Below are 56110 nucleotides of genomic sequence, written 5' to 3' on the forward strand. Positions count from 1 at the left end.
TCCATCCCCAGCGTCCCCGGCGCCGACATCGCCGTCCGCTACCGGGCCGCGTCCTTCGGGGGCTCCTTCGGCCGGGACATCGGCGGCGACTGGTACGACCTGATCCCGCTGCCCGGCGGGCGGGTCGGCGCGGTCATCGGCGACGTCCAGGGCCACGACACGCACGCCGCGGCCGTCATGGGCCAGCTCCGCATCGTCCTGAAGGCCTACGCCACGGAGGGCCACACTCCGGCCACCGTGATGGCCCGCGCCTCCGCCTTCCTCCATGAACTCGACACCGACCGGTTCGCCACCTGCCTGTACGCGGAGGCCGATCTGGCCACCGGAGTGGTCCAGGTGGTCCGGGCCGGGCACATCGACCCCCTCGTCCGGCACACCGACGGCAGCTGTCACCGGGTGACCGTGGAGGGAGGGCTGCCGCTCGGGCTGTCCGTCGAGTTCGGGAGCCTGGAGTATCCGGTGACCGCCGTCGAGCTGGACCCCGGCCAGACGCTGCTGCTGTGCACCGACGGCCTCATCGAGGAACCGGGCGCCGACCTCGACGACGGCATGCGGACCCTGCGGGCGCTGATCGCCAACGGGCCCGAGGACGTCGACGAGCTCGCCGACCGGCTCATCGACGTGGCGGAGGAGCGGGGCGGCGACGACGACGTGGCCCTGCTCCTGCTGCGCCGCCGCAGCCGCAGCGGCGAGCAGCCCGGCGGACGGCTCCAGCAGCACGTCGGGCCCGGTGATCCGGAGGCGCTCAGGGAGGCCCGGCACATGATCGGCGCGGCCGTGCGCACCTGGGGGGCGCGGGACCGGGCCGACGAGATCGAACTCGTCGCCGACGAGCTGATCACCAACGCGCTCATGCACACGGAGGGGTCCGCGATCGTCACGCTGCGGGCGCTGGCGGGGTCGGACCGGCGGCTGCGGGTGGAGGTGGAGGACTCCTCCAGCGCGCTGCCGCGGCGGCGGGAGGCGGGGGAGGCGGGGGTGTCGGGGCGGGGGCTGCTGCTCGTGGACCGGCTGACGGATGTGTGGGGGGTGGAGGCGCGGGGTGGGGGCAAGTGCGTGTGGTGCGAGTTTCTGCTGCCCGGCGCGTAGGGGGCGGGCGGGTGGGGTGCGTTGTCGGGTGCGGGGCCGGCGGGGCTTCTCGCGCCGTTCCCCGCGCCCCTGGAAGCCCAGCCCCCGCGCACCCGCCCCCGACGACGCACCCCCAGCGCCCGGTAGCACCCCATGGCACCCTTGACGTATGCCTGAATTGCCCGAAGTCGAAGCGCTCCGGGACTTCCTGGTGGGGAGCCTCGTCGGTCATGAGGTCGTGCGCGTGCTGCCCGTGGCGATCAGCGTGCTGAAGACGTACGACCCGCCCGTGAGCGCGTTCGAGGGGCGGGAGATCACGGACGTACGGCGCTACGGGAAGTTCCTCGGCATCGAGGCGGACGGGGGAGAGCTGCACCTCGTGACCCATCTGGCGCGCGCCGGGTGGCTGCAGTGGAAGGAGCGGCTGCCGGACGGCCCGCCGCGGCCGGGCGGCAGGAGCCCGCTGGCGCTGCGCGTCGCCCTGGAGACCGGCGAGGGCTTCGACCTCACCGAGGCCGGGACGCAGAAGCGGCTGGCGGTGTACGTCGTACGCGACCCGGCGCAGGTCCCGGGCATCGCCCGGCTCGGCCCGGATCCTCTCGCCGACGAGTTCGACGTGACCCGGTTCGCCGGGCTGCTCGCGGGGGAGCGGCGGCAGATCAAGGGCGCGCTGCGCGATCAGAGCCTGATCGCAGGGATCGGGAACGCGTACAGCGACGAGATCCTGCACGCCGCGAGAATGTCGCCCTTCAGACTGACCTCGTCGCTGAAGCCGGAGGAGATCCGGCATCTCCACGAGGCGCTGCGCACCACGCTGACCGAGGCCGTGGAGCGCTCCCGGGGGCTGGCGGCCGGGAAGCTGAAGGCGGAGAAGAAGAGCGGCCTGCGTGTGCACGGCCGGACCGGAGAGCCCTGCCCGGTGTGCGGTGACACCGTCCGGGAGGTCTCCTTCAGCGATTCGTCGCTGCAGTACTGCCCGACGTGTCAGACGGGCGGCAAACCGCTCGCCGACCGACGGCTGTCACGGTTGCTCAAGTAGGGCCACGGCGGGGCCCGGATGTCACCCGGAGCCACCCGGAACCGGGGTCCGACCGGGGTTCACCATGATCCGCAACCATTGAAGGTCCGGACCAATTCCGCGGACTTCGGTGCGGCTCGGCGGGGGTCCGGCGGACCTGTTCGGCGCCCTCAGCGCCAGGCGGGGGCCTTGAGGGTCACCAGGAGATCGCCCTCCTGGCTGCGCACCTCGAAGTGGCTGATGTCCTCGCGCTGCATGGCGGTGCCCCCGACCATCTCGGAGGCCTTGTCGGCGCCCTCGGGGGACTTCCAGTTGGCGGCCGTCTCCTCGGAGCCGTCCTTGCCGATCACGACGAGCCGGCAGGCGTGGACGCCCTCGGCCTCCTTGACCTTCAGCTCGATGTCGCTGCCCCAGAGCCGCTCCTCGGCCCTGACCTCGGCCCAGACGCCCGTCTTGGCGTCGGTGGCGGCCACGGTGTCCGGAGCCTCGCCCGGACCTGCGAGAACGGCCACGGCGGGGCCGCCGACGGCGATGACCACGGACGCCGCGAGGGCGAACAGCCAGCGCCGGCGCTTGGCCCGGTGGCGGGCGGCCACCTCGTCGAGCAGCCGTCCGAGCATCCGGGGGCCGGGGGCCGCGAAGGGGTGCACGGCGCGCGGTGTCGCGTTGCGGTAGAGCATCAGCTGCCGGGCAGCCGGGCGGAACTCGGTGACCTGTACCGCGCACTGCGGGCAGCCGCGGACATGGTCCTCGAAGTGGAACGAATCCACCTCGTCCAGCACGCCCAGCGCGTACGCGCCGACGTCGTGATGACGATCCTGGGACCACATGGCAATTCCTCGGGCCGGTGTGCGGTGGGGGTTGCTTCCTGCCCCCACCGGTACGGACCAGACCGGCGAATCACTCAAGCCTCACGGCCAATGCCAACCAAAAGATTCGGAGCCCTCCGTCACGCGGATTGGTCCCGGACCGAAAAAGTTGGTTCACCGAGGCCGCGACATCCGGGCGGACGCCGGATGAACGCGGGGTGCCGGCGCTAGAAGAGGTGGATCGCCAGGTGCCCCAGCGGCAGACCGAGCCGCCAGGCCGGTGTCCAGACCTTTGGGCCGTCGTCCTCTCCCGGGACCGCGCCGCCCCCCGGCACCGCGTCGAGGTCGGGCGCGAGCAGCTCCGTCTCCTCCAGCCAGCGCCACGCGGCGGCGGCCAGCTCCAGATCGGGCGACGGGCCGCCCGCCTCCAGCGCCTCGGCGGTGAAGTCGGCCATGCGCTCGCACACCCAGTCCTGCCACGGCTGGTCGTACGCCGTCAGCGACAGCCACATCTCCAGCTGGGTGACGACCCGGATGCCGGACAGCTCACCGCCCGCGTCCGAGAGGAAGATGGTCAGCGCCAGGGCGTCCCGCCCCGCACGGAACTCGAAGGACGTCGGCGGCATCAGGTCGCCCGTCCGCAGCAGTTCCTCCGCGATGTACTCGGCGTAGAACCACGCCATCGGGACGGTCAGTTCGCCTCCGCCGGCGCCGTCCGTGCTCTCCTGCCCTCTGTGCAGCATCCCTTCCTGCCTTCCTCCGGTGCGTGCGCGTCGCCCGACCCTGGCCTGGAGACCAGGCTGCGGGCCCCCATCCGGAACACGGATAGAAGACAGCTGATTGCTCAACCGGGGTCCTCAGCAAGGCGCTTTACGGAGGTTTGACTCGGCCATGGGTTTCACCGCAGGTCGGCCGCGTATCCGGGAAGCACCCGGCGCAGGGCGCGCAGCGCGTAGTACGCGCGGGACTTCACCGTACCGGGCGGGATCCCGAGGGCCTCGGCGGCTTCCGCCACACTCGCACCCTGGAAGTACACCTGCACCAGTACTTCGCGGTGCTCGGGAGTGAGTGTCTTCACAGCTTCCCTCACATCGAGGGTCGCCACCGACCGTTCGGCGTGATCGGCCATCACACGCGCGTTCTCCAGCACCGCGTCCCCCACCTCCGCGGGGCGCGCCTGCCGGGCCCGCCGCGCGTCGATGGCGAGCCGCCGTCCGACGGTGAGCAGCCAGGGGCGTACGGAGTCGAAGTCGTCGGCGCGCAGGGCCTCGGGGTGCTGCCAGGCGCGCACGAAGGTCTCCTGCACCAGGTCCTCGGCGCGATGGCGGTCCCCGTCGGAGAGGCGCAGCAGCAGGGCGAAGAGGGGGCGGCCGTGTTCGCGCTGGAGTTCGGCCAGCTCGTGTTCGGCGGTCGTCCCGTCGGTGATCGTGGTTCCGGCCGTCATGGCCGTATGGGAACGCGGGGCGCGGCGCGAGGACAGGGGCCGGTCACGGATGTGCGGCGGGCGGTCGAACCTGTCGGCGAACGGTGCGACGAACGGTATGCCGCCGGACGGGTCCCGGTGTACCGGTGCGCCGGTGTGCCTGCTTGACGGGTGTGCCCCGTTGTATGTGGATTCATATCGAATAGTCATTTAATACGACAAGGTTGGGGTGCTCGTCCATGACCGCACACAGGGGTCCCGTCGCCGTCTCCGTGGCCCTCCTCCTGGCCGCGTCCGCCGCCTGTCAGTACCCGGGCCCCGGCCCCCGGCCCGGCCCCTCCGCCTCCGGCGACGACAGCGGTGGCTTCACCCTCGTCGCCTCCGGTGACGTCCTCCCCCACATGTCGGTCATCGAGCTGGCGCACGCGGACGCCGGCGGCGACGGCCATGACTTCGTGCCGATGCTCGCGGGTGTGAAACACGTGGTGTCCGGTGCGGATCTGGCGATCTGTCATATGGAGACGGTCTACGGGGCGGACGGCGACTACAGCGGCTATCCGGTGTTCAGGTCACCGCCCGAGGTGGCGGAGGCCCTCGCGGTCACGGGGTACGACGCGTGCTCCACGGCTTCCAACCACACCCTGGACGACGGCGCGCCCGGTATCAGGCGCACGCTGGACGCGCTCGATCGCGCCGGTGTGCGGCACGCGGGTTCGGCGCGTACGGAGGAAGAGGCGCGGCAGCCGACCCTGATGCGCGCCGGGGGCGCCCAGGTGGCGCACCTGGCGTACACCTACGGGACGAACGGCATCCCGCTGCCGGCGGACCGGCCCTGGGCCGTGAACCTGATCGACGGGGAGCGGATCCTCGCGGACGCGCGGGCCGCCCGGCGGGCGGGCGCCGACCTCGTGGTGGTGTCGGTGCACTGGGGGACCGAGTGGCAGGACGAACCCGACGAACAGCAGGTGGGCCTGGCGCAGGAACTCACCCGGGCGGCCACCGGCGGTCGGCCCGACATCGACCTGATCCTCGGCACGCACGCGCACGTGCCGCAGGCCTACGAGAAGGTCAACGGGACCTGGGTCGTGTACGGGATGGGCGACCAGGTGGCGGGGGCGATGCGCAACCACTCCGGTGCCGCCGACCCGCGCGGCAACCAGGGCACCCTGGCCCGCTTCACCTTCGCCCCGCCCACGCGCACGGGCGACCGCTGGGCGGTGACGAAGGCGGAGTTCGTGCCGCAGTGGTTCGACGTCGGCCGGGGCAGGGTGGTCGACCTCGACTCCGCGATCGCGGCCGGGGCGGGGGCGGGCGTCACCGCCGTGCGCGACCGCATCCGGGAGATCGTCCTCAGCCGGGGCGCGGCCCAGGACGGACTGGTCACGGGGCGGTAGCCCGGCCGAGTCCCCGCAGATCCCCCAGGCCGTGGAAGTGTTCTGCCCCGCCGTGTCTACGGCACCACCGTCACCGGCCAGCGACCCGCCTTCACCAGGCGCAGGGCCACCGAGCCGACGATGCGGTGACCGGCCTGCTGGGAGGCGCCCACCACCACCGCGTCCGCCTTGAGCCGCTCCGCCGCCGTCACCAGGCCGTTGTACGGGTCGCCCCGGAAGGTGTGGAACTCCCAGCGCACCTCGAAGATGCCCTTGACCTGCTCGGCGGCCTCCCGGACCTCCGCGACCAGGTGCGCGGCGATCTCGTCGGTCGTCCCGGCGACCGGCACCCCGAGTGCCGCACCGGCCGCCAGCAGGGGCTGCACGTACACGATCGCGAGCAGCGCGTGCTGGCGGCGGGCGAGGCCGGCGGCGTACGCCACGGCCCGCAGGGAGGTGTCGGAACCGTCCAGTCCGACGAGGACGACCTTGGGCCCGTCGGTACCCCGTTCGAACCGGTGTGCTTGCTGATCGGTCACGGTCGCGAGGCTAGTCGAACACCCGGGCTCCGGCGTGCGCCGGGCGTGCGTCGAGGGCGCGGACGACTACTCCCATCGGGTGCTTCCCTGCCGCCGCACCGGTGTCGTGGTGGTGCGGCGTCCCCGCCTTGGTCGACTGATGAGTCATGCAGAAGGATCAGATGTTCACGCGTCGGCACCTGTTGACGGGCACCGCCGCCCTGCTGGGCGCGGCCGCCACGGCGGGCACCGCCGCTCTGCCCATCGGCGACGCGGACTCCGGCGCGGCACCGGCCGGCGCTCCGGCCCCGGCGGCGGGTTCCGGCGGCCGCCCGGCGCTCACGCCCTCCTCCTACCGTCTGCGGCCCATCGCGGGGTACGGCCCCCCGCCCCGGCGCCGCACCCTCGTCCGGCCCGCCGTCCGGCACGAGCCGTTCCTGCGGATCGACGGGCGCGGCCGCTCGATGGTGCTGACCTTCGACGACGGCCCCGACCCCCGCTACACCCCGGACATCCTGCGCATCCTCCGCGGCCACGACGTGCGGGCGATGTTCTTCGTGTGCGGCGAGATGGCGGTCCGGCACAAGGACCTGCTGCGGGAGATGGCCGACGACGGCCATGTGGTCGGCAACCACACCTGGTCCCATCCCCTGCTCACCACCCTCTCCCGGTCCAGGATCCATTCCGAGATGGGCCGCACCAGCGAGATCATCGAGAAGGCGTACGGGGAACCGCCGCTGTGGTTCCGCGCCCCCTACGGCGCCTGGAACCGGGCCGCGTTCCGGTTCGGCGCGGAACTCGGCATGGAGCCGCTCGCCTGGACCGTGGACACCCTCGACTGGCGGACGCCCGGCGCGCGCACCATCGCCCGGCGCGTGGAGGCCGGTGCCGGTCCCGGTGTCGTCGTGCTCTCCCACGACGCGGGCGGGGACCGCTCGCAGAGTGTCAGGGCCCTGCGCGACTATCTGCCCGAACTGCTGGATTCCGGCTATCGCATCACCGTGCCCCAGCGCGCATATGTGTAGCGAATTCCCTTGAGATCCCGCCCGCCCGGCCGGGTGACGCTCAGCGGACCTCGACCAGGCGGGCGAACACGACGACGTTCCCGTCGTAGCCGTTCTGCTTGGAGAAACCACCGCCGCAGGTGATGACCCGCAATTCGGGAATTCCGCTGTTCCCGTAGACCCGGTCGCCCGGGAAGTCGTTCTTCGCGAACACCTCGATGCCGTAGATCTCGAACACGGCGGTCTTCCGGTCCGCGCGCAGGATCTCCACCCGGGAGCCCTTCTTCAGCGCCCCCAGTCCGTAGAACACGGCGGGACCCTGGTTGTTGTCCACATGGCCGACGACCACGGCCGTGCCCTTCTCGCCGGGGGAGACCGCGCCGGTGAACCACCCGGCGAGGTTCGGATCCCGGGCCGGCGGCGCGTCCACCCAGCCCTGCGCGTCCAGCCCGACGGGCATGGCCGGCGCGTCGACCCGGATCGAGGGGATCCGCACCCGGTCGACCATGGCGTACGGCAGCGGGTCGGGGGCAGCGGTGAAGGTCCCGTGCGGGGTGCGGCGACTGTCCGCGGCCGCGGCCGACGCGGGCTGCGGCGGGCCCACGTCGAACTCCCCCGAGCCGTTGCGGATGAGAGCGAGCCCGGTCAGCAGAACAAGCGCTATCACGCCCCAAGGGGCACGCTTCTTCCGCGGCACCTCCCATTCGGCCTCGGCCGGTCCGGACGAAGACATATCCCATCCCCTCTCGACCCGGCCGTCACCGTGTCCCTCGCGCATACGGAAAAGCTAAGCCTGCCGCACGGCGAAGGCGACGGGGCAGGTGCGAACGGGTGGCGGGGGCGGGGAGTTCTGCGCCATCCGGGTTCGCCGCCGGAGGAATTTTCTGACGGTCCGTGACCTGCGGCGATATCCGATCGTACGGAGATATCCCGGCGTGTCTCTCCCGGGGGACTCACCAGGACGGACCAGTGCCGAAATGCGGGCCCGCCCACGGCATCTGAGGGTCATTTCGGGAGGCGTTTTCTCGCCGATCGACCGGGGACGGGACCCGGGGCGTCTTCCGCGGAGGATCACATGCGTACTACTCGTGTCCTGGCGGCCTCGGCCGCCGCGGTCGCCCTGGTCGGCGTGGCCGCGCCGACGGCCGCCGCCTGGGACCAGCCGAGCGCGGTCACGGCCGCCCCCAACGTCATCGCCCGCGGCGGGCGGCTCGTCCTCACCGTCAGCGGCGGTGACGCGTGCGCGATCGCCGGCAGCACCATCGGCTCCAACGCCTTCCCCACCACCAACCTCAGGTCCATGGGCGGCACGACCGCCACGGCCGCGGTCCGGGTCAACGCCGACGCCAGTCCCGGCTCGTACAGCGTCACCACCAACTGCGAAGGCAGACGCAAGACGTTCACCGGCGTCTTCACCGTGATCGGCGGGGTCCGCGGCGGCCTCGGCGGCAGCAGCTCCACCGGTGCCACGCCGACCGACATCGCCATCGGCGGCGGCCTGGTGACGGCCGCGGTCGTCGGCGGTGGCGTGTTCTGGATGCGCAGGCGCGCGGAGAACAAGGTCTGAGCCCTCTCGGGGGCGCATGCGACGCAGTTCTTCGCCCCGGACCCTCACGGGTTCCGGGGCGAAGAGCTGTGCGAGCGGCGCCGCGAGGAGAGCCCGTCAGGAGTGGTCGCCCTCCTCGGGGCGGCGACGCGCCCGGTGCCAGGCCACGCCCAGGGCCCCTGCGACGAGCGCGGCGCCGAGGCCGATCTCGTGCGGGTCGAAGCCCGCGACGGTGCCGCCGGCGCCGGCGTGGGAGCCCCGGGTGGGGTGGTGGGTGGGGTGATGCGTCGGGTGGCCGGAGGCGATGGTGAGATCCGTGCGGCCGCTCTCGTCGCCGCACTGGAACGACACCTCGTACACCGTGCCCGGCCTGGCGTCCCGGTCCACGGTCGCCGTGGCCGAGGAGTGGCCCCGGGGAATGACGACGGCGTCGAAGACGCCGGAGGAGACGGTCGTCCTGTGGTGGCAGCCGTCGACGCGCAGGAGCACCTGCCCGCCCGGGGCGACCGTCGAGGGCACGACACCGAAACCGAACGAGGTGATGTCGCCGGTCCGTGCCGCGTGCGCGGCGGGAGCGGTGAGGGAGAGGGCGGCCACGCCCAGCAGAGCGGCCGAAGCGACGCGTATCGCGCGCATGATGAGCCTCCGGGTCCCCGAGGAGCCTGCCGCGGACCGTTTCCGCCTGCGTCTGAAATGCACCTCGATGACCGAAACGCTAGAAAGGTGCGCCCGGTGGCGCGATCGCAGTAGCGCGAATGGGGCACGCGTGTGCTCCGCACAGGGGACCGGAACGCGTACGGCCGGGCGTGCCGCCGTCTACCCGCCCGCGTTCGGGAACAGGCTCAGGAACGGATCGGCCGTGGCCGACAGACCCCGGCTGTAGGGGGCGTCGAAGTCCCAGACGAGGAACAGCAGGAACGCGATGAGGGCGGAGAACAGACCGGCGAGGATCAGCTCGCGCGGCGTGCGCCGGATCTGCAGGGCGAACACCATGCCGACCGTCACGACGGCCCCGATGATCAGGCCGAACCACACCACGCCGGGCATGGTCTCGCCGGTGGAGTCGGCGCGGCTGCCGCGCGCGGCGTCGGCCGTGGCCACCTGGTCGAGCAGCGGCTGATACGTCTGTGCCTCGAAGTCGTCACGCGGCTCGTAGTCGGTGACGTCGTGGCGGACGGTCTCGAACAGCTCTGTGCCGCGCTCGGTCACCTCGCCCTTCTCGGCCATGACCTTCCACTCGGTGGACACGACATGGCCGACGTAGGCGTCGATGTCGCCGCGGATGCGGTCGCGCACGTCCTCGGGATACACCCGCACCCGCTCGCTGATCTCGTGCAGGGCCTGCGCCTCGGCCTGGACCTGGTCCTGGGCGGCGCTGCGGGCCTCCCAGACACCGGCGATGGCCAGGCCCAGCACGATGGCGTACACCACGCCGATCATCATGGTGATGTACTCGATGACGTCCGGGGTCTCGGACGGGTCCTCGTCCGCCGGCGCGGCGTGATGCCGTACCAGGGCCACGATGAGGACGACCACACAGGCCGCCCCCATCGCGAGGGTGAGAACAAGCCATTCCGACAAGAGGTTCCTCCAGGGATCAGCGTGGGCGCAGTGCGGCGGCGGCGAACACCGCGGGCACGGTGACCAGCAGGGCGAGCGAGACGAGGGACGGACCGGAGCGCTTGGCGGCGGAACGGGACGGAGCCCGGTACGGCGGATAGCTCACCGGGGTCGGCGAGACCTCGGGGCGGACGCTGGGCGCGGGGTCCGGCTGCGCCTTCGGCTTCGGCACGGGTGTCGGGGTGGGGGCGGGCCGGGGCGCCTCCGTGACGGGCGGCGGGGGCGGCGGCGCGGGCCGCCGGGGCGGGGCGGGCGTCGGCTTCGGGGCCGGCGGGGGGTCCGGAGCGGGGTCGGGGGTGGGCGTGGGCGACGGCGGTCTCGGCCGGGGCGGGGGCGTCGGGGTGGGGGGCGGCTCCGGCGGGCACGACGGCGTCGGAGCCGGCGTGGGCGGGGGTGGGGGAGGGGGCGGCGGGGTCGGCTCGCAGGAGCCGGTGCCCCCGACCGCCACGGCGACCGCGCCCCCGCCGCCCGGGCCGACGTCGGCGTACGCGCAGGCGTCGGCGACCGCCGGGCCGCTCGGTGCTCCGGCGAGGAGCCAGGTCAGTGCGAGCAGGGCCGACAGCCGTAGGGCGAGAGCGGATCGGGTCCGCTGGGGTCCTTGCACGTCGCAGATCATCCGTGCTCGCGCGCCCGCGTACGCGGGAGCACGGACCGATTGCTCCGGACGAGGGAAAAACGGACCTCGAAGGTTTGACTGCGGACGTCCCGTGCTGACCCCGTTTTCGACACCTCCGCAGGCGGACGGCCGGTACCGCGTCACAGTCTTCGGAAAGAAATTCGCGCCACGTTGAACACTTCGGCCACTCCCGCCCGTACCTAGGACCAGCAAGCGGCGCAATAGGCGCTGCAACACCCACCGGATACACGGGGAGTTGGAATGAAGACCTCCTGGCGGAGCGCCTCGCTCGTAGCGACAGCTGCGGCTGTACTGGTGCTGACGACGGCGTGCGGTCAGGAAAAGGGGTCGACGTCCTCGCAGAACGTGGGCGCCGCTTCCACACCGACGCTCGGTGCCGGCACCATCGCGGGCACCGGTACCGGTACGGCCGGCGTCGGCGCGGCCGGCTCCGACACGTCTGACCAGGCCCAGTCCACCACGGCGGCCTCGGCGGGCCAGCTGACGGTGTGGAACAGCGACGAGTACGGCAAGGTCCTCACGGACAGTTCCGGTCGCACCCTGTACCGCTTCGACAAGGACTCGTTCGAGCCGCCGAAGACGACCTGTGAGGGCGAGTGCGCCACCACCTGGCCTCCGGTTCCGGCCTCGGGCGCCACCGCCGCCGAGGGCGTCGACGAGGCCCTGCTCGGCGAGGTCAGCCGTCCCGACGGCACCAAGCAGCTGACGGTCGCCGGCTGGCCGATGTACTACTTCGCCAAGGACACCAAGGCCGGTGACATCAAGGGCCAGGGCGTCAAGGGCTCCTGGTTCGCCTCGGCGCCCAACGGCAAGAAGGCCTCCACCAAGGGCGGCGGCTCCGGCGGCACTGGCGGCGCGGGGGACACCGGTGGCGGAGCGGTCGAGCAGGCCGGCCTGACCACCCGCAAGGACGCCAAGCTCGGCGAGATCGTCGTCGACAAGAACGGCATGACGGTCTACCGGTTCCTCAAGGACACCCAGTGGCCGATGTCCACCAAGTGCACCGGTGCCTGCCTCGACAAGTGGCCCGTCGTGGCCCCGGTCGACAAGAACGACACCAAGGGCATCCTGCTGAAGGGCTACACGGTCTTCGACCGTCCTGACGGTTTCAAGCAGCAGACCATCAACTGCATCCCGCTCTACACCTTCGCCAACGACAAGTCGCCCGGCGACACCAACGGCCAGGGTGTCGGCGGTACCTGGTTCGCCATCAACGGCGACGGAGAGCCGATCGGCGCGCAGAAGTAAGGACACCTTCCCCAGGGTGGACCGCCTCGCCATTCACATCACCGCACGCGGAAGGGAGTGGACGAGAAGAGAGTGCCGGACGCACCACACCAGCGCGGCCGATCAGGTCCGCCCCCTCCGCACCGCACGGAGGGGGCGGACCGTTTGGCATGCCCGGACCCGCCCGAACAGGGGTGTCCGGGCGCGGTGCTGTCCGGCCGTGGCAAGGTCCGTGGCCGAACAGGCATGGCAGGGGCGCCGGTTGGGCATGTCCCCTCGGCAGCGACCTTGAACGGACGGTCAATTTCCGTTTTTACTCGCTCCTTCGGCGGACGATCAGTAGCCTCAGCTCGAACACCGGATCGCCCACGTCAGCCCCGAAGCGTTGGAGTACACAGATGGAGCGTCCCGCCTGGGCGCCGCGGAGCATCGACATCTCGATGCCGTCCGTGGCACGCATATACGACTACTACCTGGGTGGTTCGCACAATTTCGAGGTCGACCGGGAAGCGGCCCGCAGGGCCATGGAGCACGTGCCGGGCCTGCCCAAGATCATGCAGGCGAACCGGGCGTTCATGCGCCGCGCGGTGCGGTACGCGGCCGACGCGGGCGTCACGCAGTTCCTGGACATCGGATCCGGGATCCCCACCTTCGGAAACGTGCACGAGGTGGCCCAGGAGGCCAGCCCCGGCGCCCGGGTCGTCTATGTCGACCACGACCCCGTCGCCGTAGCACACAGCCAGGAGGTTCTGAAGGGGAAGGACGGCGTGGACGTGGTCGCGGCCGACCTCCGCAAGCCCCACGAGATCCTCGAAAGCCCCCAGGTTCGGCGACTGATCGACCTGAACCGGCCGGTGGCGCTGCTCCTGGTTGCCATACTGCACTTCGTGGAGGACACGGACGACCCCTACGGGGCGGTGGCGGAGCTGCGCGACGCGCTCGCGCCCGGCAGCCTGATGGTCGTCTCGCACGCCTGCAGCGAGGGGATCCCGCTGCCCGCGGAGCGGGCGGCGGCCATGGTGGACGTGTACAGGAACATTCGCAATCCGCTGACCATGCGCTCGGCCGACGAGGTCGCACGGTTCTTCGAGGGGTACGACATGGTGGAACCCGGAGTGGTGCCGATGGCGAAGTGGCGGCCCGACACGGCTTCCGAGGACGAGGATCCGTACGCCTACGCGCAGTTCGCCGGCGTGGGGACCAAAGCGTGAGGGCGGAGCCGGACGGGCCGGAGGACAGACTCCGCCGGTTCGCGACCATCTGGAGCCGCGCGGTCTTCCCCGCCACCTCCACGTCGCTGACCCGGCCCGAGTTCGAGGAACGACTGCTGCCGCTCGCCCGCAGGCTGAGCGAGGCACTGCGGGCGAGGACGTACGACGCCGAAGCGGGCAGGGCCGTCGGTGCCGCCCTCGTCGAGGCGCACTGCACCGAACCCGACGCGCTCAGCCAGACCCTGGACTGCGTCGACGCCTATCTGGTGCTCTACTGCGGCGGCGACGGACCCCAGGAGGACCTGCGGGCCCGTGCCGGGCGGCTGCAGTCCGCGATGGCCGCCGGGTTCGCCGAGGCCCTGCGGCAGCGGACGCTGGCCGAGCAGGAGGCCATCGCCCGCGCCGCGCTGGAGGCCCAGGGCGCGGTCGCCCTGGCGTTGCACGCCACCGAGGCCAGGTTCCGCGCGGTGTTCGAGGGCGCCGCCATAGGCATCGGCATCGCCGACCTCGACGGCAACATCCTCCAGGTCAACGGGGCGCTGCTGCGCATGTTCGGGGTCACCGAGCAGGCGATGCGCGGGCGCCGCGTCCCCGAGTGGAGGCACGCCGAGGACGCGCCCCAGGTGTGGCGCCTGTACGACGAACTGGTCGGCGGCGAGCGCGAGCACTACCACACCGAAAAGGCGTTCCACCGGCCCGACGGGACGGTCCTGTGGACCAACCTGACGGTGTCCCTGCTGCGGGACGCGGACGGCCGGCCCCAGTACCAGCTGGCCCTCATGGAGGACACCACCGAGCGCCGGCTGCTCAACCTCCGTCTCCGCTACGAGGCCACCCACGACGCGCTCACCGGACTGCCCAACCGCACCCTGTTCTTCGAACGCCTGGAGAAGGCCCTCGCGGCGGGCGACGGACAGCGGTTCGGCCTCTGCTATCTCGACCTCGACGGCTTCAAGACCATCAACGACAGCCTCGGACACGCGGCCGGCGACCGGCTGCTCGTCGAGGTCGCCGACCGGCTGCAGTCCTGTGCGACCGCGCCCGGTGAGATGGTCGCCCGGCTCGGCGGCGACGAGTTCGTGGCCCTGACCACCGGCACCGACACCGAGCGCGAGGTCGACGATCTTGCCGACCGCATCATGAACGCGCTGGTCACCCCGGTCCGCATCGAGGGCCGTGAACTGCTGGTCCGCGGCAGCATCGGCATCGTCGAGGGCCCGGCGGGGGAGCGCGGCCCGGCGGAGGTGCTGCGCAGCGCCGACATCACGATGTACCGGGCCAAGTCCGCGGGCGGCAACCGCTACGAGGTCGCCGACGCGGAGGCCGACGCCCGCGCCATCACCCGGCACGGGCTCACGACGGCACTGCCCGCCGCCCTGGACCGGGGCGAGTTCTTCATCGAGTACCAGCCGCTGGTCCACCTCGGCGACGGCACCGTGCGCGGCGCCGAGGCGCTGGTCCGCTGGCTGCATCCGCAGCACGGCGTCCTCGGCCCCGACCGCTTCATCCCGCTCGCCGAGCGCACCGGCCTGATCGTGCCGCTCGGCCGCTGGGTCCTGGAGCAGTCGGTGCGCCAGGCCCGCGCGTGGCAGGAACGCGGCGGCACACGGGCGACCGGCCCGCTGCGCGTCAACGTCAACCTCTCCCCGTGCCAGCTGACCCATCCCGGGCTGGTCCAGGACACGGTGGACATCCTGGAGCGCGCCGGACTCGAACCGGACGCCCTGTGCCTGGAGGTCACGGAGTCCGCCCTGATCGGCGCCGACGACGACCTGCTCAAGCCCCTGCGCAGGCTCTCCGAGATGGGCGTCGACATCGCCCTCGACGACTTCGGCACCGGCTACTCCAACCTCGCCAACCTGCGCCGGCTGCCGGTCCGCGTCCTGAAGCTGGACCGGTCCTTCACCCAGAGCATGCAGCAGTTCCCGGCCGACCCCGTCGACCTGAAGATCGTCGAGGGGATCGTCTCCCTGGCCCACAGCCTCGACCTCGCGGTCACCGTCGAGGGCGTCGAGACCGGCGCCCAGGCGGAGCAACTGCGCATCCTCGGCTGCGACACCGCCCAGGGCTGGTACTACGCCCGCCCGGGCCCCCCGGACCGCCTCCACGAACTGGCGTTGATGGACGCGACGGGATAGAAGAGGTTCCTTCCCCGCCGCCGACGCGTGCAGCGCGCCCCTCCGGGGGCGCGGGGAACCGCGCGATCAGCCACGGCGCAGCGGAGTTCCGCAACGGCGCTCACGGTGAACGGCGCGACCGGGACCGACAGCGCACCCTCACCGCTCCACCAGCATCCGCTGCAGCTCCCGCGCGGCCCGAGGCGGAGCCACATCGCTGCGGTGGGCGAGCGCGATGGTCCGATGGAGGCCGGGCCGGGCCAGCGGGGTGACCCGCAGGCCCCGGCCGGCCCCGGTGGCGACCATGCGCGGGACGACGGCGACGCCGAGACCGGCCCGGACGAAGCCGAGGACGGCGTCCATCTCGCCCCCCTCGACCGCGAAGTCCGGTTCGAAGCCCGCGGCCCGGCATGCGGCGACGGTGAGTTCCCGCAGGTCATAGCCGTGGCGGAACATCACGAGCCGCTCGCCCTCCAGATCGGGGACACGGACCGTGCGGCGGCCGTTGCCGGGCCCCGGGGCGTCGGGGGAGGAGACCACGACCAGGTCCTCGCGCAGCAGTTCCACGGTGGTGAGCGCGGGGGAGGGCGTGGGAAGCGGGAGGACCACCAGGGCCAGATCCAGCGCGCCCCGCGCCAGCTGCCGTACGAGGTCGTGCGAGCCGCCCTCCTCGATCAGCAGCCGGATGCCCGGGTAGCGGTCGTGGAAGGCGCGCAGCACGTCCGGGAGCAGGCCCGTGCACAGGCTCGGGGTCGCGCCGAGCCGGACCCGGCCCCGCCGCAGCTGGACCAGCTCCTGCACCTCGTGCCGGGCGGTGTCGGTGTCGGCCAGGATGCGGCGGGCCAGCGGCAGCAGCGCCTCACCGGCGTCCGTCAGCGTGATGTTCCCGCGCGCACGCTGGAAGAGGTCCGCGCCCAACTCCCGTTCCAGCGCCTTGATCTGCTGCGACAGCGACGGCTGCGCCACATGGACCAGCTCGGCGGCCCGGGTGAAGTGTCTGGTCTCGGCCACCGCCACGAAGTACTGGAGTTGCTGGAACTGCATCACTCCACGATACGGGACGATAGCCTCCAGCTATCGAAACGAGCTGTTTCATGTCTTGGACCGATGGGGTGCTGTGGTTCTAGCGTCTGTCGCATGGCTCTGGCAACGCGGACGGACCGGGCGGAACGGACGGAACGAAAACCGTCCTTCGCGCGCTCGGCGTGGGACAGCTCCCTCGGCAAGAAGACGGTGATGGCCGTCAGCGGACTGATCATGCTGGCGTACCTGGTCGTCCACATGCTCGGCAACCTCAAGATCTTCTTCGGCTCGGACGAGTTCAACGGCTACGCCCACTGGCTGCGCACCCTCGGCGAGCCCTTCCTGCACCACGAGTGGGCGCTGTGGATCGTCCGCGTGGTGCTCGTCGCCGCGGTCGTCGCCCACGCCACGGCCGCCTACCAGCTCAGCCGCCGCGACCTGCGGGCCCGGCCGAGCAAGTACGTCCACAGGAAGCGCCGGGCGAGTTACGCGACCCGCACCATGCGCTGGGGCGGCGTCATCCTCGCCCTGTTCATCGTCTGGCACATCCTCGACCTGACGACCGGCACCGTCCACCCGGGCGGTTTCGAGGCCGGACACCCGTACCAGAACGTGATCGACACCTTCTCCACCTGGTACGGCAACGTCGTCTACATCGCCGCGGTGCTCGCGCTCGGTCTGCACGTCCGGCACGGCTTCTGGAGCGCGGCCCAGACCCTCGGCGTCGGCAGCCGTACCCGCGACCGGGCCCTGAAGACCACCGCCAACGTCCTCGCGCTGGTGCTGACCGCGGGCTTCGTCTCCGTACCCGTCGCCGTCATGACCGGAGTGGTGAGCTGACCATGACCACGTCCCCCGCCTACACGGACTACACGACCGGGGCACCGGTCGTCGACGGCAAGGCCCCCGCGGGGCCGGTCGCCGAGCGCTGGGACCGGCGCCGTTTCGAGGCCAGGCTCGTCAACCCCGCCAACCGCCGCAAGCACACGGTGATCGTCGTCGGTACGGGCCTCGCCGGCGGCTCGGCGGGCGCTACGCTCGCCGAACAGGGCTACCACGTCGTCCAGTTCTGCTACCAGGACTCCCCGCGCCGCGCCCACTCGATCGCCGCCCAGGGCGGCATCAACGCGGCCAAGAACTACCGCAACGACGGCGACTCGGTCCACCGGCTGTTCTACGACACCGTCAAGGGCGGCGACTTCCGGGCACGGGAGTCGAACGTCCACCGGCTGGCGCAGATCTCCGTCGAGATCATCGACCAGTGCGTGGCACAGGGCGTGCCCTTCGCCCGGGAGTACGGCGGGCTGCTCGACACCCGCTCCTTCGGCGGCGTCCAGGTGTCGCGGACGTTCTACGCCCGAGGCCAGACCGGGCAGCAGCTGCTGCTGGGCGCCTATCAGGCGTTGAGCAGGCAGATCGCGGCCGGGAACGTGGAGATGCACCCGCGCACCGAGATGCTCGACCTGATCGTGGTCGACGGGCGGGCACGCGGGATCGTGGCACGGGATCTGATCACGGGGAAGATCGACTCGTACTTCGCGGACGCCGTGGTGCTGGCGAGCGGCGGGTACGGGAACGTCTTCTACCTGTCGACCAACGCGATGAACTCCAACGCCACCGCCGTGTGGCGGGCGCACCGACGCGGCGCGCTGTTCGCGAACCCGTGCTTCACCCAGATCCATCCGACGTGCATCCCCCGCACCGGCGACCACCAGTCCAAGCTGACGCTGATGAGCGAGTCGCTGCGCAACGACGGCCGCATCTGGGTGCCCAGGGCGCGGGGCGACCGCCGGCCCGCGAACCAGATCCCCGAGGACGAGCGCGACTACTACCTGGAGCGGATCTACCCCTCCTTCGGCAACCTCGTCCCCCGGGACATCGCCTCCCGCGCCGCGAAGAACGTCTGCGACGAGGGGCGCGGCGTCGGGCCCGGCGGACAGGGCGTCTACCTGGACTTCGCCGACGCCGTCGCACGGATGGGCCGCGAGGCCGTCGAGGCCAGGTACGGCAACCTCTTCGACATGTACCAGCGGATCACCGACGAGGATCCGTACGAGGTGCCCATGCGGATCTACCCGGCCGTGCACTACACGATGGGCGGACTGTGGGTGGACTACGACCTCCAGACCACCGTCCCCGGCCTGTTCGCCATCGGCGAGGCCAACTTCTCCGACCACGGGGCCAACCGGCTCGGCGCGTCCGCGCTGATGCAGGGCCTCGCCGACGGGTACTTCGTGCTGCCGGCCACCATCAACGACTACCTCGCCCGGCACCCGGAACAGGACGGGATCGGCCCCGAGCACCCCGTCGTCCAGGAGGCGCTGGCCGAGACCGAGGACCGGCTGAACCTGCTGCTCGCCGTCGACGGCGACCGCACGCCCGACTCCTTCCACCGCGAACTCGGCGAACTGATGTGGGAGTTCTGCGGTATGGCCCGCACCGACAGCGGCCTGCGGAAGGCGCTGGAGCGGATTCCGCAGATCCGGGAGGAGTTCTGGCGGCGGATCAAGGTCCCGGGGACGGGCGAGGAGTTCAACCAGTCCCTGGAGAAGGCCAACCGGATCGTCGACTACCTCGAACTCGCCGAGCTGATGTGCCTCGACGCGCTGCACCGCGCGGAATCCTGCGGCGGTCACTTCCGTGAGGAGTCCCAGACGGCCGACGGCGAGGCGGAGCGCCGGGACGAGGAGTTCTCGTACGCCGCCGCCTGGGAGTTCACGGGAACCGGTACGGCCCCCGTACTGCACAGGGAAGACCTGGTCTTCGAGTACGTCCACCCCACCCAGCGGAGCTACGCATGAAGCTGACCCTGCGCGTCTGGCGGCAGCGGAACGCCGACGCCGACGGCGCCATGTCCACGTACGAGGTGGACGGCATCTCGCCCGACATGTCCTTCCTGGAGATGCTCGACACGCTCAACGAGGAACTCGTCCTGCGCGGTGAGGACCCGGTGGCCTTCGACCACGACTGCCGGGAGGGGATCTGCGGGGCGTGCTCGCTCGTCATCAACGGCGACGCGCACGGTCCGGAGCGGACGACGACCTGCCAGCTGCACATGCGGTCCTTCTCGGACGGCGACACGATCGACGTCGAACCCTGGCGGGCGGCGGCCTTCCCGGTGGTCAAGGACCTCGTGGTGGACAGGTCGGCGTTCGACCGGATCATCCAGGCCGGGGGATACATCACCGCGCCGACCGGGGCGGCGCCGGAGGCGCACGCCACGGCCGTCCCGAAACCGGACGCGGACCTCGCGTTCGAGCACGCGGAGTGCATCGGGTGCGGGGCCTGTGTGGCCGCGTGTCCGAACGGGGCGGCGATGCTGTTCACCTCGGCGAAGATCAACCATCTGAACCTGCTGCCGCAGGGCGCGCCCGAGCGGGAGACACGGGTGCTGGACATGGTGGAGCGGATGGACGAGGAGGGGTTCGGAGGGTGCACGCTGGCGGGCGAGTGCGCCACGGCCTGCCCCAAGGGGATTCCGCTGATGTCCATCACGAGCATGAACAAGGAGTGGCTGCGGGCCGCCCGGAAGGCCGGGACGCGGTAGGCCGGTACGCGGCAGGTCCGCCCGGGCCCGCCGAGCGCCCCCGTGCGGGGGCATGGAACGTTCGCCGACAGGTGCGGACGGGCGGGGCCGGGCGTGGTGCTCTCTCCCGGCCCCGCCAGGGTCTCGTCACCGTCGCGACACCCGCCGGTCGACGGACCCGGACGCCCCGGACACCTGGTCCGAGCCGTTCAACCTCTCCACATCCGGGCTCCCGCGACCGGTCACGCGGGTGTCAGCCGGCGCCGGAAGAACTGGGGCGGCGGGCCGCACGTCCCCAGGTCCGCCCCTGACGCCGCCGAGTCGGCCCGTGTGACCAGGAGATGCCATGACCGCCTCCACCCTCGACAGCCCGCCCCGGCCGACGGCCCCCACCCGCTACACCGTCACCCTGGCCCGCGGCGAGGAGGACGTCCGCGCCGCCCAGCGGCTGCGGCACGACGTCTTCGCCGGGGAGATGGGGGCCCTGACGGCGTCGCCGCAGCCGGGGCTCGACGTCGACCCCTTCGACGCCCACTGCGACCACCTGCTCGTTCGGGACACCCTGACCGGACAGGTCGTCGGCACCTACCGGCTGCTGCCGCCCGAGCGGGCCGCGGTCGCCGGACGGCTGTACTCCGAGGGCGAGTTCGACCTCGGCCCGCTCGACGCGATCCGCCCCTCGCTGGTGGAGGTCGGCCGGTCCTGTGTGCACCCCGACCACCGTGACGGCACCGTGATCGGCCTGATCTGGGCCGGCATCGCCCGCTACATGGTCCAGGGCGGCCACGAGTGGCTGGGCGGCTGCTGCTCCCTCCCGCTCGCCGACGGCGGAGCCCTCGCCGCGGGCACCTGGGACCGGGTCCGGGCCAGGAACCTGGCGCCGGAGGAGTACCGGGTACGGCCCCTGCTGCCGTGGGTGCCGAAGGCCGGGGCGGCACAGGGGCGTACCGAGCTGCCGCCGCTGCTGCGCGGCTACCTGCGGCTCGGCGCCTGGGTGTGCGGCGAGCCCGCGCACGACCCGGACTTCGGGGTCGCGGACCTGTACGTGCTGCTGTCGATGCGCCGGGTCGACGCCCGATACCTGCGGCACTTCCTCTCCCTCGTCCCGGCGGCGTGAACCGGTGAGCGCATGGCTGCCCAGCGCGCCCTGCAGCCCGCGGGCGTGCGTGGCGGCGACCGGGCCGGGCGCCGCCCTGCCCCGGGCCGTGGCCCGGTTCGCGGCGGTCGTGGCCCTGGTCGCCGTCGGGGTGCTGGTGAGCCTCGTCGGCCTGCGTCTGCCGTCCGGCGTCGTGCGCCGGTGGAGCCGGTGGGTCGTGCGCGCCTCGGGGGTCCGGGTGCGGATCTCCGGTGCCGAAGCGCCCGCCGGAGGTCTGCTCCTCGTCGCCAACCACGTCTCCTGGCTCGACATACCGCTGCTCGGGGCGGTGCGTCCGGCCCGGATGCTCGCCAAGGCGGACATCCGTGCCTGGCCGGTGGCGGGCGCTCTCGTCGCGCGGAGCGGGGTGCTGTTCATCGAGCGGGACCGCATCCGCGCGCTGCCGGAGACGGTCGCGCGCATCGCCGGGGCCCTGCGCGGTGGTGCGGCCGTCGTCGCCTTTCCCGAGGGGAGCACCTGGTGCGGCCGGGCACAGGGCCGCTTCCGGAGGGCCGTGTTCCAGGCCGCGCTCGACGCCGGCGTGCCCGTGCAGCCGGTGCGTGTCCGCTACCGGTGCTCCGGGGGCGGGGCGAGCACCGCGCCCGCCTACGTCGGGGACGACGCGCTGCTCGCGTCGGTGTGGCGGGTGGTGTCGGCGCGCGGGATCGTCGCCGAGGTGGAGGTACGGCCCGTCGTCGCCCCGGCCGGCCGATTCGACCGGCGGACCCTGGCGCGGGCCGCGCAGACGGCCGTGATCGACGGGCCGGCCACGGTCGAGCACGTGCCGGACGCCGCCCACGCCGCCCACGGCGGTCGCGGGGAGGGCCGTACGAGGGTCAGTCCTCGGTCAGGGGGTGGCCGAGGCCCGCGATCCGGGACAGCCTCCGGTACGAGTCCAACAGCGCCTCGCGGTCGTACGTGCTCGTCGTGACCAGGACCTCCTGGGCGCCCGTCTCCTTCACCACCGACTCCAGTTCGTGCGCGACCTGCTCCTGCGTGCCGTGGACGTGGCCGGTCAGCCCGGACTCGTAAAAGCTCCGTTCCCTGGCCGTCATCGACCGCCGCTCGACCTCCTCCGCCGGGGCGAGCGGCGGGAACGTGCCGTGGGTGCGGGAGTACGCCATGGCCCAGGCCTCCGGCAGGAGCAGGCGGCGGGCGTTCTCCGGAGTGGCGGCGACGGCGATCGTGCCGGAGACGACGACGTACGGCTCCTCGGCCCACACGGACGGGCGGAACCCGGCGCGATAGCGGTCCACGCCCCGCCGCATCCGGTCGCGGTCGCGGAGGTCGCCGATCACCATCGGCAGGCCCGCCCGCGCGGCGATGTCGGCGCCCTCGCCCATCGCCAGCACGAACGGGGGCACGACCAGGCCCTCCGGGGGACGCGCGTGCACCCCGGTCGGGGACGTGCCGGCGAACCAGCCGAGCAGCTCGTCCAGCCGGCCCTCGAAGTCCTCGGCGTCGTCCTTGTCCCGGCCCAGGGCGCGGCGCACGCCGTCCGTGAAGCCGACGGAGCGGCCGAGCCCCATGTCGATACGTCCGGGGAACAGGGACGCGAGGACACCGAACTGTTCCGCGACGACCAGCGTGCGGTGGTTGGGGAGCATGACTCCGCCGGTGCCCACACGGATCGTGCGGGTGGCCGCCGCCACGGCCGCGGCCAGCACCGTGGGGGCGGAACCGGCCACCCCGGGCACGCCGTGGTGTTCCGACACCCAGAAGCGGTGGAAGCCGAGGCGCTCCGCGTGCCGGGCCAGTCGCACGGTGTCGCGCAGGGCCTCGGGGGCGCTGTGGCCCTCGCGGATGCGGGAGCGGTCGAGGACGGAGAAGCGGGTGGAGGCGAGTACGGAGGTCACATGGGGTTCAACGTCCTGGGGGTGGGGGGATTCCCGCGCCTCACGCGCCGAGCCGCGCCCGGAAGGGTCCGGACGCGGCTCGGTCGTGCTGCGGTGGTGCGCTGGTGCTACGTGCGGCCGATGGTGATGCCCTTCGTCGGCGCGGCCGTCCGGTTGTCGTAGATCACCGTGCCGTCGGACTTCTTCCAGATCTTGATCTGGAAGGTGTCAGGACCGTCGGTGGCCGTGACGCGGAAGAGGTAGCCGCCCTTGCCGTTGACCGTGCCGTAGCCCTGGAGGACTGCCTCGGAGCCGGTGACCACGAGCCATTCGGTGCTGGTGGAGCGGAACTTCAGCTTGGCGCCGGCGAAGTCGAACGCGACCTTGCCGGTCGGCTTGGTGTCGTTCTTGCCGTAGGCGGCGGTGAAGGAGAAGTCCGCCTTGCCGGTCAGCTTCGGGCCTGCCGGGTAGGCCCCGGCGGGGGAGGTGTAGCTGCCGTCACCGGTCGCGGCACCGGCCTTGCGGTCGTGGACGACCAGCTCGGCGACGGTGCGGCTCACCGAGGCGCCGTCGTCGTCGGTGACGGTGATCACCGGGGCGAAGAGGCCGGCCGTGCGGTAGGTGTGCTCGGCCTTGCAGCTGCCGGAGGTGACCTTGCCGGCCGCCGGCTTGCCGCCGTCCTTCCAGTCGATCTTGCAGATGTGCTCGTCACGGGTGCCCGCGTCGGTGAACTTGACCCGGATCCTGGTGACCTTGCCCGTCTCCACGGTCTTCCCGCTGGTCACCGAGGTGATCTCCGGGGCGGCGTTGGTGACGGTGACGGTGGCCGTGTCCGAGCTGCGGCCGCCGGTCAGGGTGACCTCGTAGGTGCCGTTGTCGGCGCAGGTGACCGTGGTCCTCGCGGACCCGGCGTCGGCGAAGACGCAGGGTGCGCCCTTCTCGACCGTCCACTTGGCCGTGCCAGCGCCGGAGACCGTGCCGTTCAGCTGGATCTTGGCGCCTTCCTTGCCGGAGACGTCCGCGCCGGCCCGGGCGATGGTGACCGGGTCGATGCTCTCCAGGGTGGGGACGACCTTCTTCAGCAGGCCGTCGGTGTCGAACTCCAGCTTGTCGATGGTGGTTTCGCGGTGGGTGCCGTCTCCGCCCGGGATGGCGAAGCGGTGGTAGGCGATGTACCAGTCGTCGGTGCCGGGGACGTGGACCACGGAGTGGTGGCCGGGGCCCTTGACGCCGAGCGAGAGGTCCTTCTCCAGGACGACGCCCCGCTTGGTCCAGGGACCGGTGGGCGAGGAGCCGGTGGCGTAGGCGACCCGGTAGTTCTCGTCACGTGTGTCGTTCTCCGACCACATGAAGTAGTAGGTGCCCTTGCGCTTGATGACGAACGTGCCCTCGTTGTAGCCGCTGGGGGTCATGTCCGTGACCTTGGCGGAGTCGAACGAGATCATGTCGTCGTTCAGCGGGACCGCGTACGCGCGGCCGTTGCCCCAGTAGAGGTACGAGGTGCCGTCGTCGTCGGTGAAGACCGCCGGGTCGATCATCTGGCCCGGGAGGGTACCGGCCTTCAGCAGCGGCTTGCCGAGCGCGTCCTTGAACGGGCCGGTGGGCGAGTCGGAGACTGCCACACCGATGTTCGCGTCGGCGCAGAAGTAGAAGTAGTACTTGCCGTTGCGCTCCTCCATCGCCGGGGCCCAGGCCCTGCTGTCCGCCCAGGAGACGTCCGGACCGAGGTCCAGGATGACGCCGTGGTCCTTCCAGTGGACCAGGTCCTTGGAGGAGTACGCCTTGAACTGCGTACCGCTCCAGCCCTCGAAGCCGTCGGTGGTCGGGTAGATGTAGAAGGTGTCGCCGAAGCGGACGATGTTCGGGTCCGCGTTGAGGCCGGGCAGCACCGGGCTCTTGAGCTCGCGTGCCGACACCGTCCAGGTGCGCTTCTTGCCGTCGGACCCGGTGACCTCGTACTTGACCGGCTTGGTGAAGTTGTGCGCGGTGCCGGAGGCGGGGCTGATCGACGCGCCGTGGGCGAGGGTGAACTCCGGTGCCAGCTCGGTGAGATCGGTGCCCGGCTTCATCGGCAGCGTGACGCGGCTGCCGGCGTCGTCGATGACGGCGTCCGTCTTCTGCGCCGGGTGGGTCACCTTGGCGATTCCCGTGGTGTTGCCGCTGATCTCCAGGACCTCGGCGGCCGTCAGGGCCCGGTCGTAGATCCGGAAGTCGTCGACCTCACCGCCGAAGTACGGGTCGGGGGAGTACATGGACCGGCCGATGTAGCCGCTGTAGTCCTTGTTCGCGTCGTACAGGTCGGACGGCTTGACGGTGACGTCGGTGGCGCGGGACACCTCGGTGCCGTCCACGTAGAGGACCGCTGTCTTGGCGCCGCCGTCGACGGTGACGGTGACGTGCTGCCACTTGTCGGCGGTGAGCCGCGCTCCCGACAGCTTCTTCTCGGCGCCCCAACTGGCGGCGGTGATCGCCGAGTAGAGGGCGGAGGAACCGTTCGACGGGCTGGCGAACAGGTACTTGTCGCTGTCGGGGCCGAGGCCGAACAGCCACTGCCAGTTGTCGCCGCCCTTCCACTTCGCGTACGTGGAGACGGTGACGCTGTCGGCGCCCTTCAGCACGCCGTTCGGGATCTTGACGTAGGGCGAGCTGGAACCGCTGTTGCCGCCGGACATCTTGAACGAGCCGCCGTCGACGCCGGTCGCGAAGTCGGGGGTGCGGACGTAGGTGCCGTGGTAGCCGTGGCCGCTGGAGTCACGGGCGATGCTGCCGCGGGTCTCGTCGAAGCCGTAGTGCACGAGCAGGTCGGCCGGGACGTCCGGGCCCTCGGTGGAGACCGTGACCTCGGCGCGGACCTCGATCGCCGAGTCGCCGGGCAGGTCGCCCTTCACCGTGAAGGTGCCGGCCTGCGCGTACTTCGAGGCGTCCACGTCCTCCCAGGTGACGGCGACGGGCCGCTCGGCGCCGTCGGCGAACTCGGCGATGACGGTGGCCGGCAGGACCGGGGCGTCTGCGATGCGCGTCCTGACCTTGACGTCCTCGACGCTCGTGACGATCCCGTCGGGCTGGTAGGTCTTCAGCAGCCGGTCGTACTCGGCCTGGGTGACCGGGAGCACGGTGCCGTGCCGGGGCTTGGACGGCAGGTCGTAGCCCGTGGACGGGGTCCAGACGCCGGAGTCCAGGTCCTTCGTCTCGAAGGGGATGTAGCCGCGGCCGCCGAACTCGTCGAGGAACGCGTACCACTTGTCCTCGGTGTTCGACTTGAACACCAGCGGTCCCTCGGCGGCGTTCATGGCGCCCTTGCCGATGCCCTCGGCGACGGCGGTCCAGGAGAGGCTGCGGAGCGTGTCGCTCTTCTCCTCGAAGATGAACTTGCTGTTGGGGGTGGAGGAGCTGTTGTTCCGCTCGTCCTTGGAGAGGCGGTAGTACTCGCCGTCGTGCTGGATGACCGTGGAGTCGATGACGGAGTAGCCGCGGTCGACCCAGACCTTGGGCTCGCTGAACGTGTAGAAGTCACGGGTCGTCGCGTACATCATGCGGTTGTACGTGTCGCCGGAGTGGGCCTCGTTGTCGTACAGCTTCGACGCCCAGAACACGACGTACTCGCCGCGCTGCTCGTCGTAGTACGCCTCGGGGGCCCAGGTGTTGCCGGCCGAGTCGGGGGAGACCTTCACCAGGCGCTGGTTCGTCCAGTGCACCAGGTCGGTGGACTCCCAGACCATGATGGACTTGCTGCCGGTGCGCTGGGAGGCGTCCCAGTCGCCGTTGCCGTAGATCTTCAGGTCGGTGGCGATCTGGTAGAACTTGTCGCCCTCGGGGGAGCGGATGATGAACGGGTCGCGCAGGCCCTTCTCGCCGAGCGTGGAGGTGAGGACCGGCTTGCCGTCGTTCAGCTCCCGCCACTTCAGCGGGTCGTTGCCCTTGCTGAGCGCGGCGTACAGCTGCTCGCCGTCCGAGGTGCCCTCGCCCGTGAAGTAGCTGAACATGTAGCCCTTGAGGGCTTCCTTCTCGGGCAGTTCCGGCACCTTCGCGGTGAAGGTACGGGTGGTCTTCGCGTCGCCCTTGGTGACCGTCGCGGTCAGGACGGCGGTCGTGGCGCCGTCGCCGTGCGCGGGACGCTTCACCACGCCGTCCGCGGAGACGACGTCCGCGTTCGCGGAGGACCAGGAGACCTTCGTGCCGAAGCCGCCGTCGCCCGGGAGCGTGAGGTTGCCGCGGGCGTCGTCGAGGTTGTGCACCGTCAGCGCCTCGGCGGCCTGCTTGACGGCGGTGGTGTCGTCGAAGGTCGGCAGCACCGTGACCTCGAAGGACTTGGTCGCGCTCGCCGAGCCCTTCTTGAGGGTAGCCGTCAGCGTGGCGTGGCCGTTCGGCTCACCGGCGGCGGGGCGGGTCACCGCGCCGGAGTTCGAGACCACACCGGTGTTGTCGCTCTTCCAGGTGATCGTGGAGCCCCCGGCCGTACCGGTCTTCGGCAGGTCCAGGTCGGCGGTGACCGCGCTGGTGTCGCCCAGGGTGAGGGCCGCCTTGTCGGCGGCGAGGCCCTCCTCGGCGATGGGGAGCGCGAGTTGCTCGACCTCGGAGCCGGCGAGCGCGCGGTCGTAGACCCGGAAGTCACGGATCTTGCCCTTGAAGAGCTTGTCGCTGGTGTAGACCGACTTGCCTATGTAGTTGGCGGTCGTGGTGCCCGAGCCGATGGACCCCGGGGTGGTGGTGACCGACGTGTTGCGGCCGACCTCCACGCCGTCCTCGTAGAGCACGCCCGTGGTGCCGGTCTGTGTGTAGGTGAGCTGCTTCCACACCGAACGGCTCAGGTTGTGCGAGTCGGCGGGCCGGGTGTTCTGCTCGGTCGACCAGTTGCCCGAAGCGATGGCCGTGCGCAGCGAGTTGCCGGTGGCGAAGAGGTAGCCGTTGCCCGTGCCGCTGCTGGTGTTGCCGAAGCCGTAGATGAAGTACGGACCGGTCTGCGACTCGTCCATCAGTACGTCCATGGAGACGCTGATGGAGTTCATGCCCTTCATGACGTCGTTCGGCACCTTGATGTAGGTGTCCGACCCGTTGAAGGAGAGCCCCTGGCCGTCGCCCGTCCAGCCGGCGGCGCCGTTCACCGTGCCGTCGCGGCCGTGGCCGGAGGCGTCGACGGCCTTGGTGCCGGAGGAGGCGTCGAGCTTGTACCAGAGGGCCAGCCCGTCGGTGAGATCGGCGTCGTCCGCGGCGGCCGGGGCGGCCGGCCCGGCCAGTCCCAGGACGAGTGACGCGGCGGTCAGTCCGGCGAGCGGACCCGCCCAGCGTCTCGCGCGGCCGCGCAGACGTTCGATGTACGTCATGTCGAGTTATCCCTGCTGAGAGCACGGCTGATGAAGGGGTGGCGAAGGCAAGGTGAACGCAAGGGGGGAGGGGTCGGGAAGAGGCGGGAGCCCTCGCCCCGGGCATCCCGCTGTTTCGACCATGTGACGTCGTGTTGCGAGAGTGTCAATCGGCGTGTGGTGAGGCGTCAAGAGGTTTCGAACGATGTCCGACAGGCCGAACGCAGAACCCCCGTTCCCCGGGGGACATCCCGGGAGAACGGGGGCTTCGTGCACCGCGTCTACTTGACGGGGCGTATCAGTTCCCAGGTGTCGACCGCGAAGTCCGGCTTCATGCCGTGCCGTTCGTAGAGGGCGAGCGCACCGGTGCTGTTGTCGGTGTCGACGCCCAGGCCGATGCGGTCGCGGCCCAGCGCCGCGAAATGACCGAAGGCGTGGCCGAGCAGCAGACTGCCCAGGCCCCGGCCCCGGGCCTCGCGCAGGACGCCGATGCTGGTGATCCAGGCCATCGCGGACCGGTCGTTGCGGCTCCGCAGGGCCGCCGCGTCACCGAGACCGTCGACGTGCGCGATCCAGACCAGCGACCAGTCGACGTGCTCGGCGTCGATGTCGTCCAGCCACTGCTCGTACGTGCGCGGCTGGAAGTCGAAGTGTTCGGCGAAGGCCGCCTGGAGCAGGGCGTGGGCCTTCCTGCGGTCCGGCTCGGCCGCGCAGTCGCGCAGGGTGACGCCGGGCGGGGGCGCCGCCGGCGGCTCGGCGGGGGACAGGGGGCGGGCCATCACGTTGTAGCGGCGGACCGTGCGCCAGCCGCGCTCGCGCAGGGCGTCCAGGTCCATCGTGGGCGCGATGTTGAGGTGCATGTGCACGACGGCCCGGTCCGCGCCGTTGGCCGCCGCGCGCTCCGCCGCGCGGGCCTCCATCAGGTCGAACAGGTGCAGGGCGCCGAGAGGTTGGTCCGGCAGCGTGTAGTGGTCCATGTCGATGCGTTCGCCGCCCGACTCGTCCCACTGCAGCCCGTACGCCACCAGCCGGTCGCCGTCGAACAGCAGCCAGGAGTCACGCGACAGATCCGCCTCGGGATGCTTCAAATCCGCCCGTACCTCGCCCAGTTCGGTCTCGGCGCGGCCGATCTCCAGCACGTCGATCTCGTTGAGCAGCGCGCACACCGCCTCCGCGTCGTCGAGCGTCGCCGGGCGCACGGTCAGGCCGGGCGGCAGGGGGGTGGGGTGCGTCGTCGTCATGGGGCCACTGTCGGGGGGCGGGGGCCGGGGCCGCAACGGGATTTCGGGGCGGCGGGCGGCCGCGCCCACCCGTGCGGCGCCGGGGGTACGAGGGGGCGCGGCCCTCGTACGGCCCCCTCAGGCCGCCACGGGCAGTCCCGGCGTCCGGAAGACCCGCCGCTGGGCGTCGACCGCGAACACCTCGCAGCCCTCCCGGGAAGCGGCCCACTCGATGCCCTCCGCGCCCATCGCGAAGGCCGCCGTCGCGGTCGCGTCGGCCTCGGTGAGGGACGGGGCCACGACCGTGAGGCTCAGCAGTCCCGTCGCGGGGCGGCCGCTACGGCCGTCGAGGATGTGATCCCCGCGCTCGTAGCGGGCGGAGGTGGCGACCGCCCCGTTCGTGAGGGACAGGACCACGCAGAGGCGGTCGGCCCGCTCGGGGTGCCGTACGCCCACCCGCCACGGACCGCCGGTCGCAGCCACGTCACCACCCGCGTTGAGGCACAGTCGCCGCGCGCCCAGGCCGGTCAGCAGCTCTGCCGCCCGCTGCACGGCCCACCCCTTCACCATCGCGCAGGGGTCGAGCCCACGCCCCGGCAGCCGTACGTCGAACGCGCCGCCCGTGGCCACCCGGTACTCCTCGCAGAGCGCCAGCACCTCGGCCAGGTCCGGGCTGATCTCCTCCGGCGCCAGTTCGCCCCGGTCCAGCCGCGAGACCTCGCTGTCCTCGCGGAACGGGCTGAACCGCGCGTCGACCTCGCGCAGCCAGGCGAACGCCGGCTCCACGGACTCGGCGGTCAGCGGCCCCGCGCCTTCGGCGTTCCCGCCCGTGTCCGCTCCGCTGTTCCCGTTCTCGGGCTCGCCGTCCTCGACGAGCAGCGAGATCGGGAACCCCATGATGTGTTCGACGCGGCGCACCGGATCAGACCTTCGTGTCGAGGGCGGCCTGGAGGGACTCCCGGTAGGCGTCGCTGGTGATGGTGGCGCCGGAGACGGTGTCGATGTCGGCGCTCTGCGCCGCCAGCGTCTCCTTGACCAGCACCGGGACGGCCGCCTCGGTCTGCGGGTGGTCGGGCTGCTTCAGCATCTCCACCGAGGCGATCGCGTCGCCCGCGAAGGTCACCTGGACCTGGACGTCACCCTTGGACGTGCCGACGGTCGGTCCGGCGACGGTCCGGCTCGCGCTCTCGCCCGACTCCTGCGAGGCCCCCGACGCCTCGGTGCCGGAGCCCGCCCCCGCGCCGGAGCCGGTAGAGGACGCCGAGTCGGCCGAGGACGCCGACTTCTCGTTCTCGTCGATCGTCGCCTGGAGGGACTCCCGGTAGGCGTCGCTGGTGATGGTGGCGCCGGAGACGGTGTCGATGTCGGCGCTCTGCGCCGTGAGCGTCTCCTCGATCAGCACCGGCACCGCCGCTTCGGTCTGCGGGTGGTCCGGCTGCTGGAGCATGCTCACGGCCGTGATCTTCTCGCCCCGGAAGGTCGCCTGGACCTGCACGGGACCCTTCTCGGTGTCGACGGTCGGGCCCTTGACCACGGTCGAGCCCGCCGCGGCGGAGGCGGACGGGGCGGGCTCGGCGGTCACCGTGGTGGTCGTCCCGGTCGAGGGGGTGTAACGCCAGACGGGCACCAGCGCGGCGGCGCTCAGGACCAGGGCGGGAATGACTCGTTTCACAGTGCGTTCCTGTCCCTCAGCCGGCCAGGCTGAAGCGTTCGAAGTGGATCTGCGGCTTGGGTACGTCCAGTTCGCGCAGGCTGCCGAGGACCGCGTTCATCATCGGCGGGGGCCCGCACAGGAACACGTCCCGGTCGGTGATGTCCGGCACCATGCGCCGCAGCTCGCGCGCCGCCAGCAGGTCGGGGCTGACCGGCCCGGAGACCAGGTGCAGTTCGGCACCCTTGTCGAAGGCGAGCCGCTGCAGCTCGTCGTAGAGGACCGCGTCCTGCTTCGCGCCGACCCGGTAGATGACCACCGCATGGCCCTCGATCTCCTCCAGCAGGGCCCGGATGGGGGTGACACCGACGCCGCCGGCGATGAGCACGGACTCCGGCCGGGTGCGGTGCATCGCGGTGAAGGCGCCGTACGGGCCCTCGGCGAACACACGGGTGCCGACCTTCACATGGCGCAGGGCGGCGGAGCCCTCGCCGGCCGCCTTCGCGGTCAGCCGCAGCTGCTTGCCGTCGGGCGCGGCCGACAGCGAGAAGGGGTTGGCCTGCCACCAGCGGTCCCGGGTCAGGAACCGCCACAGGAAGAACTGGCCTGCCCGCGCGGGCATCCGGTCCAGGTCACGGCCGCTCATGTAGATCGACACGACGTTGTCGGCCTCGGGCACGACGGCGGTGACCCGCAGCTGGTGACGCCAGTTGCGCCACAGCGGCAGCACCAGCCGGCCCAGGAACACGGAGGCCAGGGCCACGCCCCACAGCACGTACCAGTACGCCGTCGCGGTCTTCGACGAGGCGAAGGAGGTGCCCGCCGTGACCTGGTGCGTGAAGGCCAGCACCACCGCGACGTAGGTGTAGAGGTGGATGAAGTGCCAGGTCTCGTAGGCCAGCCTGCGGCGGGCGAAGCGGGCCGAGACGACGCCGATCACCATGATGATGCCGAGCGCGACGATCGCGCGCAGTACGCCCTCGACGGTCTCGGCGAGGTCTACCAGCTGGCTGACCGGGTCCATGTCCGAGGACTGCGCGTAGCCGAAGCTGATGAACGTGCCGTGCGCGACCAGCAGCCAGAGCACGGAGAAGCCGGTCCAGCGGTGCCAGGAGGTCAGCCGGTCCATGCCGATGCGCCGGTCGAACCACGGCAGCCGGGCCACCAGCAACAGCTGGAACGCCATCAGCAGCGCGCCGTACAGACCGGTCAGGCGGCCCAGCACGATGAGGGCGTTCGAGGCGAAGCCGCCCTGCACGAAGAAGAAGGTCACCACGGCCACGTTCGCCGCCAGCACCGTGTACAGACCGGTACGGGCGACCACTTTGGGGCGTGCTCCCGGGCGGCCGACCGCCGCGGGGGGTGGTTGGAGAGTGGTCACGGTGACAGCTCCTTGATCAGGTGGGGATACGAGCTTCGCCGGTCCGCGCTGTCGTTTTCCTGTCGGACAACTTTCAAGTTTTTATCGATCGGCTTCCGAACCGTGAGCGGCTATGGCGCGCGGCGATCGGTGCCGCACTATGAGCACGTGGAAAAAGTGCGACTTCTCGTGGTGGACGACGATCCGCCGATCGCTGACCTGGTGGCGACCGTCGCCCGCTACGAGGGCTGGGACGCGGTCACGGCGCACTCCGGCGAGGAGGCGCTCAGGCAGGCGGCCGCGTTCCGTCCCGACATCGTGGTCCTGGACCTGATGCTGCCGGGCGTGGACGGCTTCGGCGTGCTCGACCGGCTGCGCCAGTCCGGCACGATGGTGCCCGTGGTGTTCCTGACCGCCCGCGACGGCGTCGCCGACCGCGTCGCCGGCCTCACCCGGGGTGGCGACGACTACCTGGTCAAGCCCTTCGCCGTGGAGGAACTGATGGCCCGGCTGCGCACCGTGCTGCGCCGCAGCGCCGGGCCCGCCTTCCAGCGGTCCGTGCTCCACATCGCGGACCTGTCGATGGACGAGGACACCCGCGAGGTCCGGCGCGGCGACAAACTCCTCACGCTCACCCCCACCGAGTACGAGGTCCTGCGCTACCTCATGCGCAAGTCCCCGACCGTCCTCACCAAGGCACAGATCCTCGACCACGTCTGGGAGTACGGCTTCGGCGGCCGCTCCAACGTCGTCGAGCTGGTCGTCAGCCGGCTGCGCCGCAAGCTGGACGACACCGGCGAACCCCTCATCCACACCGTCCGGGGCTTCGGCTACGTCCTGCGGCAGGCCACGGAGTGATAGCCAGGCTCAGGCAGAGCTACCGCTCCATGCGCCTCGGCACCCGGCTGGCCCTCGGCCTGGGCGCCCTGGCGCTCGTCGTGTTCGCCGTCGTCGGCAACGCGCTGACCATGTACATGCGCGACTACCTCTCCGCACAGCTCACCGAACAGCTGCGGATCGCCCAGATCGCCCAGGCCAAGAACATCGCGGACGACGGCACGCTCAAGGGCAAGAAGTACTGGGGCTGGTACTACGCGATCTACGACACCTCGGGGGGAACCCCGGTGCTCCGCAAGCCCGAGGACCCGGCCGACCTCCCCAAGGACATCGAGAACTTCACCCTCGTGGCCAAGGCGCTGACCGTCGAGGGCACGGAGGTCGCCCGCACCGAGTACCTCAGGGGGGCGGGCCAGTACCGGCTGCGGGCCTGCGAGGTCGAGCCCGGCGTGGTCCTCGTCAGCGCGGCGCCGATGGCGGACATCGACGACACCGTGGCCCGGCTGGTCACGGTCCAGGTCGTCGCGTTCGCCCTCGCCCTGCTGGCGCTCGTGGTGTTCGGCCGGGCCATGCTGCGGCGCGGGCTGAAACCGCTGAGCGACATGGCGCACACCGCCCGCGGCATCACCTCGCACGACCTGACGGACTCCGCGCGGCTGCCGGTCCGCCACGACAACCGCGACGGCGGCTTCGAGGTGGAGGAGCTGCGCACCGCCTTCAACACCATGCTGGAGCACATCGACGACGCGCTCGCCGTCCGTACGGAGGCCGAACAGCGCCTGCGCCGCTTCGTCGCCGACGCCTCCCACGAACTGCGCACCCCGCTGATGTCGGTACGCGGCTACGCCGACCTCTTCCAGTACGCCGCCGCCCACAGCCCCGAGGAACGCGACAAGCACCTGGCCCGGCTGCGCGCCGAGGCCGCGCGCATGGGGTACCTGCTGGACGACCTGCTGATGCTCGCCCGTCTCGACGCCGCCGACGTGGAGACCCCCCTGCGACTGGAGGAGTCCGATCTGGTGGGGCTGGCGCTCCAGGCGGCGGACGCCTTCCGCGCGGGCCACCCGGACCACCCGCTGACCGTGACGACCGGCTCCGACCCCGTACGCCTGCGCCTGGACCCCCTGCGGCTGCGCCAGGTCCTCGACAACCTCCTCACCAACGCCGCCGTGCACACCCCGCGCGGCACGGAGGTCCATCTGGAGGTGCGGGTCGCGTCCGGCGCGGCCGAGGTGCGGATCACCGACTTCGGCCCGGGTATCCCGGCCGAGGACCAGGAGCGCGTCTTCGACCGCTTCTACCGCGTCGACAAGGCCCGCAGCCGTGACCGGGGCGGCAGCGGCCTCGGCCTCGCCGTCGCCCGCTCCCTGGTCCGCGCCCACGGCGGCACCATCACGCTGACCGCCGTGCCGGGCACGACGACGTTCACGGTGCGCCTGCCGTCGGGCCAGGGAGAGGGCGACGGCGAGGGCGGCGGCGGGGCGTAGGAGGACCCCCGGTCGTCATCGGACATGCGGTCGGGCCCGGCCCCGGCCGGAGCCCGGGGGCCGTGCCCCGGCTGGGCCCGGGGCCGGGCCCGACGGGTCGTTCGGCCGACCGTGATGCGTCAGACGGCGGCCCAGGCGTCGTCCACCGGCAGGATCACGCCGTTGACGAAGGCGGCCGCGTCGGAGGCGAGGAAGAGGATCGCGTCGGCCTGTTCCTCGGCGGTGCCGAGACGGCCGATGGTGGCGCCGATCAGCCCGCCGACGACGGCGGGGCCGTGGGCCTGCTGGTCGGCGTCCACCTTGATGTTGGTCAGCGTGGGACCGGGGGCTATCGCGTTGGCCCGGATGCCCTGCTTGCGGTACATCACCGACAGACTCTTCACCAGCCCGACGACACCGTGCTTCGACGCGGTGTAGGCGGCTCCGGCCGCGCTGCCGCGCAGTCCGGCCTCGGAGGCGGTGAAGACGATCGCGCCGCGCCCCGCCTCCAGCATGTGCGGCAGGGCGGCCCGGGTGAGCAGGAACGGCGCGGTCAGGTTGACCCGGACGACCCGCTCCCACTCGTCGTCGGTCACGTCCGCGAGGGCCGACATCCGGTCCATGATCCCGGCGTTGTTCACCAGGACGTCCAGCCCGCCGAAGGCGTCCACGGCCCGCTCGACGACCGTGTCGACGACCGCCTGGTCGCTGAGGTCACCGACCACCGCGAGGGCGGTGCCGCCGGCCGTTCCGATCGACTCGACGGTCTCCTCGGCGGCCTCCTTGTTGAGGTCGGCGACCAGCACCTTCGCGCCCGCCGCGGCGAACTTCAGGGCCGCGGCCCGGCCGATGCCGGAACCGGCGCCCGTGACGACGACACCGCGGCCGTCGAGACCGTGACTGCTCATGAACTGATCCTCTTCCGTCGGGGTGGGCCGGTCGCCGGGCAGGGAGGTCCGCCCCGGCGACCGGCTCACGATGAGTGCTCCGGTGGTTCATGCGTGCGCCCCGAGCGCGTGCGGGACATGGAGCCGCGAGGGGTGCCCCCGGGGCCCGGCGCCGTTCGGGGGGAGTGACCGGCGGCCGGGCCCGGAGACGGCGCCGGGCCCCGTCCCCACGGGTGCGGCGCCCCGGTGCCGTCCCGCTCGAACGGCACCGGGTCCCGGGTCGCCCACGGCGGGGAGGCACCGGGCGACTTCGTACGGACGACGCCGTTGCCGGACGCCGTGTTGCTTGAGTCGGGCAAGCGTATGTGGATTACTTGAGTCAAGCAACCTAATGCGGGATTGTTTGAGTCGGGCAACGGGTGGTCGTCGTCCGGCGCCGGACGGCGTGAGACGTTCCCGCCGGAAGGGCCGGCGATACCCCGGGAGGTGGACCATGGCGGAACAGCCGTCCGACCGATCGCGTGACGTGGTCGTCGTCACCGGTGCCGGCGGCATGGGCGTGGCGATCGCTCTCCGGAACGGCAGTGGACGGACTCTGCTCCTCGCGGACGCCTCGCCCGGCCGGCTCGACGGGGTCGTCGCCACCGCCATGGCGAAGGCGCAGGCCGAGGGCCCGAGCGGCGCGCGCATGCGGGCGGTGCTGTGGTGTTCGACGCGGAGGGCCGGCTCTACGTCAGCGAGGGGCGGTTCGGCACGGTGCTCCGGATCGGGACGGACGGTGCCGCGGCCGTCGTCGCGGACGGGCTCGGCGCACCGCAGGGACTGGCGGTCCTGGGCGCGGAACTCTTCGTGGTGGAGACCGGACACCGCCGACTGCGGTCGGTCTCCCTCGCCTCGGGGCAGTCGCGGATCGAGGCGGAGGAACTGCCCGTCGGGCCGCCCCCGGGTGTCGTCCCCCGCACGGAACCCGCGGTTCGCGGACGTCATGCCCGGTCCGGCCCGCCGCTTCGCGGGCCTCACGGCGGCGCCGGACGGAACCCTCCTGCTGTCCGCCGACGGCGAGGGAACGGTGCTGCGGCTGACACGGAGGGCGGAGGACCGACCGGAGCGATGAATTTACTTGAGTTAGGCAACGAGATGGTAAAGTGGATCCCATGTCCCCCTCACCGCCCCCGGACTCCGCTTCCCCGGAAGTGATCGAGATCGAGCGAGCCCTCACGCGTATCACCTACCTCAGCACCCGGGCCCGGGCCCACGAGCGCCTGATGAGCCTGGCCGGGGTGCCGCTCGACCGTGCCGCCGTGGCCCTGCTGCGGCAGATCGCCGACTCCGAGCCGCTGCGGCCGGGGGAGCTGGCCAACCGCCTCGGAGTCGAGGCGTCCCATGTCACCCGCCAGGTCCAGCAGCTGGAGAAGACCGGTCACGTCACCCGTGTCCCCGACCCGGACGACCGGCGCGCCCAGCGCATCGAGCTGACGGCGGCCGGCAGACAGGCGATCGGCCGTATCCGCGAAGCCGGGGTGCGCGGTATGCAGATGGCGCTGTCCGAGTGGTCGCCCGAGGAACTGCGGCAGTTGGCGGGACTCTTCCACCGGATGGTGGACGACTTCCTCGCCCACGCCAACGAGCTGGGGGAGCAGGAACAGGCGGGCGCGGCCCGGGGCGAGTGAGGGGCGGCCGCGGTCCGGCCGTTGCCGCCCCCGTGCGAGCCGGGCCCCGGCTCCTCCCACCCCGGCCGCCCCCACACCTCAGGCCGAGTACCCGAGCTGCCTCCTGATGTACGGCGTCATCAGCGTCTTCGCCTTCGCCAGCGTGGAGGTACGGCCACCGAGCACCGCCGTCTCGCCCCCCGGCACCGGTACGAGCGTGATCCCGTCGGCCGGCCCGAGCGGCACGATCAGCGGAGTCCGCCGGATCGGCCGGTACGACCGCGGCTCCTTGCGGTGTCTGCCCGAACTCGCCAGATGAGCACGGATGTTGTGCGCGGCGATGTCCGCCTGGGCGAATGCGACGGGGGACAGTTTCAGCTCGCTGACGTCGTTCACGTCACCGACCGCGAACACGTCGAGGTGCCCGCCGACCCGGAGTGTCCGGTCGACCTTGACGTGTCCCGCCGGGTTGAGCCAGTCCCCGTGCCCGGCCAGCCGCAGCCAGAGCGTGTTCGGCGTGGTGCCGTTGGCCCAGAACGACAGGTCGGCCTCGATGAGATCGCCCCGCCCGTCCCGGTAGGTGCCGAAGTCGGGCCCCGGGGAGACGAACGAGTCGAGCCGCACCTCCACGTCGTGCGCCTCCATCCAGGCCAGGGCCCGCCGTCCGGCCCACTTGCTGCCGGTGGAGCTGAGCAGCTCCGACCCCGCGTGTGCGAGCGTGACCCGCGCGTCCGGCCGGGCCAGCCGGATCTCGGCGGCGAGTTCCACGCCGCCCGGCCCGCCGCCGACGACGAGGACGTGCTCGGCGGCGGCCACGCTCTCCTGGTGCGCGGCGAACGTCTTGCCCGCCTCCTCGGTGGTGGTGCCGAGGAACCGGGCCGGCTCCGGATAGTCCGCGCCGGTCGCGATCACGACCAGGTCGTACGGCAGTCGCTCACCGGTGGCGAGTGTCACCTGCCGCTCGGCGGTGTCGATACCGACCGCCTTGCCCGTCACGACCCGGCCGTTGCGCAACAGGCGGTCGTACGGGATGAAGGGCGTCGTCGTCCACGCCTCGCGCACGCCCGCGCGCAGTGCGGCGATGCGGTGGAAGAAGACCTCTTTGCGGTCCACGAGGGTGACCCGTGCGACCTCGTCCAGCTGTCTGGCGAGGCGAATGCCCCCGTATCCGCCGCCGATCACGATGATTTCGCCGTCAGGCACGCCTGTTCTCCTGTGCTGTGTGGGGGGAGAGGCGAAGAGCGTAACGCTTGAAACCTAAAGCTACGGGCGGGGTTCGTGTTTGTTGTGTGAAGCGACAACGGTCGACACGAGTCACCCGCCGCCCGGGGCTGCCTAGGCTGGTGCGGTGACCGACAACGACCGGCCCCTCGCCGTCTTCGACCTGGACAACACCCTCGCCGACACCGCGCACCGCCAGCGGTTCCTGGAGCGGAAGCCGCGCGACTGGAACGCGTTCTTCGCCGCCGCGCCGCAGGATCCGCCGCTGGCCGAAGGGGTCGCGCTGGCGCGGGAGAGCGCCCGGGAGTGCGAGGTGCTGTATCTGACCGGGCGGCCCGAGCGCTGCCGCCGCGACACCGTCGACTGGCTCGCCGCGCACGGGCTGCCCGAGGGCCGGATCAGGATGCGCCGCGACAACGACCGCAGGCCCGCCCGCCGCACCAAGCTGGAGATCCTCCGTGATCTCGCCCGGACCCGCGAGATCCGTGTCCTCGTGGACGACGACGAACTCGTCTGCGCGGACGCGGAGCGGGCGGGCTTCCCGGTCGTACGGGCGCGCTGGGCCGCGGCCTCCGCCGCGCTGAAGGAGGCGCAGGAAGGGGAAGGGCGGACCTGAGCGCCCTTCCCCGCTCCTTCCGTCGACCGGTCAGCCGGTCAGCCGGTCAGCCGGGCCGTCGGTCAGCCGGTCAGCCGGTCAGCCGGGCCGTCGGTCATCCGGTCAGCCGGTCTCGTCGTCCAACCGGAAGCCGACCTTCAGGCCGACCTGGTAGTGCGCGATCTGTCCGTCCTCGATGTGCCCCCGGACCTGTGTCACCTCGAACCAGTCCAGGTTGCGCAGCGTCTGGGCGGCGCGGGCGACGCCGTTGCGGATGGCGTGGTCGACGCTCTCCTCCGAACTGCCGACGATCTCGGTGACCCGGTACACATGGTCGGTCATGCGGGTTCTCCTTGTCGCGAGCTCCATCGTGGCCGATGCGCCACACGTCCTTCCACGGTGCCTCAGGCTCCGCAGGTTCGCGAGGGGGCCGGGGTGGGCAGGGGTGCGCTGTCGGGTGGGGGTGAGCCGGGGCCGGTCGCGCAGTACCCCGCGCCCCTGAGCAGCAGGGCTGCGGGGAACCGCGCGAGAAGCCCCACGGGCCCGCGCCCCGCGACGCACCCTCGTCCTCTACCCCACCCCGCTCAACGACAAGGCGAACCGGCCCTGCTCATCCGTCCACCAGTGCGTCAACTCCAGCCCCGCAGAACCCAGTTCGGCCCGTACCCCCTCCCTCCTGAACTTCGCGGACACCTCGGTCCGCAGCTCCTCCCCGGCCGCGAAGTCCACCGCCAGATCGAGCGCGGGAACCTTCACGGTCTGGGCCACGCGGGACCGCAGCCGCATCTCGATCCACTCGCACTCGGCGTTCCAGAGGGCGACATGGTCGAAGGCGTCGGGGTCGAAGTCCGCACCCAGCTCCCGGTCCACCACGTTCAGCACGTTCTTGTTGAACTCGGCGGTCACTCCGGCCGCGTCGTCGTAAGCGGCGACCAGTACCGCCTCGTCCTTGACCAGGTCCGTGCCCAGCAGCAGCGCGTCGCCCGGCGCCAGCAGGGCCCGCACGGCGGCCAGGAACGCGGCGCGCTCCCCGGGCACCAGATTGCCGATCGTGCCGCCCAGGAACACCAGCAGCCGCGGCCCCGGGGTCTCGGGCAGGTCGAGCCCGGCGGTGAAGTCGGCGATCAGGGCGTGCACGTTCAGCCCCGGCCGCTCGGCGACCAGCGCCTCGCCGGCCTGCCGCAGCGCGCTCTCGCTGACGTCGACCGGCACGTACGTGTGCAGGCCGGGCATCGCCTCCAGCAGGTGCCGGGTCTTGTCGGACGAGCCGGACCCCAGCTCGACCAGGGTGCGCGCGCCGCTCGCCGCGGCGATCTCACCCGCCCGGCCGACCAGGATCTCGCGCTCGGCACGGGTCGGGTAGTACTCGGGCAACTCGGTGATGCGCTCGAACAGCTCGCTGCCGCGGGCGTCGTAGAACCACTTGGGCGGCAGGGTCTTCGGGGTGCGGGTCAGACCGTCCAGGACGTCGGCGCGCAGTGCCGCGTCCGTGGCGTCCTCCGGCAGGGTGCGGGTGAGAAGGAACGGGCTCACGCAGGGGGCTCCTTCGGAAGTGCGGGTGACGGGTCGTGGTCGTGCGGCCGGGTGGCTTCCTCCGGCTCCTTGAGCGGGGTGAGCAGGACGTCCGTGCGGCTCGCCGCCAGCAGCGTGCGGTCCGGGACCTCCACCCAGTGCGGATCGTCGTCGTACGGCTCGGAGGCCACGACCGTGCCGAGGCCGGGCTCGGTGAGATACCAGAGCGTGTCGCCCCAGGCCGTCGCGGCGATCGTCTCGCCGTCGGTGAGCAGCAGGTTGAGCCGCGACCCGGGCGCCGCCCGGGCGACCTCCAGGACCGTGTCGGCCAGCGCCTGGCCCTCCGGGTCGCCGGCCCGCAGCCGGTTCAGGACCAGGGCCCACACGAGCGCCGAGTCGTTGCGGGCCTCCATCGACAGCACCTCGACGGCGGGCAGTTCGGCGGCCAGCGGCGCCAGGGAGCCGGGCCATCCCGTGACCGCCCCGTTGTGGCTGAACAGCCAGGGCCCGGCCGAGAACGGCGCCGCCGCGGCCTCGTCGTCCGCGCCGGCCACCGTCGCGTCCCGTACGGCGGCCAGCAGCGCCCCGGTGCGGACCACCCGGGCGAGGTCCGCGAAGGACTGGTCGCCCCAGACCGGCCCGGCCCGCCGGTAGCGCCCCGGCACCGGGTCGCCCTGCGCGTACCAGCCGACCCCGAACCCGTCGGCGTTGACCGTCCCGTACCGCTGCCGCCGGGGTGCCCACGACTGCCGGAACAGACTGTGCGGCGGATCCACCAGGATCCTTCCCAGCGGTAGATCGGCGGTGCCGAGCCGGGCGAGGTGACGGCACATCAGAGAACCTCCGGGGAGGCGTCACGGGCCGTGCGGAACCCGCTGAAGATCTGCCGCCTGATCGGATAGTCCCAGTTGCGGAACGTACCCCGGCACGCCACCTGGTCCACGGCGAACGAACCGCCGCGCAGCACCTTGTACTCGGGGCCGAAGAACACCTGCGAGTACTCCTTGTACGGGAACGCCGAGAACCCCGGGTAGGGCAGGAAGTCGCTCGACGTCCACTCCCACACGTCGCCGATCAACTGCCGTACGCCCAGCGGTGATTCCCCCGCCGGGTGGCTGCCCGCCGGTGCCGGGCGCAGATGCCGCTGTCCGAGGTTGGCGTGTTCGGGCGCCGGATCGGCGTCGCCCCACGGGTAGCGGGTCGAGCGGCCGGTGACCGGGTCGTGCCGGGCGGCCTTCTCCCACTCGGCCTCGGTGGGCAGCCGGCGACCCGCCCAGCGGGCGTACGCGTCCGCCTCGTACCAGCACACGTGCAGCACCGGCTCCTCGGCGGGCACGACCTCGGTGACACCGAAGCGCCGCCGCAGCCACTGCCCGCCGTCGCGCCGCCAGAACAGCGGCGCGTGGATGCCGTGGGCGCGGATGTGGTCCCAGCCCTCGGCGGTCCACCAGCGTTCGTCGTCGTAGCCGCCGTCCGCGATGAACGCCTGGTAGGCGCCGTTCGTCACCGGCGTGGTGTCGATGTGGAACGGCGGGACGATCCGGCGGTGCGCGGGCCGCTCGTTGTCCAGCGCCCACGGCTCGGTCGAGGTGCCCATGGTGAACTCCCCGCCGGGCACCAGCACTTCGGACGGGCCCGTGAACAGCGGGACGGGCTCGGGATCCGGCGCCGACAGCACGGCCGGGCCCTGCCGCAGCTGATGGGTGATCAGCATCGTCTCGTCGTGCTGCTGCTCGTGCTGGGCGATCATGCCGAAGGCGAAGCCCGCGTCGGTGAGCCGGGTGCCGTGGAAGTCGGCGCTCTCCAGTACGTCCAGCGCCCGGCCGCGCACCTCGCGCAGATACTGCCGGGCCTCCTGCGGAGCGAGCAGCGGCAGCGAGGGCCGCGCCGCACGCGGATGCTCGAAGGCGTCGTACAGGCCGTCGATCTCGGGCCGCATCGCCTCACGCCCGGCGACGTTGCGCAGCAGCCACAGCTCCTCCTGGTTGCCGATGTGGGCGAGGTCCCAGACCAGCGGGGACATCAGCGGCGAGTGCTGCGCGGTGAGATCGGGTTCGTCGACGGCGGTCGTCAGGAGCGCGGTGCGGGCCCGGGCCGTGGTCAGTGCCGCCAGCGCGCGCTCCCGGAGTATCTCGGGATCGGCGTCGGCCGTCGGGGCCGGCGTCCGGGGTGCGGTCATGCGGAGATGTCCTTCCCGTGGAACAGGTCCAGCAGATCGTCGGCGGGGCAGCGGCCCCGGGCCACATAGCGGTCGGTGTACGCCGCGACCGCGTCCAGCACCTCGGGAGTCGCGCCGAGCCGGGGCAGCGCCTCGGCCGCCGCGGCGAAGCAGACGGCCGCCGCCTCCCGCAGGTCGGGATCGGTCAGACCGTCACGGACGGCCGCGTCCCAGAGCGGATTGCGCGGTGGCGGTTGCGAACCCGCCCGCTCCGCGAGCGGCTTGACGGTCCGGTACGCGGTCTCCGCTGCCTCCGGGTCCTCGAACAGGGCCGTCGTCACGGCGAGCGGCACGATCCACCCGTCCTCGCCGGGCTGGGCGTCGATCATGCGCAGCTCCAGATGGCCGCGCGGGCGCACCGGCGGGAACAGGGTCGTCAGGTGGTAGTCGAGGTCGGCGCGGCTCGGCGGGGTGTCGGATCTCGTCCACTCCCGGAACGTCATCGCTCCGGGCACACCCCAGGGGCCCTCGTCGGCCCGGACGCACATCACCGGCGCGTCCAGCACCAGCCGCGCCCACTCCTCGCGAGGGTCGCCGTCGAGGGGCGGCGCGTTCGTCCGGCCCGGGTCCATCGCCGCCCACAGCGCCTGCCGGGTCGAACGCCGGCCGGTCACCCGGCCGCGCGCCAGCGGGGAGTGCGCGAACGCGGCCACCAGTACGGCACCGAGCTGGTGCGCCAGCCACCAGCGCCGCCGGTGGCCGAGGGGGCCGGGCTCCTCGTACCCGGCGTCGAGACACACCTGCACCGACGCGGTCGAGCACATCATGTCCAGCCCCTCGGGCCCGAAGCGGTGGAGATAGATCTCCATCGCGTCGTACCGGGGCTCGTGGAGGTAGCGGGTCGGGGGGTTCCAGGGTTCGTGGCCGTAGCCGCTGATGCCGAGGTCCGCCTCGCGCAGGGTGGCGCGTACGGCGGCGAGGTCGGCCGAGACGGACCCGACGCACTCCGTCAGGGAGGCGGCCGGTGCCGAGCTGAGCTCCAGCTGGCCACCGGGCTCGACGGTCAGCGGTGAGTTCAGGGTCAGGGTCCGCAGCGCGGCGTAGGCCGCTTCGAGCCGTGCGGGTGTTGCCGGGAGCCGCGGGTCGCGCAGCTCGTGGACGTGCCATTCCAGTTCGACACCCAGGGTCCGGGGTGGACCGGTCTTGAAGCAGATGCCCCGTACCAGGGCTTCCACCTCCGCCTCGGTGACCGGGGAGCGCCGCTCCGTACAGTCACTCAGCGAATCTGACATGTCGGGATCCTCCTGATATGTCAATCTCGTCGGCCGAGCCGCCGGTCCGCACCCGATGGGGTGGGGCCGGTGGCGCTCGTCCCATCCCAAACCCTCGCGCCGCTTTCGCACAAGGGGACACATCATGGCAATACGGATCGGCGATCCCCGTTCCGGGATCTTCGGGCACCCCTTCCCTTTCCCGTTCCGAGCCGTTCACACGAGGAAATTCCGTTGCGGTCCTTCACCAGCATGTCCCAGGATGCGTCCATGAGCACGACGGGGGAGAAGGCGGCGCCCGCGCCGCACGCGGGGGCGCCGGTATGAGCGCGCGTCTGCGAGGAATCGCACGGGAGACCGAGGAGATCGTCGCGGCCGGGCACTATCGCGCGCCCTCCGGCCACCAGGTGTCCATCGCGGACGAGGTGGCCGCCGCACGGGCCGGCACCCGCCTGCACGGCCCCGGCCCGGTGGGGACACCACAGGCCGGCCCGGTGCGAACGGCCGTCGAGGTCACCGGCGAGAGCAGCCTGGAAGCCGCCCGCCGCCTGTGGGCGGCCGACACCGCCCCGGTGGCCGTCCTCAACTTCTCCTCGGCCCGCAATCCCGGCGGCGGCTATCTGAACGGCGCCCAGGCGCAGGAGGAGGCCCTCTGCCGGGCCTCCGCGCTCTACACCTGCGTCCGGGAGGCCCCCGCCTTCTACGCCCACCACCGCGCCCACCGCGACCCGTTCTACACGGACCGCGTCATCCACTCACCCGCCGTACCCGTCTTCCGGGACGACCGCGGCGCCCTCCTCGACACCCCCTTCGTGGCCGGCTTCCTGACCTCCGCGGCCCCCAACGCCTCCGTCGTCCGGCGTACGGTCCCGGAGCGCGCCGCCGAGCTGCCCCGGGCCCTGGCCACCCGCGCGGAACGCGTCCTGGAGACGGCGGCGGCGCACGGCTACCGCCGGCTGGTCCTGGGCGCCTGGGGCTGCGGGGTGTTCGGCAACGACCCGGCCCAGGTGGCGGCGGCGTTCCGGGCCCTGCTCATGGACGGCGGCAGGTTCGAGGGCACGTTCGCGCACGTGGTGTTCGGGGTGCTGGACCGCACCAGGGGAGCGGTCGTCCGCGGTGCGTTCGAACGAGAGTTCAACCCCGGCTCCTGAGCGGTGTCCTACCGCCAGCCGTACCGTTCCCGCAACCGCAGCACGACGGAGTTGAACCGCATCCGGTCCAGCGCGCAGGCCTCCCGCCGCATCCCCGCCTCGTGCAGCCGCAGCACCCGGTCCACGTCCACCCAGGAATCCCGCCCCGACCGGTCCCACGGCCCGCTCCCGATCGGCACCCACTCCCGGTCGCCGTCATGCCGCTTGCTCGACAGCTGCACGGCGAGCAGGGTCCCCCCGGCCTCCCGGGCCACGACGAGCACGGGCCGGTCCTTGCCCCGTCCGTCGTTCTCCTCGAACGGCACCCAGGTCCACACGATCTCCCCGGGATCCGGATCCCCGTCGTGCGCGGGCGCGTACTCGGTGCGCACCCGCCCGACACCGCGGGGATCGGCCTCGGTGGTGGCGGTGGGCCCGTAGCGCCCCGGCACGTCCTGCTCGGCGAAGGAAGTCACAGCGCACACGCTAACCCGCGCCCTGTCGGGGGCGCGGGTCAGCCGACCGGCCGCCGTCGGAGTCGCCGGGCTACGACTCCCTGTCGACCTGCACCTTCTCCACGGCCACCTTCTCCACGGGCACCCCGTTGACCCCCGCGGAGCCGCCGGCGGGGGCCCCGTTGTTGTTCATCGAGGACAGCAACTGCCGGGCGAGGCCGAGCCCCGTCCCGCCCATCGTGAGGGCCTTGGCGAACATGTCCGCCATCCCGTCGGCGCCGTTGAGCAGCACCATGTTGTCGACGTTGCCGAACGCGGACGCGCCGGCCTGCACGATCTCCGGCCACTGCTCGGCCAGTTGCTGCGCGATCACCGCCTCCTGGTTCTCGGCCAGCGCGGCGGCCCGCGCCTTGATGCCCTCGGCCTCGGCGAGTCCCTTCGCCCGCGTGGCCTCGGCGGCGGCGATGCCCTTGGCCTGCCGGGCCGCGGCCTCGGCCTCACCGGTCACCTGGGTCGCCCTCGCCTCGGCGGCGGCCGCCAGCTCGGTCTCCTTGGCCTTGGCCTGCGCGGCGGAGATACGGGCGTCGCGGTCGGCCTCGGCGAGAGTCCGCTTCTCGTAGGCCTTGGCGTCGGCAGGCTTGCGGACGTCGGCCTGGAGCTGCTGCTCGCGCCGGGCCGCCGCCAGCTCCGCGACCCGGGTCTCCTGGACGACGACCTCCTGCAGCGCGGCCGCCTCGGCGAGCGGGCCCGCCTGCTTGGACCGCGCCGAGGCGTTGTCCCGCTCGGCCTGGTAGCCGGCCTGGAGGATCTCGCTGTCCCGGGTGGCCTCCGCCATGCGCGCCGCGGCCTGCTGCTCGGCCTCGGTGGCGAGCCGGTTGGCCTCGGCCTGAGCGATACGGGCGTCCCGCTGGACCGCCGCCGCGTGCGGCATGGCCAGGTTCTTGATGTAGCCGGTCGGGTCCTCGATCTCGTGGATCTGCAGCGAGTCGACGATCAGACCCAGCTTCTCCATCTCCGTCCCGCACGCGGCCCGGGTCTGGCCGGTCAGCTTCTCGCGGTCCCGGATCATGTCCTCGACCGTCAACCCGCCCACGATGGACCGCAGATGACCGGCGAACACGTTGTGCACCCGCTCCGAGACCCGCTTCTGCTGGCCGAGGAAGCGGCGGGCCGCGTTGGCGATGGACACGAAGTCGTCGCCCACCTTGAAGATGACGACACCCCGGATCTTCAGCGGAATGCCCTGGAACGTCACGCATTCCACGGCCAGTTCCGTCTGGTTCAGATCGAGGGAGAGCTTGCGCACCGCCTGCATACCGGGCAGTACGAGGGTGCCGCGCCCGGTGACGATACGGAAGTTCATGCCCTCCGTCAGGCCCTCCATCTTGTGCTTGGAACCGGAGATGATCAGCGCCTCGTTCGGTTCGGCGACACGCCACATGAGCTTGAAGAGACTGATCAGTACCACTGCGACCGCTACGGCCGCCCCCGCGATGATGCCGACGAACATCGGCCCACCCCCTCTGGCCAGGTGCCCTCACGGCACCGAACGTCGGGAGTGTCCCGCGTGGTACGGCGGCGGTACAGGGAGCGAGGGCCCGTTGTTGCAGTCCTGATGCGAACCGGTTCCCGAAGGCCGACAGAGCGCGCCCGGACGACCCGACGGGACGTCAACTGTCGTACGCGGCGGACACGTAGACCGTACGCGGCGGCAGGTACTCCATCACCATCACGAGCGTGCCCGGCTCGATCCGGTCCCTCGCGGAGGCGGGGTAGGCGAGAAAGTGCTCGGCGCCGCCCCGTACCCGGACGATCACCTCGCCGACGAGCCCGGGACCGACCGCACCGGTCACCCGTCCCATCAGCCCGACCATCGACGCTTCGTCCATGGTCACAGCGTACGGGTCGCAGGGCGGGCGCCGAACCCGCCCGCCCGCGCCCGGCGCACTCAGACCGCGGGGGAGTCCGCGGTGCTCCGGCGCGGCGGCCACCGCTCGTGCCAGCGCTGGTCCGCCTCCAACTGCGCGGCCAGCGACAGCAGAAGGGGCTCGCTGTCCGCCGGGCCGAGCAACTGCGCGCCCACCGGCAGCACGTCGTCCACGAACCCCGCCGGCACGTTGACGCCGGGCCAGCCCAGCACGTTCCACGGCCACGCGTACGGGCAGGCCGCGATCATCGCGCGGTCGGTACCGAGCCCGCCGAGGTTCAGCATGGAGCCGATGCGCGGCGGGGGAGCGGCGGTCGTCGGCGCCAGCACCACGTCGTACGACCGGAAGAGCGCGCCGATCCGCCGGTGCAGGGCGAACTCGGCGCGCCGGGCCAGCCGCAGGGGCGCCCCGCCGAGCAGCCGGCCGAGGCGGGCGGCGTCGAGGGTGCGCGGGTCGAGGAGGTCCTGCTCGGCGACGGCGCCCACCCGTTCGGCGATGCCGGCGGTGGCGCGCGGGACGAAGGTCAGCCCGATCTGTCCGTACCGGGGTTCGGCCTCCTCCACCGAGTGCCCGAGCGCGGCGAGCCGTTCCGCCACCGCCCGCACCCGCTCCCGCACCCGGGGGTCGAGCCGCGCGGGCAGCGCGGTGAAGGGCGGTTTCAGGGACAGGGCGATCCGGAGCCGCCCCGGGTCCCTGCCGACGGCCGCGGACGCGTCGATGGCGGCCGGCCGGTGCAGGTCGCCCGCGTGGTTGCCGCTCGCCGCGTCCAGCAGGAGCGCGGCGTCGGCCACCGTGCGGGCGAGGGTGCCGTTGACGGTGATGCCCTGGAAGGACTCCGCGTGCGGCCAGGTCGAGATACGGCCCCGCTGGGGCTTGATGCCGACGAGGTGCGTCCAGGAGGCGGGGATGCGCACCGATCCGGCGCCGTCCGAGCCCAGCGCGGCCGGGACGATCCCCGCGGCCACGGCCGCCGCGGAACCGCCGGAGGAGCCGCCCGGGGTGTGGTCCGGGTGCCAGGGATTGCGGGTGGCCCCGAAGGCCGGCCCCTCCGTGAACGGCCACTGTCCCAGCTCGCACGTGTTGGTCTTGCCGACGACGATCGCCCCGGCCGCGCGCAGCCGCCGTACGGCCTCGCCGTCCTCCGGCAGCGAGGGGAACTCCCCCCGGCAGCCGAACGCGGTCGGTTCGCCCGCCACGTCCATGTCGTCCTTCACCGCCACCGGCACGCCGAGCAGCGGCCGCCGCCCGCCCTCCGCCAGCTCCCTGTCCGCCGCGTCGGCCTCCGTCAGCGCCGCCTCGGCCCGCACGCGCCGGAACGCGTTCACCGTCCCCTGGCTCGCCTCGATCCGGGCGAGCGTCCCCTCCACGAGCGCCCGCGACGTCACCTCCCCGGCCGCCAGCGCCCGAGCACACTCCACGAGACCCGGCGCACGGTCGACACCCATACGGAACACCTCCGGAAGCAGGTTTTCTACCGAACGGTAATGTGCGCGCGGGCGCGACGGTACGGCGTGGACGACTTGCCTGACGAGGGCGGCGATTCGTGCGGCCGGTGGGCTCGGCCGCCGCGGGCCAGGTGCCGCACGGTGAGGGCCGGACGGAGCCGGAGCCGTCGTCCGGAGCGGGCCGTCCGGCGGGTGGTCCGCGGGGCGTGCGGAGCGGCGCGGCCGGTGGGTGTGCCGTCGGTGTCCGCACCCGTGTCGAACACATAGTTCACGCCATAGCTTTCGCGTCGCGACACCCCGTGCCGCACATCGGGCGGACGGTCGCGGCACCGGCGGGACGAGCCCCCGCGCCCGCCCCGCGAGAACCGGTCGCACGGCCGTGGCCAGGCACGCGACCGCTCACCGACCGCCGACCCTGACCAGCGGATCGGCCACCGCCTGCGGCGGAACACCGATGTGCCGCCGCGTCACCGGCGCGCCGCGGCACCGGACGAGGGCCGGTCGCCCGCGCACCGGCCGGGGGCGGAAAGCAGGCCACACGTCTGTTCGGGGGCACGGCCGGCGCGCGCGTGTGGAGGTGGCGTGAAATGGCCGCCCGGTTGAACAGATTTCGAACACATTCGCCAAACTGCCCAGCCACAAAGATCGGTGGTCCGAACCCGGGCCTCGCACGGCCGACGGTCCCCCGGCCGGAACGACCTTCACCGCTTCTGCAAGGATGCCCTCCTCATGGTGCAGATACCGAAAGAGCCCGCCCCGCCCTCGCCCCTGCAGCGATCCGTGCCCACGAGCGCCGATGTGGCACGACTCGCGGGTGTCTCACGCGCGACGGTCAGCTACGTCCTCAACAACACCAGCGCCGTCCGTATCAGCGAGCCGACCCGCCGCCGGGTCCACGAGGCGGCCAAGGAACTCGGCTACGTACCCCACGCGGCGGCCCGCAGCCTGCGCGCCGGCCACAGCCGCCTGGTACTCATGCCCACCCCGAACGTTCCCATCGGCCCGCTCTACAGCCAGTTCATCAACGAGATCCAATGGGCCCTCAGCCGGCTCGACTACACCGTCGTGCAGCACGGCGGCATCGGACTGCGCGGCGACGACGCCGCCCGCGCCTGGGCGGAGTTGCGTCCGGTCGCGGTCATCGTGCCCGGCGTCGGTCTCGGCCCGCAGGGTGTGGCGGTCCTCAAGCGCTCCGGAGCCAAGGCCGTCGTCACCCTGACTCCCGAACCCGTCGAGGGCGCCCACGCGTTGATCCTGGACCACGCGGGCGTCGGCCACAGCGCGGGCCGGCACCTGGTCGAGAGCGGCCGCCGCCGCATCGGTGTCGTCGTGCCCGAGGAGCCCGGCTTCGGGGTCTTCTCCCAGCCCCGTCTGGCCGGCGTACGACGCGCGGTCCAGGGCACCGAGGCCACGGTCACGGAGCTGCCGCTCGCCTACGACGAGGCGGCCGCCGCCCGGCTCGCACGCGACTGGCGCTCCCTCGGTCTGGACGCGGTGTTCGCGTACAACGACGAATACGCGATGCTGGTGATGCGGGCCCTCCAGGACGAGGGCATCGGCATCCCCGGGGAGACGGCCGTGGTCGGGGCCGACGACCTGATGCTCGGCCGGCTGTTGCGGCCGCGCCTCAGCACCGTCCACCTGGAGCTGCCGTCCGGACGTCACCTCGCGGAACTGGTCGACCGCGTGGTGCGCGACCCCGCGTCGGTCCCCACCACCCACGACGTCCTGGGCGCCAGGATCGTCCACCGCGAATCGAGCTGACCGGGCCGGTCCGATCGGTCCCGGGCGGACCGGACGCGGCCGAGCGGGCAGGGCCGAACGGGCACGGCTGAACGCACAGGGCGGCGGACCGCCCGCCTCGGGAGGCGCGTCATGCGCACGAAGGTCGGCATCATCGGCGGGGGCCCCGCCGGACTCCTCCTCGCCCGGCTGCTGCACCGGGCGGACATCGACTGCGTGGTCCTGGAGAGCCGGACCCGGGCGGACGCGGAGCGGCGCCCGGGCGGAGGCCGGGGGTACGACGCCCTCCTGGAGCAGGGCACGGTCGACGCGCTGCGCGAGTGCGGCGCCGCCGGGCGCCTGGAGACCGATGGCCTGGTCCACCGCGGCATCGAACTGCGCTTCGACGGGGAACGGCACCGCCTCGACCTCCCGGCCCTCACTGGGGGCCGCGCGGTCACGAGCTACGCCCGGACGGAGATCGTGCGGGACCTCGCCGCCCTGCAACTCGCCGACGGGCCGCCGCTGTTGTTCCAGGCGGAGGCGATCGGCGTCGAGGGCCCTCTCGGCGAGCGCCCGGTGGTGCACTTCGTCCACGACGGCTACCAGGAGGAGCTGTCCTGCGACTGGGTGGCCGGCTGCGACGGTTTCCACGGCATCTCCCGCCATGTGTTCCCCGCCCCGGTCCGCCGGGTCCACCAGCACGAGTACCCGTACGCGTGGCTCGACGTCCTGGCCGAAGTGCCGCCGCCCCGGGAACCGGTCCACGCGCGCGGCGACCACGGCTTCGCCCTGCACGCCGCGCGGTCACCCTCGTCGTCCCGGCTCCACCTCCAGGTCCCGGCAGGCACCGACCCCGCCGACTGGCCCGACGCGCGCGTCCGGGACGAACTCGCCGCGCGTCTCGCCGTCGACGACACCGACCGGATCCTGGAACGCGGACCGATCACCGCCGCGTCCGTGACGCCGCTGCGCGCCTACGTCCACGAGCCGATGCGGCACGGCCGGCTGCTGCTCGCCGGGGACTCCGCCCACAGCCTGCCGCCGATCGGCGCCACGAGCCTCGACCTCGCGGTGTCCGACGTACGGCTCCTCGCACGCGCCCTCGTCGAGCTGTACACCGACGGCACGGCACAACTCCTCGACCGGTACTCGCAGTTGTGCCTCGACCGGGTCTGGCAGGCGGCCTGTTTCAGCGACGACATGATGCGGATGCTGCACACACGGCCCGATGGCGGCGCCTTCGACCACCGGCTCCAACTCGCCCGGCTGCGCCGGATCACGGAGTCCCGGGAGGCGGCCGCCGAACTGGCCGCCCACTACACGGGGCTGCCGCTGACCTGGTGAACCGGCCGGCTCGTCAGTCGTTCTGCTCGGCCTGCGCCTGCTGCTCGGCGACCGCCTTGCGGACCTCGTCCATGTCCAGCTTCCGGGCCTGCCCGATGACGTCGGTCAGCGCGGCCTCGGGCAGCGCGCCCGGCTGCGCGAACACGGCGACCTGGTCACGGACGATCATCAGCGTCGGGATCGACTGGATTCCGAAGGCCTGCGCCAGCTCCGGCTGCGCCTCCGTGTCGACCTTGCCGAACACCAGGTCCGGGTTGTCACCGGCGGCCTTCTCGTAGACCGGGGCGAACTGCCGGCAGGGCCCGCACCAGGCCGCCCAGAAGTCGATCAGAACGAACTCGTTCTCGGTGACCGTCCGGTCGAAGTTCTCCTTGGTCAGCTCCACGGTGCTGCTCATGGCGTGCATCCCTCTTCCTGGTCTCGGTGCTCGGGGGCGAGCCGCACACGACAACGCCACCCCGTGGTGGCGTATTCCGCGCGCCTACCCGTTTGGCCCCCGCACACACCAGCAACCAGACTGACCCCATGACGGATACGGAGAACACCGAAGGCACAGCGGGCGACGCGACACCGGCCGAGTACGACGTCGTGGTGCTCGGTGCCGGACCCGTGGGGGAGAACGTCGCCGACCGCACCCGCGCGGCCGGCCTGTCCACGGCGATCGTGGAGAGCGAACTGGTCGGCGGCGAGTGCTCGTACTGGGCGTGCATGCCGAGCAAGGCCCTGCTGCGTCCCGCGATCGCCCGTGCCGACGCCCGCCGCGTGCCCGGGCTGCGCCACCTGGTGGAGGGCCCGCTGGACACCGCCGAGGTGCTCGCCCACCGCGACCACGAGACCGGGCACTGGAAGGACGACGGCCAGGTGGGCTGGCTGGAGAGCGTCGGGGCGGTCCTGTACCGCGGCCACGCGCGTCTGGCCGGACCCCGCCGGGTCGTCGTGGACACCCCCGACGGCGGGCGCCGGCTGCTCACCGCCCGGCACGCGGTGGTGGTCTCCACCGGCAGCCGTGCCCTCCTGCCCGACCTGCCCGGACTCGCGCAGGTCAGGCCCTGGACCAGTCGCGAGGCCACCAGCGCGCGGACGGCCCCCGGCCGGCTGATCGTCGTCGGCGGCGGTGTCGTGGCCGTCGAGATGGCCACCGCCTGGCGGTCCCTCGGCTCCGAGGTCACCGTCCTCGTCCGCGGCAAGGGCCTGCTGCCCCGCATGGAACCCTTCGCCGGTGAACTGATCGCCGAGGCGCTCGCCGAGTCGGGCGTCGACGTGCGGACGGGGACGTCGGTGACGGCGGTGTCTCGCGAGAACGGGACCGTGGTGGCCCTCACCGACACCGGCGACCGGCTGGAGGCCGACGAGATCCTCTTCGCCACCGGCCGCGCCCCGCGCACCGACGACCTCGGCCTCGACACCGTCGGCCTGGAGTCCGGCTCGTGGCTGCCGGTCGACGACAGCCTGAGGGTGACGGGCAGCGACTGGCTGTACGCGGTCGGGGACGTCAACCACCGCGCACTCCTCACCCACCAGGGCAAGTACCAGGCGCGGATCGCCGGGGCCGCCATCGCCGCCCGCGCGGCCGGGGTCCCGCTGCTGGAGAGCGACCCCTGGGGCGCCCACGCGGCCACCGCCGACCACGCCGCCGTCCCCCAGGTCGTCTTCACCGACCCCGAGGCCGCCGCCGTCGGCCTCTCCCTCGCGGAAGCCGAACAGGCCGGCCACCGCGTCCGCGCGGTCGACGTCGAGTTCTCCTCCGTCGCGGGGGCGGGCCTGTACGCCGACGGCTACCGGGGCCGCGCCCGCATGGTCGTCGACCTGGACCGCGAGATCCTTCGCGGTGTCACCTTCGTCGGCCCCGCCGTCGGCGAGCTGATCCACTCCGCCACGGTCGCCGTCGCGGGCGAGGTCCCGGTCGACCGGCTCTGGCACGCGGTGCCCTCGTACCCGACGCTCAGCGAGGTGTGGCTGCGGCTGCTGGAGGCGTACCGGGGCTGAACGCGGCCGCCGGCCGGTCCGGGCGCTCAGTCGGGCAGCAGGAAGCCCAGCGCCCGGGCGGCCCGGGCCGGAGTCGGGTCGTTCCAGCGGTCGGCCATCGCCTGGTTGGAGGAGAGGGACCGCAGCTCGGCGTGGTCGAGGTAGAGCGTGCCGTTCAGATGGTCCGTCTCGTGCTGGACGATACGGGCGGGCCACCCCGAGAACTCCTCGTCCACCGCCCGCCCCCGCTCGTCGAGCGCCCGGAGCCGCACACGGGCGTGCCGGGCCACCACGGCCTGCCAGCCCGGCACGCTCAGACAGCCCTCGAAGAACGCGTCCCGGAACGGCCCCACGGCCTCGTACACCGGATTGACCAGGACACGGAACGGCTGCGGGACCCGGCCCCGGATGAGCCGTACCTCCTCCGGGACCGGCGCGGGGTCCTCGATCACCGCGATGCGCAGGGGCACCCCCACCTGCGGTGCGGCGAGACCGACACCTGGCGCCGCGTGCATGGTGGCGCGCAGGGCGGCGACGAAGCGGGCCAGGAGAGCCGGGTCGAGCTGGCCGTCGAAGGGCTCGGCGGTGCGGCGCAGCACCGGGTCGCCCGCGGCGACGATCGGCAGCGGTCCTTCGTGGGCGAGGAGTTCCTCGACCCGGTGCTTCAGGGGGCGGGAGTCGGCGCGGTCACGTTCGGAAGGCATCGGGCCAGGATGCCAACCGCCGTCGTACGGCGCGAGGCGGCTCACGCGAGGGCCCGGCAGCGCGAGAGCGGGCGGCGGCGGAAGTGCGTGTGACCCGCATCACACGCAGGGCCGGGAACTCGGGGCCCGCACGATCCGACTACTGAACCGCCACGACGTCCCCGCATCCCGGAGCATCCGCCGATGACCATCGCCCCCTCGACCGAGACGGACGAGTCCCAGAAACCCGTCGCCAAGCCCGACGGCGCCACGAGGGGCTGGGCCTCGCTCAGGCCGCTCGTGCTGCGGCTGCACTTCTACGCGGGCGTCCTCGTCGCCCCGTTCCTGCTGGTCGCCGCCCTGACCGGCGGACTGTACGCCGCCTCGTTCTCGATCGAGAAGATCGTCTACGCGGACCGGACGACCGTCGCGAAGGTCGGCGACGAGAAGCTGCCGATCTCCGAGCAGGTCGCCGCCGCCCGCAAGAAACACCCCGAGGGCACCGTCTCCGCCGTACGCCCCTCGCCGCAGGACGACGCGACGACCCGGGTGATGCTGACGGGCGTGGAGGGCATCGACGAGACCAACACGCTCGCGGTGTTCGTCGACCCGTACACCGCCGAGGTGCGCGGCGCCCTGGAGCAGTACGGCTCGACCGGCGCACTGCCGGTGCGGACCTGGATCGACAAGTTCCACGCCAACCTCCAGCTCGGTGAGCCCGGCCGCCTCTACAGCGAACTCGCGGCCAGCTGGCTGTGGGTCATCTCGGGCGGCGGCCTCGTGCTCTGGTTCGCCCGCCGCCGCGCCCAGCGCAAGGTGCGCGGCACCAGCGGCCGCCGTCGCACGCTGGGCCTGCACGGCACGGTCGGGGTCTGGGCCGCCGCCGGGTTCTTCTTCCTCTCGGCGACCGGCCTGACCTGGTCGACCTACGCGGGCGCCAACATCGAGGTCCTGCGCACCGAACTCCACCAGGCCACCCCGGCGATCTCGGCCGCCGCCGGCGACCACGGGGATCACGGCGACGACTCGGCGGAGGACGGGACCGCCGCGGAGGGTGACCTGGACAAGATCCTCGCCGCCGCGCGGGCCAAGGGCCTCGGCGACCCGGTGGAGATCGTGCCGCCCGCCGACGCGTCCTCCGCCTACGTGGTCAGGCAGGTCCAGCGCAGCTGGCCCACCAAGCAGGACGCGGTGGCCGTGGACCCGGCGACCGCCGAG

The 56110-nt window shown here is 72.3% G+C and carries 51 protein-coding genes (2 of these 51 only partly in view); 22 read left to right on the forward strand and 29 right to left on the reverse strand.

What is annotated here, in order from left to right; all coding sequences use genetic code 11:
- Together ACZ6BB_RS05205 and ACZ6BB_RS05210 are read left to right on the forward strand one after the other, a co-directional pair.
- Positions 1-1089 carry the 3' portion of a SpoIIE family protein phosphatase gene (locus ACZ6BB_RS05205; RefSeq protein ID WP_471613940.1) on the forward strand. The gene continues 996 nt to the left of window position 1, outside the view, so 1089 of the gene's 2085 nt are visible here — the last part of the coding sequence; the start codon falls outside the window, past its left edge; its stop codon occupies positions 1087-1089.
- Between the two features lie 148 nt (positions 1090-1237).
- Positions 1238-2107, forward strand: a complete 870-nt coding sequence (locus ACZ6BB_RS05210; RefSeq protein WP_471613941.1) for an Fpg/Nei family DNA glycosylase — start codon at positions 1238-1240, stop codon at positions 2105-2107.
- A gap of 149 nt (positions 2108-2256) precedes the next feature.
- Here the strand turns inward: ACZ6BB_RS05210 and ACZ6BB_RS05215 are convergent, their stop codons facing one another.
- The 3 genes from ACZ6BB_RS05215 to ACZ6BB_RS05225 all read right to left on the reverse strand — a co-directional run bounded on the left by ACZ6BB_RS05215 (position 2257) and on the right by ACZ6BB_RS05225 (position 4339).
- On the reverse strand, positions 2257-2916 hold the full coding sequence (locus ACZ6BB_RS05215) for a hypothetical protein (RefSeq protein WP_471613942.1): 660 nt from the start codon (positions 2914-2916) through the stop codon (positions 2257-2259).
- A 206-nt stretch (positions 2917-3122) separates the two neighbouring features.
- Positions 3123-3638 carry a hypothetical protein gene (locus ACZ6BB_RS05220; protein ID WP_471613943.1) on the reverse strand — a complete coding sequence of 172 codons (516 nt, stop codon included), beginning with the start codon at positions 3636-3638 and terminating at the stop codon, positions 3123-3125.
- A 155-nt stretch (positions 3639-3793) separates the two neighbouring features.
- Positions 3794-4339, reverse strand: a complete 546-nt coding sequence (locus tag ACZ6BB_RS05225) for a sigma-70 family RNA polymerase sigma factor (RefSeq protein ID WP_059085071.1) — start codon at positions 4337-4339, stop codon at positions 3794-3796.
- Between the two features lie 218 nt (positions 4340-4557).
- Between ACZ6BB_RS05225 and ACZ6BB_RS05230 the strand changes: the two genes are divergently transcribed.
- On the forward strand, positions 4558-5712 hold the full coding sequence (locus ACZ6BB_RS05230; protein ID WP_471613944.1) for a CapA family protein: 1155 nt from the start codon (positions 4558-4560) through the stop codon (positions 5710-5712).
- Between the two features lie 56 nt (positions 5713-5768).
- Here the strand turns inward: ACZ6BB_RS05230 and ACZ6BB_RS05235 are convergent, their stop codons facing one another.
- Both ACZ6BB_RS05235 and ACZ6BB_RS05240 read right to left on the reverse strand, forming a co-directional pair.
- Positions 5769-6230: a universal stress protein gene (locus tag ACZ6BB_RS05235; protein ID WP_471613945.1), complete on the reverse strand. Its 462-nt coding sequence runs from the start codon at positions 6228-6230 to the stop codon at positions 5769-5771.
- 10 nt (positions 6231-6240) lie between these two features.
- Positions 6241-6378: a hypothetical protein gene (locus ACZ6BB_RS05240; protein WP_471613946.1), complete on the reverse strand. Its 138-nt coding sequence runs from the start codon at positions 6376-6378 to the stop codon at positions 6241-6243.
- On the opposite strand from ACZ6BB_RS05240, the gene ACZ6BB_RS05245 reads away from it, so the two are divergent.
- Positions 6377-7234, forward strand: a complete 858-nt coding sequence (locus ACZ6BB_RS05245) for a polysaccharide deacetylase family protein (RefSeq protein WP_471613947.1) — start codon at positions 6377-6379, stop codon at positions 7232-7234. The genes ACZ6BB_RS05240 and ACZ6BB_RS05245 overlap by 2 nt on opposite strands.
- Before the next feature lie 40 nt (positions 7235-7274).
- On the opposite strand, the gene ACZ6BB_RS05250 is transcribed toward ACZ6BB_RS05245, so the two are convergent.
- Entirely contained in the window at positions 7275-7946 is a 672-nt protein-coding gene (locus tag ACZ6BB_RS05250) for a class F sortase (RefSeq protein WP_471613948.1), read from the reverse strand.
- Between the two features lie 342 nt (positions 7947-8288).
- On the opposite strand from ACZ6BB_RS05250, the gene ACZ6BB_RS05255 reads away from it, so the two are divergent.
- Entirely contained in the window at positions 8289-8780 is a 492-nt protein-coding gene (locus ACZ6BB_RS05255; RefSeq protein WP_471613949.1) for a hypothetical protein, read from the forward strand.
- A 96-nt stretch (positions 8781-8876) separates the two neighbouring features.
- Here the strand turns inward: ACZ6BB_RS05255 and ACZ6BB_RS05260 are convergent, their stop codons facing one another.
- The 3 genes from ACZ6BB_RS05260 to ACZ6BB_RS05270 form a co-directional block, all read right to left on the reverse strand.
- On the reverse strand, positions 8877-9395 hold the full coding sequence (locus ACZ6BB_RS05260) for a hypothetical protein (protein WP_471613950.1): 519 nt from the start codon (positions 9393-9395) through the stop codon (positions 8877-8879).
- Between the two features lie 180 nt (positions 9396-9575).
- The gene (locus ACZ6BB_RS05265; RefSeq protein ID WP_471613951.1) at positions 9576-10340 is read right to left on the reverse strand and encodes a bestrophin-like domain; all 765 of its coding nucleotides are present in this window, start codon (positions 10338-10340) and stop codon (positions 9576-9578) included.
- 16 nt (positions 10341-10356) lie between these two features.
- Complete coding sequence (locus ACZ6BB_RS05270; protein ID WP_471613952.1) at positions 10357-10983, reverse strand: hypothetical protein; 627 nt, start codon at positions 10981-10983, stop codon at positions 10357-10359.
- Positions 10984-11256: 273 nt separating this feature from the next.
- On the opposite strand from ACZ6BB_RS05270, the gene ACZ6BB_RS05275 reads away from it, so the two are divergent.
- The 3 genes from ACZ6BB_RS05275 (at position 11257) to ACZ6BB_RS05285 (ending at position 15592) form a co-directional block, all read left to right on the forward strand.
- Positions 11257-12264 (forward strand): SCO0930 family lipoprotein, encoded by a 1008-nt coding sequence (locus tag ACZ6BB_RS05275; protein ID WP_471613953.1) that lies wholly within the window; start codon positions 11257-11259, stop codon positions 12262-12264.
- Positions 12265-12641: 377 nt separating this feature from the next.
- Positions 12642-13454: an SAM-dependent methyltransferase gene (locus ACZ6BB_RS05280; RefSeq protein WP_471613954.1), complete on the forward strand. Its 813-nt coding sequence runs from the start codon at positions 12642-12644 to the stop codon at positions 13452-13454.
- Positions 13451-15592 (forward strand): putative bifunctional diguanylate cyclase/phosphodiesterase, encoded by a 2142-nt coding sequence (locus ACZ6BB_RS05285; protein ID WP_471613955.1) that lies wholly within the window; start codon positions 13451-13453, stop codon positions 15590-15592. The genes ACZ6BB_RS05280 and ACZ6BB_RS05285 overlap by 4 nt, the downstream gene beginning before the upstream one ends.
- 138 nt (positions 15593-15730) lie before the next feature.
- On the opposite strand, the gene ACZ6BB_RS05290 is transcribed toward ACZ6BB_RS05285, so the two are convergent.
- A complete protein-coding gene (locus ACZ6BB_RS05290) occupies positions 15731-16615 on the reverse strand; it encodes a LysR family transcriptional regulator (protein ID WP_471613956.1) in 885 nt (294 codons plus the stop codon).
- 93 nt (positions 16616-16708) lie between these two features.
- Between ACZ6BB_RS05290 and ACZ6BB_RS05295 the strand changes: the two genes are divergently transcribed.
- From ACZ6BB_RS05295 to ACZ6BB_RS05315, 5 genes are all read left to right on the forward strand, one after another.
- Positions 16709-17434 carry a succinate dehydrogenase gene (locus tag ACZ6BB_RS05295; RefSeq protein ID WP_471613957.1) on the forward strand — a complete coding sequence of 242 codons (726 nt, stop codon included), beginning with the start codon at positions 16709-16711 and terminating at the stop codon, positions 17432-17434.
- 2 nt (positions 17435-17436) lie between these two features.
- Complete coding sequence (locus ACZ6BB_RS05300) at positions 17437-19395, forward strand: fumarate reductase/succinate dehydrogenase flavoprotein subunit (RefSeq protein ID WP_471613958.1); 1959 nt, start codon at positions 17437-17439, stop codon at positions 19393-19395.
- Complete coding sequence (locus tag ACZ6BB_RS05305; protein WP_471613959.1) at positions 19392-20141, forward strand: succinate dehydrogenase/fumarate reductase iron-sulfur subunit; 750 nt, start codon at positions 19392-19394, stop codon at positions 20139-20141. The genes ACZ6BB_RS05300 and ACZ6BB_RS05305 overlap by 4 nt, the downstream gene beginning before the upstream one ends.
- 325 nt (positions 20142-20466) lie before the next feature.
- A complete protein-coding gene (locus ACZ6BB_RS05310; protein ID WP_471613960.1) occupies positions 20467-21237 on the forward strand; it encodes a GNAT family N-acetyltransferase in 771 nt (256 codons plus the stop codon).
- A gap of 4 nt (positions 21238-21241) precedes the next feature.
- Positions 21242-22186, forward strand: coding sequence for a lysophospholipid acyltransferase family protein (locus ACZ6BB_RS05315; protein WP_471613961.1), 945 nt, complete (start codon positions 21242-21244; stop codon positions 22184-22186).
- Here the strand turns inward: ACZ6BB_RS05315 and ACZ6BB_RS05320 are convergent.
- The 6 genes from ACZ6BB_RS05320 to ACZ6BB_RS05345 all read right to left on the reverse strand — a co-directional run bounded on the left by ACZ6BB_RS05320 (position 22092) and on the right by ACZ6BB_RS05345 (position 32642).
- Positions 22092-23111 carry an LLM class flavin-dependent oxidoreductase gene (locus ACZ6BB_RS05320; RefSeq protein ID WP_471613962.1) on the reverse strand — a complete coding sequence of 340 codons (1020 nt, stop codon included), beginning with the start codon at positions 23109-23111 and terminating at the stop codon, positions 22092-22094. The genes ACZ6BB_RS05315 and ACZ6BB_RS05320 overlap by 95 nt on opposite strands.
- Positions 23112-23218: 107 nt before the next feature.
- On the reverse strand, positions 23219-28411 hold the full coding sequence (locus ACZ6BB_RS05325; RefSeq protein ID WP_471613963.1) for a family 43 glycosylhydrolase: 5193 nt from the start codon (positions 28409-28411) through the stop codon (positions 23219-23221).
- Between the two features lie 260 nt (positions 28412-28671).
- Entirely contained in the window at positions 28672-29631 is a 960-nt protein-coding gene (locus tag ACZ6BB_RS05330) for a GNAT family N-acetyltransferase (protein ID WP_471613964.1), read from the reverse strand.
- Positions 29632-29748: 117 nt separating this feature from the next.
- Complete coding sequence (locus tag ACZ6BB_RS05335; RefSeq protein WP_471613965.1) at positions 29749-30528, reverse strand: FAD:protein FMN transferase; 780 nt, start codon at positions 30526-30528, stop codon at positions 29749-29751.
- A gap of 4 nt (positions 30529-30532) precedes the next feature.
- Positions 30533-31282: an FMN-binding protein gene (locus tag ACZ6BB_RS05340; RefSeq protein WP_471613966.1), complete on the reverse strand. Its 750-nt coding sequence runs from the start codon at positions 31280-31282 to the stop codon at positions 30533-30535.
- Positions 31283-31298: 16 nt separating this feature from the next.
- Complete coding sequence (locus ACZ6BB_RS05345; protein WP_471613967.1) at positions 31299-32642, reverse strand: ferredoxin reductase family protein; 1344 nt, start codon at positions 32640-32642, stop codon at positions 31299-31301.
- Between the two features lie 147 nt (positions 32643-32789).
- Between ACZ6BB_RS05345 and ACZ6BB_RS05350 the strand changes: the two genes are divergently transcribed.
- Complete coding sequence (locus tag ACZ6BB_RS05350; RefSeq protein ID WP_471613968.1) at positions 32790-33479, forward strand: response regulator transcription factor; 690 nt, start codon at positions 32790-32792, stop codon at positions 33477-33479.
- Complete coding sequence (locus ACZ6BB_RS05355; RefSeq protein WP_471613969.1) at positions 33476-34945, forward strand: sensor histidine kinase; 1470 nt, start codon at positions 33476-33478, stop codon at positions 34943-34945. Before ACZ6BB_RS05350 ends, ACZ6BB_RS05355 begins: the two co-directional genes overlap by 4 nt.
- 119 nt (positions 34946-35064) lie before the next feature.
- Here ACZ6BB_RS05355 and ACZ6BB_RS05360 read toward each other — a convergent pair whose 3' ends face one another.
- Positions 35065-35832: an SDR family NAD(P)-dependent oxidoreductase gene (locus ACZ6BB_RS05360; protein ID WP_471613970.1), complete on the reverse strand. Its 768-nt coding sequence runs from the start codon at positions 35830-35832 to the stop codon at positions 35065-35067.
- A gap of 1133 nt (positions 35833-36965) precedes the next feature.
- On the opposite strand from ACZ6BB_RS05360, the gene ACZ6BB_RS05365 reads away from it, so the two are divergent.
- Positions 36966-37481 carry a MarR family winged helix-turn-helix transcriptional regulator gene (locus ACZ6BB_RS05365; protein WP_471613971.1) on the forward strand — a complete coding sequence of 172 codons (516 nt, stop codon included), beginning with the start codon at positions 36966-36968 and terminating at the stop codon, positions 37479-37481.
- A 78-nt stretch (positions 37482-37559) separates the two neighbouring features.
- Here the strand turns inward: ACZ6BB_RS05365 and ACZ6BB_RS05370 are convergent, their stop codons facing one another.
- Positions 37560-38663 (reverse strand): NAD(P)/FAD-dependent oxidoreductase, encoded by a 1104-nt coding sequence (locus ACZ6BB_RS05370; RefSeq protein ID WP_471613972.1) that lies wholly within the window; start codon positions 38661-38663, stop codon positions 37560-37562.
- A gap of 145 nt (positions 38664-38808) precedes the next feature.
- Here ACZ6BB_RS05370 and ACZ6BB_RS05375 point away from each other — a divergent pair, with 145 nt between their 5' ends.
- On the forward strand, positions 38809-39297 hold the full coding sequence (locus tag ACZ6BB_RS05375) for a phosphatase domain-containing protein (protein WP_471613973.1): 489 nt from the start codon (positions 38809-38811) through the stop codon (positions 39295-39297).
- Between the two features lie 102 nt (positions 39298-39399).
- Here ACZ6BB_RS05375 and ACZ6BB_RS05380 read toward each other — a convergent pair whose 3' ends face one another.
- From ACZ6BB_RS05380 to egtA, 5 genes are all read right to left on the reverse strand, one after another.
- Positions 39400-39618 (reverse strand): dodecin, encoded by a 219-nt coding sequence (locus ACZ6BB_RS05380; RefSeq protein WP_059082482.1) that lies wholly within the window; start codon positions 39616-39618, stop codon positions 39400-39402.
- A gap of 228 nt (positions 39619-39846) precedes the next feature.
- Positions 39847-40809, reverse strand: a complete 963-nt coding sequence (gene egtD / locus ACZ6BB_RS05385; RefSeq protein WP_471613974.1) for an L-histidine N(alpha)-methyltransferase — start codon at positions 40807-40809, stop codon at positions 39847-39849.
- Positions 40806-41621, reverse strand: coding sequence for an ergothioneine biosynthesis protein EgtC (gene egtC / locus ACZ6BB_RS05390; RefSeq protein WP_471613975.1), 816 nt, complete (start codon positions 41619-41621; stop codon positions 40806-40808). Before egtC ends, egtD begins: the two co-directional genes overlap by 4 nt.
- The gene (gene egtB, locus ACZ6BB_RS05395; RefSeq protein WP_471613976.1) at positions 41621-42967 is read right to left on the reverse strand and encodes an ergothioneine biosynthesis protein EgtB; all 1347 of its coding nucleotides are present in this window, start codon (positions 42965-42967) and stop codon (positions 41621-41623) included. Before egtB ends, egtC begins: the two co-directional genes overlap by 1 nt.
- Positions 42964-44238: an ergothioneine biosynthesis glutamate--cysteine ligase EgtA gene (egtA, locus tag ACZ6BB_RS05400; protein WP_471613977.1), complete on the reverse strand. Its 1275-nt coding sequence runs from the start codon at positions 44236-44238 to the stop codon at positions 42964-42966. Before egtA ends, egtB begins: the two co-directional genes overlap by 4 nt.
- A gap of 302 nt (positions 44239-44540) precedes the next feature.
- On the opposite strand from egtA, the gene ACZ6BB_RS05405 reads away from it, so the two are divergent.
- Positions 44541-45368 carry a TIGR02452 family protein gene (locus tag ACZ6BB_RS05405; protein WP_471613978.1) on the forward strand — a complete coding sequence of 276 codons (828 nt, stop codon included), beginning with the start codon at positions 44541-44543 and terminating at the stop codon, positions 45366-45368.
- Positions 45369-45376: 8 nt separating this feature from the next.
- Here the strand turns inward: ACZ6BB_RS05405 and ACZ6BB_RS05410 are convergent, their stop codons facing one another.
- The 4 genes from ACZ6BB_RS05410 to ACZ6BB_RS05425 form a co-directional block, all read right to left on the reverse strand.
- Entirely contained in the window at positions 45377-45823 is a 447-nt protein-coding gene (locus ACZ6BB_RS05410; RefSeq protein ID WP_471613979.1) for a type II toxin-antitoxin system PemK/MazF family toxin, read from the reverse strand.
- A 70-nt stretch (positions 45824-45893) separates the two neighbouring features.
- The gene (locus ACZ6BB_RS05415) at positions 45894-47312 is read right to left on the reverse strand and encodes a flotillin family protein (RefSeq protein ID WP_471613980.1); all 1419 of its coding nucleotides are present in this window, start codon (positions 47310-47312) and stop codon (positions 45894-45896) included.
- Between the two features lie 160 nt (positions 47313-47472).
- On the reverse strand, positions 47473-47697 hold the full coding sequence (locus tag ACZ6BB_RS05420; RefSeq protein WP_045561539.1) for a hypothetical protein: 225 nt from the start codon (positions 47695-47697) through the stop codon (positions 47473-47475).
- A gap of 53 nt (positions 47698-47750) precedes the next feature.
- The gene (locus tag ACZ6BB_RS05425) at positions 47751-49175 is read right to left on the reverse strand and encodes an amidase (RefSeq protein WP_471613981.1); all 1425 of its coding nucleotides are present in this window, start codon (positions 49173-49175) and stop codon (positions 47751-47753) included.
- Between the two features lie 729 nt (positions 49176-49904).
- Between ACZ6BB_RS05425 and ACZ6BB_RS05430 the strand changes: the two genes are divergently transcribed.
- Entirely contained in the window at positions 49905-50939 is a 1035-nt protein-coding gene (locus ACZ6BB_RS05430; RefSeq protein WP_275454985.1) for a LacI family DNA-binding transcriptional regulator, read from the forward strand.
- A 111-nt stretch (positions 50940-51050) separates the two neighbouring features.
- Positions 51051-52244: a 4-hydroxybenzoate 3-monooxygenase gene (locus ACZ6BB_RS05435; RefSeq protein WP_471613982.1), complete on the forward strand. Its 1194-nt coding sequence runs from the start codon at positions 51051-51053 to the stop codon at positions 52242-52244.
- Between the two features lie 13 nt (positions 52245-52257).
- Here ACZ6BB_RS05435 and trxA read toward each other — a convergent pair whose 3' ends face one another.
- Positions 52258-52641 (reverse strand): thioredoxin, encoded by a 384-nt coding sequence (gene trxA, locus ACZ6BB_RS05440; protein WP_471613983.1) that lies wholly within the window; start codon positions 52639-52641, stop codon positions 52258-52260.
- A 128-nt stretch (positions 52642-52769) separates the two neighbouring features.
- On the opposite strand from trxA, the gene ACZ6BB_RS05445 reads away from it, so the two are divergent.
- On the forward strand, positions 52770-54230 hold the full coding sequence (locus ACZ6BB_RS05445) for a dihydrolipoyl dehydrogenase family protein (RefSeq protein WP_471613984.1): 1461 nt from the start codon (positions 52770-52772) through the stop codon (positions 54228-54230).
- Positions 54231-54256: 26 nt separating this feature from the next.
- Here ACZ6BB_RS05445 and ACZ6BB_RS05450 read toward each other — a convergent pair whose 3' ends face one another.
- On the reverse strand, positions 54257-54913 hold the full coding sequence (locus ACZ6BB_RS05450; RefSeq protein ID WP_471613985.1) for a peptide deformylase: 657 nt from the start codon (positions 54911-54913) through the stop codon (positions 54257-54259).
- A 183-nt stretch (positions 54914-55096) separates the two neighbouring features.
- Here ACZ6BB_RS05450 and ACZ6BB_RS05455 point away from each other — a divergent pair, with 183 nt between their 5' ends.
- On the forward strand, positions 55097-56110 hold the 5' portion of the coding sequence (locus ACZ6BB_RS05455; protein ID WP_471613986.1) for a PepSY-associated TM helix domain-containing protein. The gene runs 396 nt beyond the window's last position; the window shows 1014 of its 1410 coding nt (coding positions 1-1014); it begins with the start codon at positions 55097-55099; the stop codon falls past the right edge of the window.

The sequence above is a fragment of the Streptomyces sp. NPDC041108 genome (assembly GCF_055592645.1).

Excerpts from the sequence above, each read along its gene's own strand:
- ACZ6BB_RS05210 (WP_471613941.1), top strand. The coding sequence starts at position 1,238 with ATGCCTGAATTGCCCGAAGTCGAAGCGCTCCGGGACTTCCTGGTGGGG.
- ACZ6BB_RS05215 (WP_471613942.1), bottom strand. The coding sequence starts at position 2,916 with ATGTGGTCCCAGGATCGTCATCACGACGTCGGCGCGTACGCGCTGGGC.
- ACZ6BB_RS05220 (WP_471613943.1), bottom strand. The coding sequence starts at position 3,638 with ATGCTGCACAGAGGGCAGGAGAGCACGGACGGCGCCGGCGGAGGCGAA.
- ACZ6BB_RS05225 (WP_059085071.1), bottom strand. The coding sequence starts at position 4,339 with ATGACGGCCGGAACCACGATCACCGACGGGACGACCGCCGAACACGAG.
- ACZ6BB_RS05230 (WP_471613944.1), top strand. The coding sequence starts at position 4,558 with ATGACCGCACACAGGGGTCCCGTCGCCGTCTCCGTGGCCCTCCTCCTG.
- ACZ6BB_RS05245 (WP_471613947.1), top strand. The coding sequence starts at position 6,377 with ATGCAGAAGGATCAGATGTTCACGCGTCGGCACCTGTTGACGGGCACC.
- ACZ6BB_RS05240 (WP_471613946.1), bottom strand. The coding sequence starts at position 6,378 with ATGACTCATCAGTCGACCAAGGCGGGGACGCCGCACCACCACGACACC.
- ACZ6BB_RS05250 (WP_471613948.1), bottom strand. The coding sequence starts at position 7,946 with ATGTCTTCGTCCGGACCGGCCGAGGCCGAATGGGAGGTGCCGCGGAAG.
- ACZ6BB_RS05255 (WP_471613949.1), top strand. The coding sequence starts at position 8,289 with ATGCGTACTACTCGTGTCCTGGCGGCCTCGGCCGCCGCGGTCGCCCTG.
- ACZ6BB_RS05260 (WP_471613950.1), bottom strand. The coding sequence starts at position 9,395 with ATGCGCGCGATACGCGTCGCTTCGGCCGCTCTGCTGGGCGTGGCCGCC.
- ACZ6BB_RS05275 (WP_471613953.1), top strand. The coding sequence starts at position 11,257 with ATGAAGACCTCCTGGCGGAGCGCCTCGCTCGTAGCGACAGCTGCGGCT.
- ACZ6BB_RS05280 (WP_471613954.1), top strand. The coding sequence starts at position 12,642 with ATGGAGCGTCCCGCCTGGGCGCCGCGGAGCATCGACATCTCGATGCCG.
- ACZ6BB_RS05290 (WP_471613956.1), bottom strand. The coding sequence starts at position 16,615 with ATGCAGTTCCAGCAACTCCAGTACTTCGTGGCGGTGGCCGAGACCAGA.
- ACZ6BB_RS05295 (WP_471613957.1), top strand. The coding sequence starts at position 16,709 with ATGGCTCTGGCAACGCGGACGGACCGGGCGGAACGGACGGAACGAAAA.
- ACZ6BB_RS05300 (WP_471613958.1), top strand. The coding sequence starts at position 17,437 with ATGACCACGTCCCCCGCCTACACGGACTACACGACCGGGGCACCGGTC.
- ACZ6BB_RS05305 (WP_471613959.1), top strand. The coding sequence starts at position 19,392 with ATGAAGCTGACCCTGCGCGTCTGGCGGCAGCGGAACGCCGACGCCGAC.
- ACZ6BB_RS05310 (WP_471613960.1), top strand. The coding sequence starts at position 20,467 with ATGACCGCCTCCACCCTCGACAGCCCGCCCCGGCCGACGGCCCCCACC.
- ACZ6BB_RS05325 (WP_471613963.1), bottom strand. The coding sequence starts at position 28,411 with ATGACGTACATCGAACGTCTGCGCGGCCGCGCGAGACGCTGGGCGGGT.
- ACZ6BB_RS05330 (WP_471613964.1), bottom strand. The coding sequence starts at position 29,631 with ATGACGACGACGCACCCCACCCCCCTGCCGCCCGGCCTGACCGTGCGC.
- ACZ6BB_RS05360 (WP_471613970.1), bottom strand. The coding sequence starts at position 35,832 with ATGAGCAGTCACGGTCTCGACGGCCGCGGTGTCGTCGTCACGGGCGCC.
- ACZ6BB_RS05365 (WP_471613971.1), top strand. The coding sequence starts at position 36,966 with ATGTCCCCCTCACCGCCCCCGGACTCCGCTTCCCCGGAAGTGATCGAG.
- ACZ6BB_RS05380 (WP_059082482.1), bottom strand. The coding sequence starts at position 39,618 with ATGACCGACCATGTGTACCGGGTCACCGAGATCGTCGGCAGTTCGGAG.
- egtC (WP_471613975.1), bottom strand. The coding sequence starts at position 41,621 with ATGTGCCGTCACCTCGCCCGGCTCGGCACCGCCGATCTACCGCTGGGA.
- egtB (WP_471613976.1), bottom strand. The coding sequence starts at position 42,967 with ATGACCGCACCCCGGACGCCGGCCCCGACGGCCGACGCCGATCCCGAG.
- egtA (WP_471613977.1), bottom strand. The coding sequence starts at position 44,238 with ATGTCAGATTCGCTGAGTGACTGTACGGAGCGGCGCTCCCCGGTCACC.
- ACZ6BB_RS05405 (WP_471613978.1), top strand. The coding sequence starts at position 44,541 with ATGAGCGCGCGTCTGCGAGGAATCGCACGGGAGACCGAGGAGATCGTC.
- ACZ6BB_RS05415 (WP_471613980.1), bottom strand. The coding sequence starts at position 47,312 with ATGTTCGTCGGCATCATCGCGGGGGCGGCCGTAGCGGTCGCAGTGGTA.
- ACZ6BB_RS05425 (WP_471613981.1), bottom strand. The coding sequence starts at position 49,175 with ATGGGTGTCGACCGTGCGCCGGGTCTCGTGGAGTGTGCTCGGGCGCTG.
- ACZ6BB_RS05430 (WP_275454985.1), top strand. The coding sequence starts at position 49,905 with ATGGTGCAGATACCGAAAGAGCCCGCCCCGCCCTCGCCCCTGCAGCGA.
- ACZ6BB_RS05435 (WP_471613982.1), top strand. The coding sequence starts at position 51,051 with ATGCGCACGAAGGTCGGCATCATCGGCGGGGGCCCCGCCGGACTCCTC.
- trxA (WP_471613983.1), bottom strand. The coding sequence starts at position 52,641 with ATGAGCAGCACCGTGGAGCTGACCAAGGAGAACTTCGACCGGACGGTC.
- ACZ6BB_RS05445 (WP_471613984.1), top strand. The coding sequence starts at position 52,770 with ATGACGGATACGGAGAACACCGAAGGCACAGCGGGCGACGCGACACCG.
- ACZ6BB_RS05450 (WP_471613985.1), bottom strand. The coding sequence starts at position 54,913 with ATGCCTTCCGAACGTGACCGCGCCGACTCCCGCCCCCTGAAGCACCGG.